Annotated in this window: 40 protein-coding genes and 2 pseudogenes (1 of these 42 running past the window's edge); 16 read left to right on the forward strand and 26 right to left on the reverse strand. The window is 51.4% G+C overall.

Annotated elements, in window-relative coordinates; genetic code table 11:
* The 3 genes from WOA58_RS17910 to WOA58_RS17920 form a co-directional block, all read left to right on the forward strand.
* Positions 1–1,319 (forward strand): alpha-L-rhamnosidase-related protein (locus WOA58_RS17910; RefSeq protein WP_340605662.1); only part of this gene is annotated, 1,319 nt, incomplete at its 5' end.
* 121 nt (positions 1,320–1,440) lie between these two features.
* Positions 1,441–4,803 carry a family 78 glycoside hydrolase catalytic domain gene (locus WOA58_RS17915; protein WP_340605663.1) on the forward strand — a complete coding sequence of 1,121 codons (3,363 nt, stop codon included), beginning with the start codon at positions 1,441–1,443 and terminating at the stop codon, positions 4,801–4,803.
* Between the two features lie 720 nt (positions 4,804–5,523).
* The gene (locus WOA58_RS17920) at positions 5,524–8,448 is read left to right on the forward strand and encodes a family 78 glycoside hydrolase catalytic domain (protein ID WP_340605664.1); all 2,925 of its coding nucleotides are present in this window, start codon (positions 5,524–5,526) and stop codon (positions 8,446–8,448) included.
* A 680-nt stretch (positions 8,449–9,128) separates the two neighbouring features.
* Here WOA58_RS17920 and WOA58_RS17925 read toward each other — a convergent pair.
* From WOA58_RS17925 to WOA58_RS17965, 8 genes and pseudogenes are all read right to left on the reverse strand, one after another.
* Positions 9,129–9,968 carry an NAD-dependent epimerase/dehydratase family protein gene (locus WOA58_RS17925; RefSeq protein ID WP_340605665.1) on the reverse strand — a complete coding sequence of 280 codons (840 nt, stop codon included), beginning with the start codon at positions 9,966–9,968 and terminating at the stop codon, positions 9,129–9,131.
* 83 nt (positions 9,969–10,051) lie between these two features.
* A pseudogene (locus tag WOA58_RS19145) lies at positions 10,052–10,838 on the reverse strand (mandelate racemase/muconate lactonizing enzyme family protein); the annotation flags it as partial.
* 2,335 nt (positions 10,839–13,173) lie between these two features.
* A pseudogene (locus WOA58_RS17940) lies at positions 13,174–14,724 on the reverse strand (class I SAM-dependent DNA methyltransferase); the annotation flags it as partial.
* A 5-nt stretch (positions 14,725–14,729) separates the two neighbouring features.
* Positions 14,730–14,921, reverse strand: coding sequence for a hypothetical protein (locus WOA58_RS17945; RefSeq protein ID WP_340605669.1), 192 nt, complete (start codon positions 14,919–14,921; stop codon positions 14,730–14,732).
* A 226-nt stretch (positions 14,922–15,147) separates the two neighbouring features.
* Positions 15,148–16,956, reverse strand: coding sequence for a DUF262 domain-containing protein (locus WOA58_RS17950; protein WP_340605670.1), 1,809 nt, complete (start codon positions 16,954–16,956; stop codon positions 15,148–15,150).
* A 459-nt stretch (positions 16,957–17,415) separates the two neighbouring features.
* Entirely contained in the window at positions 17,416–17,949 is a 534-nt protein-coding gene (locus tag WOA58_RS17955; protein WP_340605671.1) for a hypothetical protein, read from the reverse strand.
* A 562-nt stretch (positions 17,950–18,511) separates the two neighbouring features.
* Complete coding sequence (locus WOA58_RS17960) at positions 18,512–19,198, reverse strand: Cap15 family cyclic dinucleotide receptor domain-containing protein (protein WP_340605672.1); 687 nt, start codon at positions 19,196–19,198, stop codon at positions 18,512–18,514.
* Positions 19,176–20,087, reverse strand: coding sequence for a nucleotidyltransferase domain-containing protein (locus tag WOA58_RS17965; protein ID WP_340605673.1), 912 nt, complete (start codon positions 20,085–20,087; stop codon positions 19,176–19,178). The genes WOA58_RS17960 and WOA58_RS17965 overlap by 23 nt, the downstream gene beginning before the upstream one ends.
* Positions 20,088–20,531: 444 nt before the next feature.
* On the opposite strand from WOA58_RS17965, the gene WOA58_RS17970 reads away from it, so the two are divergent.
* On the forward strand, positions 20,532–21,353 hold the full coding sequence (locus WOA58_RS17970; protein ID WP_340605674.1) for an HFX_2341 family transcriptional regulator domain-containing protein: 822 nt from the start codon (positions 20,532–20,534) through the stop codon (positions 21,351–21,353).
* A 418-nt stretch (positions 21,354–21,771) separates the two neighbouring features.
* Here WOA58_RS17970 and WOA58_RS17975 read toward each other — a convergent pair whose 3' ends face one another.
* The 6 genes from WOA58_RS17975 to WOA58_RS18000 all read right to left on the reverse strand — a co-directional run bounded on the left by WOA58_RS17975 (position 21,772) and on the right by WOA58_RS18000 (position 28,487).
* The gene (locus WOA58_RS17975; RefSeq protein ID WP_340605675.1) at positions 21,772–24,693 is read right to left on the reverse strand and encodes a hypothetical protein; all 2,922 of its coding nucleotides are present in this window, start codon (positions 24,691–24,693) and stop codon (positions 21,772–21,774) included.
* 288 nt (positions 24,694–24,981) lie between these two features.
* Positions 24,982–25,389, reverse strand: coding sequence for a hypothetical protein (locus WOA58_RS17980; protein ID WP_340605676.1), 408 nt, complete (start codon positions 25,387–25,389; stop codon positions 24,982–24,984).
* Positions 25,390–26,177: 788 nt separating this feature from the next.
* A complete protein-coding gene (locus WOA58_RS17985) occupies positions 26,178–26,549 on the reverse strand; it encodes a hypothetical protein (protein ID WP_340605677.1) in 372 nt (123 codons plus the stop codon).
* A gap of 89 nt (positions 26,550–26,638) precedes the next feature.
* A complete protein-coding gene (locus WOA58_RS17990) occupies positions 26,639–26,917 on the reverse strand; it encodes a DUF7521 family protein (protein ID WP_340605678.1) in 279 nt (92 codons plus the stop codon).
* On the reverse strand, positions 26,914–27,297 hold the full coding sequence (locus tag WOA58_RS17995; RefSeq protein WP_390220986.1) for a helix-turn-helix domain-containing protein: 384 nt from the start codon (positions 27,295–27,297) through the stop codon (positions 26,914–26,916). The genes WOA58_RS17990 and WOA58_RS17995 overlap by 4 nt, the downstream gene beginning before the upstream one ends.
* 209 nt (positions 27,298–27,506) lie before the next feature.
* On the reverse strand, positions 27,507–28,487 hold the full coding sequence (locus tag WOA58_RS18000; RefSeq protein ID WP_340605797.1) for a transcription initiation factor IIB: 981 nt from the start codon (positions 28,485–28,487) through the stop codon (positions 27,507–27,509).
* Between the two features lie 471 nt (positions 28,488–28,958).
* On the opposite strand from WOA58_RS18000, the gene WOA58_RS18005 reads away from it, so the two are divergent.
* The 3 genes from WOA58_RS18005 (at position 28,959) to WOA58_RS18015 (ending at position 32,908) form a co-directional block, all read left to right on the forward strand.
* On the forward strand, positions 28,959–29,513 hold the full coding sequence (locus WOA58_RS18005) for a TATA-box-binding protein (RefSeq protein ID WP_340605680.1): 555 nt from the start codon (positions 28,959–28,961) through the stop codon (positions 29,511–29,513).
* Positions 29,514–30,089: 576 nt separating this feature from the next.
* On the forward strand, positions 30,090–31,415 hold the full coding sequence (locus WOA58_RS18010; protein ID WP_340605681.1) for a hypothetical protein: 1,326 nt from the start codon (positions 30,090–30,092) through the stop codon (positions 31,413–31,415).
* Between the two features lie 1,130 nt (positions 31,416–32,545).
* Positions 32,546–32,908 carry a PadR family transcriptional regulator gene (locus WOA58_RS18015; RefSeq protein WP_340605465.1) on the forward strand — a complete coding sequence of 121 codons (363 nt, stop codon included), beginning with the start codon at positions 32,546–32,548 and terminating at the stop codon, positions 32,906–32,908.
* A 334-nt stretch (positions 32,909–33,242) separates the two neighbouring features.
* On the opposite strand, the gene WOA58_RS18020 is transcribed toward WOA58_RS18015, so the two are convergent.
* Entirely contained in the window at positions 33,243–33,662 is a 420-nt protein-coding gene (locus tag WOA58_RS18020) for a TRAM domain-containing protein (protein WP_340605682.1), read from the reverse strand.
* A 361-nt stretch (positions 33,663–34,023) separates the two neighbouring features.
* On the opposite strand from WOA58_RS18020, the gene WOA58_RS18025 reads away from it, so the two are divergent.
* On the forward strand, positions 34,024–37,110 hold the full coding sequence (locus WOA58_RS18025; protein WP_340605683.1) for a family 78 glycoside hydrolase catalytic domain: 3,087 nt from the start codon (positions 34,024–34,026) through the stop codon (positions 37,108–37,110).
* An 83-nt stretch (positions 37,111–37,193) separates the two neighbouring features.
* Here the strand turns inward: WOA58_RS18025 and ilvC are convergent, their stop codons facing one another.
* The 8 genes from ilvC to WOA58_RS18065 form a co-directional block, all read right to left on the reverse strand.
* On the reverse strand, positions 37,194–38,210 hold the full coding sequence (gene ilvC / locus WOA58_RS18030) for a ketol-acid reductoisomerase (RefSeq protein ID WP_340605684.1): 1,017 nt from the start codon (positions 38,208–38,210) through the stop codon (positions 37,194–37,196).
* Between the two features lie 53 nt (positions 38,211–38,263).
* On the reverse strand, positions 38,264–39,589 hold the full coding sequence (locus WOA58_RS18035) for a GntP family permease (RefSeq protein ID WP_340605685.1): 1,326 nt from the start codon (positions 39,587–39,589) through the stop codon (positions 38,264–38,266).
* Positions 39,590–39,690: 101 nt separating this feature from the next.
* A complete protein-coding gene (locus tag WOA58_RS18040) occupies positions 39,691–40,707 on the reverse strand; it encodes an ABC transporter permease (protein WP_340605686.1) in 1,017 nt (338 codons plus the stop codon).
* A 107-nt stretch (positions 40,708–40,814) separates the two neighbouring features.
* Positions 40,815–41,939, reverse strand: coding sequence for a sugar ABC transporter substrate-binding protein (locus tag WOA58_RS18045; protein ID WP_340605687.1), 1,125 nt, complete (start codon positions 41,937–41,939; stop codon positions 40,815–40,817).
* A 101-nt stretch (positions 41,940–42,040) separates the two neighbouring features.
* Complete coding sequence (locus tag WOA58_RS18050; protein ID WP_340605688.1) at positions 42,041–42,835, reverse strand: ATP-binding cassette domain-containing protein; 795 nt, start codon at positions 42,833–42,835, stop codon at positions 42,041–42,043.
* Positions 42,836–42,926: 91 nt separating this feature from the next.
* Entirely contained in the window at positions 42,927–43,802 is an 876-nt protein-coding gene (locus tag WOA58_RS18055) for an amidohydrolase family protein (protein WP_340605689.1), read from the reverse strand.
* A 50-nt stretch (positions 43,803–43,852) separates the two neighbouring features.
* On the reverse strand, positions 43,853–47,122 hold the full coding sequence (locus tag WOA58_RS18060) for an alpha-L-rhamnosidase (protein WP_340605690.1): 3,270 nt from the start codon (positions 47,120–47,122) through the stop codon (positions 43,853–43,855).
* Positions 47,123–47,659: 537 nt separating this feature from the next.
* Positions 47,660–48,556 (reverse strand): dihydrodipicolinate synthase family protein, encoded by an 897-nt coding sequence (locus WOA58_RS18065; RefSeq protein WP_340605691.1) that lies wholly within the window; start codon positions 48,554–48,556, stop codon positions 47,660–47,662.
* 145 nt (positions 48,557–48,701) lie between these two features.
* Here WOA58_RS18065 and WOA58_RS18070 point away from each other — a divergent pair, with 145 nt between their 5' ends.
* From WOA58_RS18070 to WOA58_RS18085, 4 genes are all read left to right on the forward strand, one after another.
* Positions 48,702–49,904: an enolase C-terminal domain-like protein gene (locus WOA58_RS18070; RefSeq protein WP_340605692.1), complete on the forward strand. Its 1,203-nt coding sequence runs from the start codon at positions 48,702–48,704 to the stop codon at positions 49,902–49,904.
* A 2-nt stretch (positions 49,905–49,906) separates the two neighbouring features.
* The gene (locus tag WOA58_RS18075; RefSeq protein ID WP_340605693.1) at positions 49,907–50,932 is read left to right on the forward strand and encodes an LLM class flavin-dependent oxidoreductase; all 1,026 of its coding nucleotides are present in this window, start codon (positions 49,907–49,909) and stop codon (positions 50,930–50,932) included.
* 127 nt (positions 50,933–51,059) lie between these two features.
* Positions 51,060–52,661: a sodium:solute symporter family transporter gene (locus WOA58_RS18080; RefSeq protein WP_340605694.1), complete on the forward strand. Its 1,602-nt coding sequence runs from the start codon at positions 51,060–51,062 to the stop codon at positions 52,659–52,661.
* Between the two features lies 1 nt (position 52,662).
* The gene (locus WOA58_RS18085) at positions 52,663–52,938 is read left to right on the forward strand and encodes a hypothetical protein (protein ID WP_340605695.1); all 276 of its coding nucleotides are present in this window, start codon (positions 52,663–52,665) and stop codon (positions 52,936–52,938) included.
* A gap of 80 nt (positions 52,939–53,018) precedes the next feature.
* On the opposite strand, the gene WOA58_RS18090 is transcribed toward WOA58_RS18085, so the two are convergent.
* Positions 53,019–53,780, reverse strand: coding sequence for an IclR family transcriptional regulator (locus WOA58_RS18090; RefSeq protein ID WP_340605696.1), 762 nt, complete (start codon positions 53,778–53,780; stop codon positions 53,019–53,021).
* A 480-nt stretch (positions 53,781–54,260) separates the two neighbouring features.
* Here WOA58_RS18090 and WOA58_RS18095 point away from each other — a divergent pair, with 480 nt between their 5' ends.
* From WOA58_RS18095 to WOA58_RS18105, 3 genes are all read left to right on the forward strand, one after another.
* Entirely contained in the window at positions 54,261–54,479 is a 219-nt protein-coding gene (locus WOA58_RS18095) for a hypothetical protein (protein WP_390220987.1), read from the forward strand.
* Between the two features lie 135 nt (positions 54,480–54,614).
* Positions 54,615–55,010, forward strand: coding sequence for a hypothetical protein (locus WOA58_RS18100; RefSeq protein ID WP_340605697.1), 396 nt, complete (start codon positions 54,615–54,617; stop codon positions 55,008–55,010).
* A 447-nt stretch (positions 55,011–55,457) separates the two neighbouring features.
* Positions 55,458–55,760 carry a helix-turn-helix transcriptional regulator gene (locus tag WOA58_RS18105; protein WP_340605698.1) on the forward strand — a complete coding sequence of 101 codons (303 nt, stop codon included), beginning with the start codon at positions 55,458–55,460 and terminating at the stop codon, positions 55,758–55,760.
* Positions 55,761–56,160: 400 nt separating this feature from the next.
* Here WOA58_RS18105 and WOA58_RS18110 read toward each other — a convergent pair whose 3' ends face one another.
* A complete protein-coding gene (locus WOA58_RS18110; protein ID WP_340605699.1) occupies positions 56,161–56,853 on the reverse strand; it encodes a DUF7521 family protein in 693 nt (230 codons plus the stop codon).
* Positions 56,850–57,206: an ArsR/SmtB family transcription factor gene (locus tag WOA58_RS18115; RefSeq protein WP_340605700.1), complete on the reverse strand. Its 357-nt coding sequence runs from the start codon at positions 57,204–57,206 to the stop codon at positions 56,850–56,852. Before WOA58_RS18115 ends, WOA58_RS18110 begins: the two co-directional genes overlap by 4 nt.
* A gap of 106 nt (positions 57,207–57,312) precedes the next feature.
* Between WOA58_RS18115 and WOA58_RS18120 the strand changes: the two genes are divergently transcribed.
* A protein-coding gene (locus tag WOA58_RS18120) for an ABC transporter ATP-binding protein (protein ID WP_340605701.1) crosses the window boundary here: on the forward strand, positions 57,313–57,671 show its start. Its footprint extends 382 nt past the window's final position; 359 of the gene's 741 nt are visible here — the first part of the coding sequence; it begins with the start codon at positions 57,313–57,315; its stop codon lies beyond the right edge, outside the window.

Genomic DNA, 57,671 nt, shown 5'->3' on the forward strand with positions numbered 1-57,671 from the left:
CGGACTGTCCCCAGCGCGACGAGCGCTTCGGCTGGACCGGCGACGTCCACCAGAACGCTCGTGCCGACTTCTACAACTTCGATGCACTTCGGTACCACGAGAAGTGGATGCGCGACCACGACGACGATCAGCGCGAGGACGGCACCCAGAGCGACGCGATCCCTCATGCCGTCAGCGGGCCGAATCCGGACCCGAACTGGGCGAAAACGCGGGTGATCGTTCCGTGGCATATGTATCTTCATACGGGTGACGAACGGTTTCTCGCGGACCGATACGAGGGAATGCGGGACTACGTCGACTTCTGGCACGAGAGCACCGACGCACACATCGTCCCCGAGGAGATGGCCCACTACGGCGACTGGCTCTCCGTCGAGGACCAGCGCTCCGATCCGTCGTTGTTCGGGACCTTCGCTCACTACGAGACGACCGACCGCTTCGCACGGATCGCAGCGGTGTTAGGCTACGACGACGATGCGACCGCGTATCGCGAGCGCGCCGACGCGATCGCCGAGGCGTTCCACGACGAGTTCTTCGATCCCGAGATGGACAGCTACGGAACCGGTACGCAGACGACGTACGCCCTTCCGCTCTCCGAGGGGATCGTCCCGGACGAGCACGAGTCGGCCGTCGTTGAGACGTTCGTCGAGAAAATCCGGAGCGAAGACGACGAGAAACTCCAGACCGGCTTCATCGGTACTCGGCCGTTGATCTACACGCTAGTCGACTACGGCTACGCAGAACTAGCCTACTCCATCGTGAGCCAGCCCGAATATCCGGGCTGGGTGTACATGGTCGAGCAGGGGGCGACGACGATGTGGGAACACTGGGACAGCGACGACCAAGTCGGCTCCGGAATGAATTCGCTAAACCATCGCCCCTGGACGCTGATTTCGGAGTGGTTCTACCGCATCCTGGCAGGGATCGATGTCGGCGAACCCGGCTTCGAGCACGTCGAGATCACACCCACGGTCGTCGACGACCTCGAGTGGGCCGAGGCCGAGACGAAGACGGTCCGCGGCGTGGTCGCCTCGCGATGGGAACGGGTCGAGACGCCCGGCAACGGTCGTGAGAATGACGGGCTGACGCTCGAAGCGACAATCCCCGGTAATTCGTCGGCGACGGTCGAGATCCCGACCCTCGGCGGTAATGCCGTTCGCGTCCGCGAGGATGGAAAAACGATCTGGAACAACGGGAACCAGACGCGACCAGCCCATCCCGGTATCGAGTCGATCTCCCGCGATGGCGAGAAGGTTGTCCTCGAAGTCGGTGCGGGCGAGTACGACTTCGAACTTGAGCAACTCGGTACCGTCGACCGATAACCGGGCGACCGGTTCGGCTCGATCCACCCTTCTGCTCCCGATGCCTTTCGAACAAACTGCTAAACAATAATTTTATATAAGTAGTTATCATACCGTGAACTACATCACGAAGTGTTAGTCAATGACAGACACAGACAATTCCCAACGGAGTGAACAGCGATCACGAGCGGTTACCGATCGGAGTGCCCAGAAGCGAGCGCCCGGGCTCGACCGACGAGAGTACCTGAAGTACACTGGCACGATCGCCAGCGTGCCGATCGTCGCGAAGAGCGTTCGGGGAAGCGAAGGAGACGCTGTCGCCAGCGGACCGGACGAGGGCGCGGTGCCAGCCCCTATCGGCCTGCGCATGGAGTACGAACACGAACCGACGAACCTCCTCCCAGCGGCGGATCGACCGCCAAGACTGTCGTGGCGCTTACCGAGGCATCGGGATGTCGAGCAGACAGCCTACCGGATCCGCGTGGCAACCGGCGCCGATGCGCTGCCTGACGACGGAACGGTCTGGGACAGCGGGCGAGTCAACTCGAGTCGGTCGACAGCGATCGAATACGGCGGTGAGCAACTCGAGTCCGATACGACCTACTACTGGACCGTTCGGGTTTGGGACAATAATCAGGGAAGTGACTGGAGCGACCCAACCCGCTTTACAACGGCGATTCCTGACGACGAGCACTGGGAGGGCGAGTGGATCGGCGCCGAGACACCGGAGCAGGACGTGCTAGAAAATGCCGACCAGAACTACCCTGCAGCGCTCCACGATGTCGACACGCTCGGGCAGTCGTTCAAGGTTGATTTCGAATTCGTGCGCGTCGGCGGGCAATTTCCCACGTGGAGTGCTCCCGACTCAGCGGTCACGGTGTCATTGTACGAGGGCGATCCTGAGGGTGAGTTACTCGCCCGCGATCGGATCTCGCCGGACGCTGCGGAGAACTTCTTGTGGTACTTTCTCGAACTCGACGAGCCCCTGCCAGCGGGGACGTACTTCTTCGAGCAATCCGAACCTGAGGAGACGGTTGGCTGGCGAAGCCATACCGACAGTACTTTCAAGGACGGTCAGGCGTTCGAAGACGGCGCACCAGTTGACGGCGACCGCACACTGCGCGTCGAAGGTGAAAACGTGTCCGACCCCTCGCCACTGTTGCGGACCGAGTTCGGCCTCGAGAAGGAGGTCAAGTCGGCCCGAGCACACGTCGTCACGCTAGGATACGGCGAGCTGTACGCTAACGGCCAACGGATCGGTGACGAGCAGCTGAATCCCGCGTGGACGGAGTACGAGGAGAGGACGCTCTACACAACGTACGATCTCGAAGATGCTCTCGAAGCAGGCGAGAACGCGCTCGGGCTCTGGCTCGGTCGCGGCTGGTACGGACTTAATGCCGACGATACGGCCCACTACGTCCAGTGGGATGCGATCGGCCCGCCGGCGGCGCTGGTACAGCTGAACGTCACGTACGCGGATGGGACGACGGCCACCGTTACGACGGACACGTCGTGGACGACGACGCCGAGTCCGATCGTCGAGAATCATATCTACGACGGGGAGACGTATGACGCGCGCGAGGAACGATCCGGGTGGACCGAGCCCGGTTTCGTTGAGAAGTGGGATACCGTCAATCTGCTCGAACCGCCGAGCGATGACTTCGAACTTCGTCCGCAGCGTCTCCCGCCGACACGGGTAACCGAGACGTTCGGTCCCGAGGCGATCGTCGAGCGTGGAGACGCCTATCTCGTCGACTTCGGACAGAACCTGACGGGGTGGATCGAGCTAACCCTCCGTGAGACAGACGCCGGTGACGAGATAACGCTCCAGCATGCCGAAGTCTTGCTCGACGAAGACGACGAGCTTACCCGGGATCTCGAGACGGGGACGCTCAATACGAAGGACCTTCGGGAAGCCGACGTGACGGACGTCTATACTGCGCGTGGCGACGGCGTCGAGACCTACGAGCCCCGATTCACGTATCACGGCTTCCGGTACGCGTCTGTCGAGGGCTACCCCGGCGAGCTAACGGCAGAGGACGTGACTGCAAAGGTGGTCCACACGGATTTCGGCGAGACCGGTTCGTTCGCGTGCTCGAACGAGGATCTGAACCAGGTCCAGCACAACGCCGTCTGGGGACTGCGCGGTAATGCGCATGGAATCCCGACGGACTGTCCCCAGCGCGACGAGCGCTTCGGCTGGACCGGCGACGTCCACCAGAACGCTCGTGCCGACTTCTACAACTTCGATCCCGTTCGATTCCACGAGAAGTGGATACAAGACCACGACGACAACCAGCGCTCGGAGGGTCACGTGACCAACACGATCCCGTTCGCCCGGCATCGAGAGGACGCCGAGGACGATCCGTTCTGGGAAGTTGCCGATCCCAACTGGGGGAAAACGTACGTGATCGTCCCCTGGCACGGGTATCTCCATACTGGCGATAAGCGACTTCTCGAAGAGCACTATGGAGGGATGCGCAACTACATCGACTTCTGGCATGATCAAGCCGAAGAACACGTAATCTCGGAGGAGATGACGAAGTTCGGCGACTGGCTCTCGTTCGAAGATCAGGAGTCGGATCCATCGTTGTTCAGTACCTTCGCTCACTACGAGACGACGGATCGCTTCGCCCGGATTGCGGACGCGCTCGGGTACGACGAGGACGCGCAAACCTACCGCGAGCGCGCCGACGCGATCGCCGAGGCGTTCAACAACGAGTTCTTCGACCGGGAGACGAGCAGTTACGGGACGGGAACGCAGGCGACCTTTGTCCTCCCGCTGTCGGAGGATATCGTCCCCGACCAGTATGAGGAAGACGTAGTCGAAACACTTGTCGAGAAAATCCGCAAGGAGGACGACGGGAAACTCCAGACCGGCTTTATCGCGACACGTCCGCTCATCTACACGCTCGTCGAACACGGATACGGGGAACTCGCATACAACGTGATCAGTCAGCCGGAACAACCCGGCTGGGTGTACATGGTCCGCCAAGACGCAACGACGATGTGGGAACACTGGGACAGCGACGACCAGGTTGGTTCGGGAATGAATTCAATGAACCACCGCCCGTGGACGCTGGTCTCTGAGTGGTTCTATCGTGTTCTGGCCGGCATCGACGTCAGCGAACCCGGCTTCGCGCACATCGAAATCTCTCCGACGATCGTCGATGATCTCGAGTGGGTCGAAGCCGAGACCGAGACCGTTCGCGGGACGGTCGCCTCACGCTGGGAACGAGTCGAAACACCCGGTGATCGCGGGGAAGCTGACGGTCTCCGCCTTGCGGTGACAATTCCAGGCAACTCGACCGCAACGGTTGAAATCCCGACCCTATCTGGCGAGCGCGTGCGTATCCGCGAAGATGGGAAGACGATCTGGAATAACGGCAACCGAACCCGACCGAATCACCCCGGCATCGGGGACATTTCCCGCGAGAGCAACCGCGTCGCGGTCGAGACCACCAGCGGCGAGTATGCGTTCGAACTCGAACACCTCGGTAACTGAACTCGAGCCCTGCCGCCAACACCGCCGCACAAAGCGGACCCCGCTTGTTCTCCGATCTCCGTACGTTTCCACCGAACGAAAATCGTTGCCGCTCCCTTCGTACAGTTATTCTTCGTATTCTACGACAGATATCTCGAATACGGGACTGAGCGCCAGTCCAAGGGCTCAGACCGTCTCGTATTGCTCATCTTCGTCCGGTGTAACCGGAAGTTCAGTGAAACGACCCGATGGACGGTAGTCTCAAACAAAGATTGTCTAAAATTACAACCATACATTTGTAACAGAAGACGACAGAGAAGACGTGATCCATCCGGTGCTCCCGGACGGACTACCATGGCCAGATTACTGTCTCGCATCGATGAGCGTCAAATCAAGAAGCACATAGCCGAAACGATTCGGTGTGACCGGATGTCGCCACCCTTAGGGTCGGGACTCCCGAAGCAGCAAACCGAGGATAGCACTGGTGGTCATGGTACTACGGAATGTCGATCCGTCACGATAACTACCGAACCCACGTTCGCGTTCGTCTCCACAGATTAACTTGTGGCCTATCCGCTTTTTTACTGGCCATGGGTCGCTATTCTTCGGTGAGAATATGGGAAATACTTATCTACTTTCGTGTTGATTGCTCACATGCACCTAGAACGAAGCAATAGGAAACACGACGGTTGACTCGACCACAGATAGCGCGATCGACCGAACGGCGCATCAGAGATAAATATGAGCGAAAAACAAACGACCAAATCGACAGACGAACCGTCTTCCTCTCAACTTTCGGCCAAACGCACTTTCATTGACCGACGAGATTACCTCAAATTCACCGGTGCAGTCGCGGGCATGCCGATTGTGGCGGGGCAACTCGGCGGTGCCACCGGTGACGTCCCTCAATCGACGGATTGGGATGATCCGATACCGGTGGACCTTCGCGTCGAGTATACGCACGATCCGTTCGGAATCGACAACCCCGACCCTTTCCTGAGCTGGCGCATTCATTCTCAAGAGCGAGGAACGACACAGACCGCCTACCGCATCCTCGTTGCCTCGAGTCCGGACGAACTGACCAACGGCACCGGCGACGTCTGGGACTCGGGCCTCGTTGAATCGAAGTCGATGAACGCCCGCTACGGCGGGCCGTCGCTCGACTCACGCGAGCGGTACTACTGGAGCGTCCAGATCGTCGATCAAACTGGCGACGCATCCGACTGGAGTGAACCGGCATGGTGGGAGATGGGCCTCCTCGACGAGGACGACTGGGAGGCCGAGTGGATTCGTAAACCCCGCGATGATGACGATCTCTTCGAGTTCAACTTCTTCAGGACTGAGTTCGAGCTTGAGGAGACATCCATTGACCGCGTTCGGGCCTACGTTTCTGCGTACCACCAGTACGAACTGCGGCTCAACGGCGAGGCGGTCGACATGGGCCCCTCGTTCAACTACCCCGACCGCCAGTACTACAAGGTGGTCGACGTCACCGATCAGTTGGTGGCCGGTGAGAACGCCATCGGTGTGCTCCACAACTGGAGCGGCGGCGGACAGGGACGACCACACGGCGAACCGGGCCTGATCGTCCAACTCGAGATTGAGTACGAGGACGGAACGACTGAACGCGTAACGACGGACGACACATGGCGGGTACGCGCCGGTCCGTGGCAGACGACCGGCGACGACCTCATTCGAGCGGGGAGTTCGCAGGATCCCGTCGAAGTTATCGACGGCCGCGATCTGCCGCGCGGCTACGCGGAGTCCGGTTTCGATGACGACAACTGGGACGACCCCGAGATTCTCGGCACCCATCCGACGGAGCCGTGGGAGCGGTTGATCAGTCAGGAGCGGGAGGTAACCGGCGAACTCATCGAAGAACCCGAGACGTTGACGCGCCTTGATAACGGCGACTACGTGGCCGACTTCGGCAAGGTGTACTCCGCAATCCCTCGGATCAGGTTCGAGGACGGAGAGGAGGGCCGCCACGTCGAGATGGTCGCCGGCTACCGCCTCACTGACGATGGGCAGGTGGACACGGAGCGCGGCGTCCAGAGTACGGACATGCGCTACGAGTACACCCAGCGCGACGGCGAACAGGTGTTCCGGCCGTTCCTCTATCTGGGCTACCGGTACTTCCAGATCGAGGACCCGGGCGAAGAGCTCGAGAAAGACCAGGTACAAGCGTTCGCCCGGTGGAACGACGTCCCGGACACGCACGCGGCGACATTCGAGTCATCGAACGAGATGTTGAATGACGTCTGGGAGCTGTCCCGCCGTTCGCTGCAGTACGCCTCCCAGGAACAGTTCGTCGATACGCCAACTCGCGAGAAGGGACAGTTCCTCGGTGACGCCTACAACATTTCCTGGGCGACGATGCAGACGTTCGAGGAGCGAAAGCTTTCCCGACAGGCCCTCCGCGAGTTTTTTGACTCGCAAGAGCGGTTCTGGTCGGACGGTCGGCTCAATGCCGTCTACCCGACGGGCGACGGGGCACGCGACATTCCGGACTACTCTCAGAAGTTCGTCGACTGGGTGTGGCGCTACTACCACATCACAGGCGACGAGGAACTGCTCAAAGAGTCGTATCCCGTGATCAGGAACGTCGCGGAGTACGTGGATGACCACGTCAACGAGAACGGACTGGTCGTCGACCTCTCCGGTGGCGAAGGATTCCCCTACGAGTACGGAATCGTCGACTGGCCGGACGAGATGCGGTACGACTACGACCGCGAGACGGGCGCGATGACGACCGTCAACGTCTACGGCGTGGCCGTCTTCCGACGAGTCGCACAGGTCGCCGAGATTCTCGGACGGTCGGACGACGTCGACGAGATGCGGGCCAAAGAGGGAGCGCTGACCGAAGCGATCAACGAGCACCTTGTCCGGGACGGCGGCCTGTACGTCGACGGCCTCCACTACGACGGCTCACAGAGCGACCGGGTCTCCCAGCATGCCAACGCGTTCGCCCTGGCGTGGGACATCGTCCCCGCCGAGAACGTCGAGACGGTCGCCGATCACGTCGTCGACCGGGGGGTCGAGATGGGGCCGGCGACGATCCAGTGGCTGCTGTACGCCCTCCTAGCGGACGACCGGTACGACGCGCTGGTCGACGTGCTGACCGATCCGAGCCACGACGGTTGGGCGAGGATTCTCGACGAAGGCGGCACCTTCCTCTGGGAGAGCTGGCACGGACTCGAAGCCGACGAGTGGAACCGGAGCCTCTCGCATGCGTGGGCCGCCGTTAGCAACGTCATGATGCAGGAGGGGCTGCTCGGTGTCACGATCGAGGCGCCCGGCGCGACGGCGCTCTCGATCACACCGCCGCCGGCGGGACTCGATTCGGCGTCGGGTATCGTCCCGACGGAACACGGCGACGTCTGTGTCTCATGGGAACGGACCGAAACTCCCGGCGAGGGTCGATCCGACAACGGAATAGAGCTGTCGACGTCAATTCCCGCGAATACACCCGCGACGGTGCGGATTCCGACCCATGGAAGCGATTCGGTTCGCGTCTGTGAGAACGGGAAGACAATCTGGAACAAAGGGAATAGAACGCGGCCGGAGCGTCCGGGCATCGAGAATATCAACCGAACTGACGAGCATATCGTTGTTGAGGTGACGTCGGGCGAATACGTGTTTGAACTCGAGCAGCTTGGAAACTAAACACCGCGTCGGATCCTATAGGAGAATAACATCGCATTCGTCTAATTTTTTGTTAATTTGGCAGCACACCGTACTGGCATTGGAACCCTTAGAATCATTGCACTGGATCTATGAGCTGTACCATAGACATTAGACCGCGCTCGAGTAGCGCCTTCAACTGTTCATGACACGGCAGTTCTTAAAGCAATAACCCTCAGATCGTAGTATTCGTGTTTATAGCCGAAACTACCGGCCATACCGCAGCACTCAATATCGGATGTTGTCAAATCGTAACTGGCACACTTGGGTACCTCAGTTCTATGTATGTCGAGAATAGACTCACGAATTGCCACTGTAATGCGGTACTTGCAGGCTCCATCGCGGTAGATCTCAGAGGGACATTCACAGGCGACTGAAATCGTTCGCGAGAAAGCCGCTGAAATAGCTGCCGCACAGGCGGATCGGTTTGGCGTGATCAAATTCCATGACTGTGTTGCCTACTGTCTCGTCGAAAGTGCCGCTTTTGAAGCTAATGTCGAAGTAATGTTCTCTAAAGTAGTATCTCAACTGATCAGAAACTCAGCCGTTCTATGAGATTTTGAGTGAAACTCGACTCTGTTGTCATCATTTTCGATAAGATTGGCCACCAACATGATACGAATGACGAGTCAGTCTAGTTCTCAGGAATATTACCAAAGAAGTTACGACGGCGGTCCATCCCATTCCTCGCCGTCGTCCTGTGGGTCATAATTAATTTGAGAGCGAGCGTGTTCAAGATCGAACCATCGGCGACGATTATTGCTTACGCCAAAGAATACGCCGTACTCTACGCTGCTATCAATGAGACAGCAGTCGACTTGGTGAGCGAAGTCCCGACGAGACTGCCAAGTGCATTTCATCCGTGCGACTTCTTGTTCGTATTCAGAACTACCCTGTTCGAAGTTATCATTGTCAACGGCTGACTCAGCATCGCCATATGGATGGTCATACTTAGGCATATTGACTGTCCCAGTCCGGAGCGAATAGAATCGTTGAGGATATTCATATGTCTCAACGTAATAACGTCCCAGATCCTCGCCAAAACTTTTTGATACGCCATAATAGGAATCTGGACGGACAGGGTCTCGGTGGTCGACAACAAGACTGTAGTCACGGCCGTAGAGATCAGGTGCATGTTCGGACTCATACTTGCCAACGACGTGGTTCGATGACAGGAAGACTACTGATTTAATCTCCTCTTTCCGAGCAACCTCCAGCGCGTTATACATCCCAATGATGTTTGGTTCAAAAATATCGCCCCAGTCGCCAGTAGGGCTGGGGTAGGCAGCCATATGGACCATAGCGTCTTGCTTCTCGGAGGCTGCTTGTAGTTTTACAGCATCAGTGATATTGCCCACAATAGTGTCGTAACCGCCGTAAGGGTGGTTATCGGGTCTATCTGACCGATTGTAGTAGGTGAAGTTATATCCATCTCGATCGTGTAGATGATCAATTAGCGCCGTTCCACAACGGCCGTATGCACCTGTAACTAGTACATTCATGCTTGATTCGAATGGACACCAACTATTAAAATACTGGCTTCAGAGAACCTGAGCACGATGAAACATCTGTCAACCATTCAAATTTATCTACTGTTGCTGTATTGCTTGACAGCATCTTCGTCTACGCTGATTCCGAGCCCAGGTTTCTGCGGAACAGTCAACTGGCCGCCGTTCGGATCAAACGGTGCCTCTAGCAGATCGTCGCGCAGCGGATTTGGACTCCGATCGAACTTGATCATATTGGATCAGGGATGTAACGCGTATGAGGATAATCGCTAACACTGGCAGCGAACTGGACAGCAGCAGCAGCAAGTCCGACTGCGTTATTCCAGATGTGGGGGCGAACAGCGATATTCTCCGTTGAAGCGAGATCAGCGATGCGCCGCGCTTCTGAGAGTCCACCGCAGCGTGCGAGATTCGGCTGGACAATGTCGACGAGTCGGTTATCAATTAAGCGTTTGAACGAAAAACGGCCATAGTGTGCTTCACCGGCTGCTATTGGTATATCCACTTTCTGTTTGAGTTCATGGTAGCCGAGTGGTTCTCTGGTGGAACCGGCTCTTCGATCCAGGTTATTTTGTACTCCTCAATAGCCTTTGCTGTTCGGAGTACTTGGTCAGGTCGGTAATTTCCATTCATATCTACCATTAAACGCGCATCATCGCCGAGTATCTCTCGTGCTGTCCGAACGCGCTTAACGTCTGTGTCTGGGCTAGATCCTATTTTAATCTTCACAGCCGCAAACCCCTCATCAACGGCCTCGTGGATCGGTTCCACGATAGGACGATTGCGTTGGGTATAGTACAATGTAGATGCGTAGAGGGTGAGTTCCTCGCACTTGGTGCCACCGAGCAGATGATGGATAGGACGATTGACGACCTACTGCCGGGCACGCGAGTATGGGTAACTGTTATCGGAATCGGGTTGCTACTCGGCGGATTCTTACTATGGGCTCGGCGGGCTAGTGAATGGTCCTAATGGTTTTCACAATGTTCGCACCCAAGTGGTGTAGAACTATTTTCTCTGCGATAATCACCTTCATGACAGTTTTACTACTAATTATGGACTCATCCGGGAAATTTTGAGAGTAATCACACGCGAACAGATCCGGCCGTAAGCCGGTAACCGGGCTTCATACTGTCTAATCCACCGGTCCTTGGAGTAGGGGTTCCAAGCGGGCTGACAACGTCAACGATCTTCTCAGTCAGTATCCGACGTCGTAGCTGGGCCATTGTAGATCTCGCCGAGCGACTAAGCTCCGAGTCCATAGTCTGAGTAACGACAGCTCAGTGTGTCTGAACAAGCTGATCTCTTAGCCAGCAATTTGCTTTGAATAGGTACTGAGATACCCTTCGTCTGAGGAGCTGACACGTACAATGGTTCCGTGGTGGGCTCAAACTCATGAGCGATTGTGTTTCGATAGCAGTGGGGGACCACATTACTCAGAGCAGACTGGGATCCCACACTACAGCTCGCATGGGGTCCACTCTTTTCAGCTCGTTGTCGCCGATCAATACAGAGAGTACGCTAGACTACACACTACTGGAGTTCATTAATAGAGACTGCTCAGACAGTAGATTGTCTCTCACCCTTCAGTGTCAGAGGCCTTGTTCTCACCTCCCCGGATACTCACAGCATGTCCAACGGCCAGAGTAGGACCTGTCTCAGTAATACTACGAGAAGTCACCTACCCTCTTAGCAGAAACGGTTGAAAACCACCAGCGGCATCTGAGCGCCGCCACCGTCGTTCTCACACAGCTCGCATGGGGAGTCAGGAGGCTATCGCTTACTGGGAGTCCCACCCCATAGATCGATTCCACTGATAGAACTCTCCTTTGGGAGTCGACCAGCTGTACTGTGACAGTGTCGGTGCTTTTGCTGATGATCTTGTCCAGTCTCGTGCTGGTAGCTGAGACAATGGGTCTCTCAATACTGATTTCTTCTGAGCAGCTTCGCTGACTACAGAGTCATCGATCCGACTGTGAGTATAGATAGTGTCTCTAACGCTGTTGGTTATTGGTAATCCTTTGTCCCTACTTCGCTGATGAGGTACCCCGCTTCGAAGACAGATGGATACCCAGACTCTGCTGCAACCGACTGAGAGATCGTGCCTTGAGGCGCCCCCACTGTTCTTCTATCTTCGCTCGTGGGGACCCCACACTTGCTTCGCTCTTCTTGGACCCCTACCGGTGCTCGCTCACCTAGTCCGCAATGTGAAGCTCGTGCTATCTTCCTGGTCGCTTATTCTCAAGGATACTTCTGTACCAGTGGGAGTATTGACTATCTGGAGTAGTGAACGAGATTTACTACTACTCTATTAGAACACAGCGCTTCCGATGAACAATTACTTATTCCAACACTATTTGAGACACTCCTTTCTCGAGGTGAAGATCCCTTTGTCTTGCACTGATCGACTCCCCATTGCTGCTGTATCGCTCCCCGCTTCACCAGTGCTGGATTGGCCCTGTCTCACCGCCTTCTCAGAGCCACATAGTTATTCTCTGATTGATTAGGTGTCTTCTCTCGTTGTCTAGTTCAGCGCTATGAGGTCTGCTCTTGTGTTGATGCTCTCGCTCTCGGGACTCTCCCTTGTTTGAGCTTGGTCTGACTCCCAGCATTGCTGTCTCGAGGTGGACTCCCAGGGATCTCTCTTCACTGATTCATCTATGTTTTCTAAGGGTCTGTTGGCCCGCTTGTGCACCAGCCCCTGGGGTATCCTTCGTTTCGACCTACTGGGTACCTTTCCCTACTCTTAGCTAACGCGCCGCTTTACTGCCCGAGAAACGCCGAGAAATATTCGAAGAAATATCCTTACGAGACTCTTCTCCAAGAACTCTTCTTCGAGAACATTCTTGAAGAAGATATATCTGTCTGGTTCTAGTATAATTCGATATGAGCACTGCCGCTGACTCGCTTGACTGGAAATCAATCGAGATCCTTCGCGCGCTTGCCGACGCCGAGACAGCACTCACCACAACGGAGGTCCGGGAGGCAACCGACCTTAGCGAGAATCGGATTATCCTTTATCGGATTACTGAATATTTGGAGCCACAGGGACTCGTCTCAACCTATCAACCGGAGGCCACTGGGACGGTCGTTCCTGCTAAGGAGATCTCGCTCACAGAGTCCGGTCACGAGCTCACGACTGATCTCGAGACAACAGACGAGACTGGGCTGACGCTCTCCGATCTCCCAGAAAAAGTACACCACGCGCACTCTGTCCAACGAGATCCTTACGAATGTCGCCGACTAATGGTCCAAGGGTATTGTCAACGATATACTCGACGACGTATTCCGGTGTGTAGTAGGATCCAGTAGCTTTCCGCTCACCAGAGCCTGTTGTAAGATAGACCTCTCCTGTTTCCACGATGATCTCATCGCCTTCATCGGGAATTACGTACTCGCCATCATTGAGCGCTAACGGTTCATCGGCTACATTGAGTTGATACTCGAGTAGACCTTCGTAGATACTCCCAAGATGGCGCACGTCGAGCGATGAGTAATCGACGAATATCTTTCCACCCTCGCTCTGACTACGAGTGAGCAATTCGATCACGCGGGCGAGATACGCATTACCGACCTCGTGGTTAGCGAGAAAGCGCGCTTCTTGGCTGTCGTTCGTATCCGGATCTGTACGGAATAGCCCACCGTTGTAGGCTGGAATATAGAGGTCTTCCTCTGGAATACCCCGGGACCGACTACCCTGATCGATAAGCTTGAACAGCTCCTCCAAGCGGGACCAGAGGTTATCCTGCCAATTTCGATACTTTGGATCCGCGCTATCGAGTTCCTCGGCGATTTCCTGTTTGAGCGAGTTCAGGCTGTATGACTGCTCGTAGATCTCGTTGTCCGTATTGAGCAGGTCACGTCCTTCACTCTCGGCATACAGGACGAAGATAAGCCGATACAGATAGATGAGCGAACTATCGTGTATCTGATCGAGATCGTCTTCGTCGAGGTCATTCTCCGGATACTGGAGGAAGCCTTCGGAGAGGACCTTGATCGCCTCGTAGATGTTGTCCTGAAGGTCCTCCCCTAATTCCTGTGCGAATACGTTGCTCTCCCCGTAGACGTCGTCAAGGAAACTATCACCGCTTGCGTCCTCGAGAAACGCTTCGTGGCGGAAAAACAGGTAGAAATACTTGAAGTCCTCGAGATCGCCCTTTTCAAGGACGGTCGGAAGATCGATCTCATAATAGGAGTCCAATCGATGACTCGTAGGGCCGTAGTATAGTCGCCATTTCTGTCCATCGGTGAGTACAGCCCACTGCGCGTCATCGACTTCCTGTAGGTAGACGTGAATCTGGTAGCTCGGGTTCTCGAAGTCACGTTCGTGCTCACCACTTCCACGGGTATCGAGCGGCCGCCCCCATCGTTTTGCGTCTGCAACGGCGACGGCGTTCTTGTAGAAGTCGCCACCCTCTTCACGACGTTCGAACGCGCCGCGGGCCGCTTCCTCCGATTCGAAGAAGCCGTAATCGGGTCGGCGCTGGGTTCGGCTGGTACTCTCTTCGACCTCGAATGGAATACCCAGCTTCCGGAACATCGGCCGGATGAACTTCTCTTCAAGCTGGGATTCGTTGCGTTTGGGTGCTGTACTCTTCTCGCGTTCCCAGAGCTCGTTGATCTCCTCGTACGCCTCGAGGAGCTCGTCTTCGCTGATCTCGTCCCATTCTTCGGTTTCGGGGAGGTGCTCATCAAGATAGTAGTTAGAAAAGAGGTCACGATTCGTTCGGTAGCTGAGTGCTGTCTGCATGGTAGTTAAACTGGAGTGACGATGAGAAACTGGTCGGAGTCTTTGCTGTTGATGAGTGCGTGTGCGATCTCTTTGGTCTCAGCGACATCGATCTCGATTGTGTCGCCAATTTCGATTCCGAGCTCGCTGAGTTCGGATCCGGAGAGATTAACGCGACCGGAGTGCCCGGTATTCTGGCTGACTTGCTTGCGGGCCATCAGTACTACTGGATATCCTTTCAACCGATGTATATAGTCTTTTCTTAGACTATATTCAGAATATTAGATATTTGCCACTAACTGTGTATAGTCCCCTACTTCTAGAGGAGTGTCTCCCTTATGCAACATCTACGTCCAAGAGATGATTTGTTGAACAAGGTGGATAGCCAAGAGATCATACTCAGCACACCCAATTGAATCTACCAATATCACCGTACAACTCTGACTAAGCAAACTCGCTGAATGTCTCTTTGATGTGCTCGCGAATAAGTTGTTCCCGCTTGTCAAGGAAGTCAAAGTAGTTCTCAATTATATGGAGATCCGGATCGCTTGGAATGAGGTGCCGGTCGTAGTATTCCTCGTTTCGACTAGAGAGCCACTCTCCGAAGGATTTGTCCTGCTTACCCGCATTCTCTCCTTCCGTAATTAGCTGCAGATTCGAGATAGAATGACGGCTGTTCTCGTACTGTTTAGCCACAGAACGCTCAAAGCCATACTCTTCAACGAGCACATCAGCTTCAAGCTCCTTTTGCGGGAAAATATGGTCTCGATGGTAGTCCACCCCTTTCCGCACGGCACTCGGGAAATAGATCAACGAAAGCAATAGGAACGACTTCTGGGACCGATAGGTCGTGTCCTCAAGCAACGAATCCACAACTTCTTCGCTGAACCCAACGACTTTCCCTCGACCACGCATCCGGCGATGAATCTCCTCAAGCGGGAAGCTGCCATCCGATTCTTGAATAGCTATTCTGGCATCTGCCAGTACTTCGTCTGGGCGGGAATTGAACGTCCCATTGAGTAGCGCGGATGTTAGCCAGTAGTGGATACGGCGTCGTATCTCCATTCCGTGTTGCGAATCCCAGCTGAGGTCCGGGTTCTGATAATAGAGATAGTACGCAATCGGGATGAGTGCGTTATAGCTGGTCAGACTCCGTCTGCTAAGACCGAACTCCACAACAAGATCAAGAGCACTCTCAATTGCATCCTTGTATCTCCCCGATAGCCACGTATCCTTCATCACACCAAGATTGTGGTTAGTGAAGTTCGCGATCCGATACTGCGGATCAAGATCAGAGAGAACGAGAAGCGACTTTAGAACGAAGTCAATCCCAAATCGGAAGTTCTTGTCCTCGTGGCGTTCGTTCAGTGAATCCACGAAATCCGTGATCTGCTCGCGAGCATCTATCCCGTCTTCACCTTCCGTCCACCGTGCTGTCGCCATCGAAAGCAAGATTTCAGACTTGCTTAGCGGCGTTCCGCCATCGTTCGTCCGAATGAAGATATCAAGAACCCGCTCGTGATTTTTCGTCGTCTCTTCGTGGTACTGGAGACTTGCACTATCGGTAATAGAGTTGTGCAGCGTGCGGAGGTTCTCACTCGCAACCCACCATTTGTCTTTCCCGAAGTCTTTGAGGTCGAGTTCGTTGATGAGCTCCCGGACGTCTTCCTCAGGATCCAGCTCGAGGATATCACCAACAGGGAACCAGTATGTATTGTCAGTTGGCTCCGGTTGTTGGCGCTTGAAATCGAACTCGTACTTCAACCCCATCTCGTCATCCAGTTCCTCATCAGGATCCAAAAACAGGTTAAAATAGAGCTGTTTGTTACTCCACGCGCTGGCATTCCGCCGTTGAGCGTATTTTTTCTTCTCAGCATATGTGCCTTTCAGTCCAATATAGAATGCAGTGAGGCGTTGCTGACCGTCGAGAACTAGCTTCTGAGTCTCTGGAAGTTTTTCTGTCGTAGGAACCTTCGGGTTGTGGTAATCAACATGCTTGAAGTTCGGGTCGTCCGGGTAGACGCTATCGTTGATGTAATTTCTAATGAATTTGTACTTTATCTGATCGTCAGCTGTTTCGTCTTTAACCCGCCAAAGGAGGAACGATCCTATCGGATAGTCTCTGAGTACCGAATCAAACAGCTTGATAATCTGCTCTGTATCCCAGACGAATTCACGCTGGATCGCCGGAAGAAAGATAGATTCGTTGAGATCATCAACAGCCTCACGAATACTCATCGACTTGTGAGCCATGGCTAATACAGGCGAAGTCCAACCAATGAATCTTTGCTAAGTCTTCCTACTGAGGTACGGCTCAAGAGAGATTGATTACCGCTGATAACGCGTCACTTACTCCAATTCCAAAGAAGATACCAATATAATTCTACTCGTACCCGATATGGATGATCCCAGTATCGGGGGTCAGTCTGATAATCTTTACCTACAAGGCGCCGAGGTTCTGATTCGTTGAGATACTAGTAGTGCGCGTTGCCTCTGAGGAACGCATTGCTTGTCTCGCACTCATAGCAGCAACAGTCCTTAAGGAGCCGTGCAATTAGCAACCAGTCTATAGACAGTCATTCGTCGAGAGTCACTGGAGGCATAGCGGGAGTAGTCCCATCATCCAATATGAACTCTCGTCAGGAACTCCTAGTGACTACTCGCATCTTTCGTACATCTCGTTTTAATCCGTCTTCTCTTTTCTGCTAGTGGTTATAGAGCCCGTCTTCCAGTTAGGACTTCTTGCGCGTAATAGACAGCTCCATATGAGAGGTCTTCGTCCGTAGATTCGATCTTTTTCCTCAGGTTCCGTGCATTCTCATTGGTCTTCTCAGCCTGTTCTCGCAATTCTATTTCTTTCTCTCTTTTATGTTGTTCAGGTTCCGTAAAATGCAGATGAGCAACTATATCTCTCCCGTCGGTAACTATCTCTCTTGCTCGCTGTCGTTCTTCTCGCCGGTAGTTAGGATACTCTCCTTCTATGTGTTCCTCAAGTTCGTCAACACATTGGAAAATATCATCTAATATTGGCGATGATTCTTCTTCCTCCTCATACATGTTGAGTTCTTCAAGAGCTTCATCAAGTTCTTCATATCTCTCATGCAAACGTCGACACCATTTTCTGTCGGTTTGATATTCATCTTTCATCACTGGTTTTATCACTCCGATGATGTAGCCGAATACTGTACCAATGATACCAATTCCTAGCTCAAGTAATCCTATCCCGAAAATGCCTATTTGCAACATATAGAACACTGCTCTACTCCTATATTCTCACTAACACAGGAAAACTGATTCGCCTCAGATCAATCTCTTTGTGCAGCGGATCGCCCTCGAAGGACAGGCGATGTCACAAGGAATGGGCTCGATTACCGCACACCGATCGAGACCATCGTCTGCACACTGACTTACAGCGTACGACCGCGATCGGGGGGTACCCCTTTTGGCGACTGGTGGCCCAAGAACATCTGAATCAAGCCCCGGATAAAATCCCCATGCTCGATCTCGGAGAACAATGACCGATTCGAGTCATAGCGAAGGAGCTCAGTCCTGATCCCCTCCTGTTCCGGTGGGTCCCACGGATGCGGTCGATCAGCTGGAAGCTTCTCTCGGTAGTCCTCTTCCAAAAACGTCGCGACAGTTCGGGATGCAATCTGACGAAGGTAGCTGAAATCAGTCTAGTAAGCTGCACTCGACATACATCCCATAATGTGTTTGATCAGCAAATCACCAATCTCGCGAAACTCGTCGATGCCGTCTCCTGAGAAAACCACCAGCCGCAAGTTCCAAGCCAAGTAGTGTATTAACACTATTTCTGGGGCTCGTCGCTCACGCGAGTGAATTCCGCCGCCCCATATGTCGTCTTTTGGCCACCGTCCTGCTCCGAGGCACGGGCTGGCCCGGTGTAGTAATAGCCCACGAGTCGGTCGTCCGACTCCCGATACGTGAACCGTGTCGTCCCGTCGTATGGTCCTTCATCATCCGCCTGCTCGTCAACGTCTGCACCCTCGTTCTCGAACAGGTAGGAGAGCTTTGGATGGAGTATCCCCTCGGTCTGGAAGTGGGCTCCTGTGCTGACCGATGGGGAGCGCTCTGTTTCGAAGTGGATGATGATTTTGCTCCACGTCTGCTTGATGTTCAGAGTAGCAATCATCGGCTGGTAGCCGCCATCGGCAAGGTAGTCGTCCGGGATTTCGCTCTCGTAGCTGGTCCTGATTTCGCCCTCCCAGTGACCGGTGAGATCGGGAACGGCGACAATGAAGTCTGGCATCCAGGGCTTCTTCCAGAGATGTTGGTCGAACACGCGACGGAACAGACCAAATACGACCCCAAAGGCCAAGCCAGGAACTACCAGCGGTGGAATCTCGAACGGTATTTGCTGGTAGAGCCACGGGAAGACGTAAGCGTTCAGGGCGACCACGACGACGAACGCGACAACGCCCAGGATCGCCAGAAAAGTCGAGCGGAACTCGTTATCGCTGGAATAGACGTGCATTCATACTATTGGTGCTGGCGTTCTCCCAGTACGTTTCCAAGGCATCGACAAACAGTTTAGCGTGCCAGGTGTCCCATTTCGTGCGACCACTCCCGAAAAGGTCGGTCACGCCATTCTGACACTTCCACCCGGAGAAGTCTGTATCTTTCAGATAATTAACGATCTTGACGTATCGTTCCTGCAGGTCGTCTACGTACCGGCCCGGCGGGACGTTGTACAGGAGACACTCGATAAAGTAGGACGCCACGATGTCGTCTGTGATGTACCCATCTGCGACGATCTCCTTGCGGGCGTTTTTGAACATCCGCACGGTCTCTTTATACAAATCGTCGGTGTCGTCCTGTTTGTCCGACCCGTGGTCCCGATGGAGTGTCGGATAATTTATGACCGAAGAAATCGAGTCAGTTGGCCAGAAGATGATTCCGTCGTAACCTTGGGGATAGTTGTAGTAATGTTTGTGTTGGACACACACCAGCACGTCAGCGTCAAGTGGGAGGCCAGGTGCCGAAACCTCGATAGCGTTCCCGGACGGGTCAAACGTCCCCTCGGGGTACGTATCCTGCAGAACGCTTGATACATCGTCCCGAAATTCGTTGTAGTCATAATCGTACTCTTTGACGTCCACGTCCTCCTGGTCTTCCGGATCAAGGTCGTGGAGGTTGAAGTACTGGAACTCGTCGAGCCGAACGATGATATCGACGTCGCTCGAATCGCGGATGATCGTGTTGTTCGCGTACGACCCTTGGAGGAAGTCGTGGAACTCGACGTTGTCGAGCGTGTCGCTGTCATTGAGTGCGTTCCGAATCTTCGTGTGGGTGTCCTGTGCTGACTGGAGAGCGGCTCGTTTCGGGTCAGTCCAGCTTTCGAGCGTGTCCTCATTGATCGCCATAGTAGCCTCCGAGGGAAACTGGCATCATTTCGAGGATGGGCACGAAGGTCACAACTCCCGAATTCGCCTTGTTAAGACCTCTCTGTAAGTGCCGATTGATAGCTGAACTCGCTCCAGTCCTCTCTTGCTCTAGCAAGCGGCTGTCAACTTCCCGATAAAGTTCGTTGATCCCGCGACTTGTTTCGCTAACTTGTTCACGCGTCTTTCGAATAGGAATCGCCTTTGTGGGAGTGCGAACCGATTTCTCTCCAATTCGGAGGGTGCGATGAGGGAGAAGGATATCGTCCGCAAATGAGTCGGTCGTGATCTCGAGGGCAGTCATCTGTTAGCACCTGCTAATTGGGGTCGTTGCATTATAGTCATTATGCTGTCAATGACGTAGCTATCGATAGTGACGTAACAAACAGCACAATCGTAAATAGATAGCAGTGAGGGGAAGTAAGCATGGATGTTGAGCAACGGTTGCACCTCATGCCGCTTGGCTACGAGTATGATCGTATCGTGGAGGCGGCTGATCAGCAACAAGCCGATTTTGTGATTCTCTTAGATTATCAGCAGACGGATGCCGCGAAAGAGGACGACGATATCGTTGCGCCGGAATATCACGATGATATCCGGGAGGATCTGAAGGAGAGGGGAATCGGAGTCGCAACTGTCCCATGCGATCTATTCGATCTTTATGAGTCACTTGGCACAATCGCGGAAATTGCAACAGCATTTGAGGATCATAACGTGCACGTGAACCTCGCATCTGGAAGCAAAGTTACTGCTATCGGTGGGATGATCGCCTGTATGGCAACCGGGGCACGTCCGTACTATGTTTCAGCAAAAGACTATGCTGGTGGTACTAAGGAGCCGGTAGCAGGAAACGTTGGAGAGGTCTATGAGTTATCGAAATATCCGATCCAACCCCCTGAACCTCAGCAAATTTCATGTCTTGAATACATTGTTGACGAAGGACCTGTTGCCAAAAAACGGCTGATTGAACACGGAGAGAACATAGAGCTCCCATTCGTAGCGTATTATGACGCATCAGGCGTGAAAGATGAGGTCCGTGGGAAGTATCGCCGACTCCAGTCTCAGATCATAAAGCCTCTATTGGAACAAGAATACATTACTATTCAAGAGCGAGGTCGCCATCAGTTCGTCAAAGCCACAGAAAGCGGCAAGAATACCGTTGAAGCGTTTCATTACCTAATAAACGGAGAGATTGAGGAAATAGGACTTGACCTCTCTGACTTCCCATTTCTATCGGAAGACGACTGAACTGGATATCTATCAGTCGTAACCTAGGTCTGATTTTACGTGCGGCTAGAACCTTGACAGTTTGGTTTGTGAAGCGGAGACGAGATTCGAACTATTCACCAGTAAACCGGCGCTCTCGCGCTTCAGTATCGGACGAAGGTCGAAAGTCAATACCGCTATTCAGGCTTCAAGTGCCCGCGCAGCGTCCGCAGAAACGATGACGTTCCAATCCGAGCACGTCACCTGCTCGTCGCTCACGTCCGCGATCAGCGCTGCGAGCGCGTCAAGGTAGTCCGTCGACCGATCGTCTCGGAAGTGAATCGTGGCCTTGTGATCGTAGCGTTGGCCCCGATTTTTGAGATAAACATCGACGAACTCCCGTCGGATCGATTCGGGAGCACCGTCAAGATAAAATGGAAGCGTGATCGCGGCATCGGTGTTATACTTTTGATATGACGTCGTCAAGTCCCTTCAGTACTTCACAGTGTACGATCTCGCTGCTAGTTAACTCAGGTTCTTCTGCCGATGGCTCGAGGTCAGGAGGTAGATAATAGATCTCCTGTTCTTGGAGTTCGCCGGTATACTGTATTTTTGTACGATCCGGCTGTGCTTTTCTTAGCAACCGGAGATAGTATCCATCGTCTAACCAGCGATCTATAATGACAGCCGTTGGAGTCACAGTGAACAATAGTTTCAGCAGTTCAATCAGCTTTTCACGGATCTGTTCATATTCAGTTTCCGAGTCCGCAACTCGCAACGTGTTTCCATGAGCGATATCATTCCGGATCTTATTTATAGAGATACCATGGATTATCTCCTCCTTATCTAGCTCGATAATTCTATCAGCACAGTCCAACTGTTGGCCGGGTTCCAACCTGAAGAACCCTAAGAGGTCTCCTAGTGCGGGATCTTTCCAACTTGGTTTATCGATTCCTTGTCGTTCATAGAGTTCCGTTTTCCAAGCGTCCCCCCACTGCTTCTTACCATGGTACTCTACAACGGCAGAAAGCTGTCTATCTAGACAATACACCGCTAGATCCCAGACTAAGCTATCGTAGCGAACAGTGTTTCCTTCATCTTCCTCAACTCTCACTAACCCATCGTAGACATTCAGTGGCAGCTCCCTCTTCCACCGATCCGCGATTGACGCCTTTTGCAGCGGCAGGAGATCCTCTAGCTCGCCGCTATCAATCTCATCTATGCTCGCTGGGATCAACGAGTCTTTCAGAGATTGTTTTACCAGTCTGTCTAGTAGTTCTTCCTTAACCTCCCATCCGCGGAGCCGCTGCGCAGCAAGGATTTGGGTTACAGCTGCTGTATAATCACTCGGAATGTCTAAGATGTGCTCGTCCTGGGCAACATCACCTCCTAACTCGTGGTACACTTCAGACGGATCAGATAGCTGCCCCTCGTGATAATCTGTCGATGTATCGGCTAGGATGCGAAGAATCCGTTGATCTCTATCCAAGGACGCGAGCGTTTCGATCTCCTCGATCTTCTGGGCTGCCTGCCGATAATCGCCTGCGAGGAGTGCCCCTCTCGCCCGACAGGTAAGAGCTGCTCGCGTATGATAGCCGCTTCCCTTGGACTGCGGGAACTGGTCGGCATACTGTTCATGAATATCGGCCGCTTCGTCAAACTCCCCCTGGAATTCGGCCTCAACGGCTTCCAGTTCAGTAATACGCCCACGTACCCCATTTTGGAGGTCATCACGGTCAACGCTGTCAAAATACCCGTTTGCCTCGCCGAACTTCTGCTTTGTCTCTGCTACCACGTCGCCCAGTTCTTGTGACTTTAACAGGTGATGTGCCTCCAGTTCTGCCTGCCAACCTCGTAACAAGTTCAACGCGTATTCTTGCTGGTCCGGGTTGATATTCTTTAAGTCCGTCAGGAGGTCAATACGTTTTTTGAGGATATCGACTCCCTCTTCGAACTTCTCCTGTTGCTTGTAGATAGTGACATCGGCCTCTGTTTTATGCCGGACAGGAGGGATCAGATAATTGTATCGGGATCCGATCCATGCAGAATCCTGTCGTTGAGCAATATCGATCGCTCGCCGATATTGACTCGCAGCCCGTGACGGATTGTGAAATTTGAATAGATGGCCTTCCGTCAGGTTTGCATAATAGTTGGCCCGTTCTTCGATCTCGGTCAGCCCACCTAGTATTTGAGCGACGGCGTGCGCGCTCGAAAAGAGCAGTGGCTGCAGATCCATGTACTGACTTCTTGCTTCGTAGTCTCTGCCCCGCCAATACAGGTAATTCACTAAGATGAATTTAAATTCGTGATCGGATTGCTCGGCTGCTTCAACGAGGAGTGGCCGGAAGCCATCTGCTTTATCACCATATTGGTCCCGATCGAGTAACCCCTCTTTCGTAGTCTTGTAATCCAATCCCTCTGGAACGTCTACCCATGTCTCGATAAGTACTCGTGCCGTTGCTAGATCTCTCTGCTCCACCAGTGAGGCCAAATGGACAGCGAAGTAGGGTTCCGGAATATCCGAGCAGCATTCAAGAAATTCTGTCTCATAAATCACAGGTTCGAGGTACTTGCGCCTATTCTCTTGATACAGCGCCTCTGGGTTTTCCGTATAACGATATTCAAGAAAATGCATCACCACCTCTGGTTTCTTGATCTCCGCTAAGTTAGGGAACTGATTGTAAGTGGATACTCTTTCCCACAGCTCAAATGCAGTGCAGAGCTGCTGATGTTTGCCCTTGCTGTTGGCAGTAATCATGTTTCGAAAAGAGTCAAGCCGGCTCCCCTCCAAGGCGTGTTTCAACCGTCCCGAATATCCCATAAGCCGGTTTCGCACGGTAAGATAATCTTTAAAATTGAGACAGATGGCTGCATCACGGAGAATACGATAGAAGACCGCTACTGGCGTTTTATCGTACAGTGCCTCTGCTTGTTCAATTATTGGTTCTAATTCCTTTCCTTGGACGATATCCTGACAGAGATGCAGCGCTTCAACAGAAGGGATAGTCAACTGTAGTTGCTCCTCGAAACGCTCTCCGACCACATTTACTGTTATATTCTGTGAATCCCTCTCCTGCAAAGGGAATAATTCGAGAGATAGTGCAGTATTCCTATTAGCCAACGATACACGGGCTGGATTGAGGATCAAGTTCTTGCCTGTTTGAATTAGAACTTCCGCCCGTATGCATTCAGCGCCTGTAATAGTGAGATTCAAATCTAACAGCAGTTTATTAGTATCAAACGGACTTTCGGTCTCGGCGAATCGATAGACTGCATCATATTCGAGGTCCTCTCTGGGAGACCGTCTCCATGATTGGTACTGCATGAGTGATGTGACAATGACCCATACATCCTCTTGAAATCTACGGAGCCCTGTGTCCATCGTAGGATCATTGGTATTCGGTTAGTACTGAATGGCCCTACGAGAAAGTGTGGCAGCTGCCAGACCGAGACGACGATCACCAAGAGAAAGCCGACTGCGCCGACGACTCGACAGGGATTCGCCCCCCGTGACCGAAGATATACTCGATGGGCGATCGTTCGCGGTGTCAACCTGGGGGGTGAACGTGTTGCAACCGGTATCCTCCGGTGTCTCTTCGCTCCATTGGAGAATGGGTAGTCGGACGCCAAGGTCCAATGGCTGACGGAATGTTAAACGACCCGCGGGGGGTTAACTTGCGGCGTCCTCCCATTCATCTGACACTGCAAGCCGATTCTCGAACAAGGACTCAACGGACGTCCCATTTCGCTCTGCCAGCGCTCTCATCTGGTCCGTTCGTCTCGCCAAGTCGGAGAGGATCGAGACAATCGGCGGGATATAACTACTCGGCAGTGTCTCGGCTGGTTCGGCTACAGCTACCGTCTCTGGCTCTGGCTCCGGATTCGCCTCTACCTCCGCCTCTTCGCGGTGTTGCCAGTAGTAAAAGACATGTTCGATATCCCAGAGATGGATATCCTCGCCGGTATACTCAGTAAGGATGTCGCGCATCCGTTCGTTCAGCGCGCGAAACTGAAGGTACATCTCTGCAAGATCCTCTGCTGGCTCCCAGATCGCTAAGTCCGACAGTGCCCGCCGCATCGAAGTATAGTAGACTGGGTGCGTATCCGGACTCTGTAGCTGCCAGAAGTACGAGAGAAAGTATGGAATTGAACCGAGTCGCGGCGCACTTCGAATTGCAGCTCTCTTTGGTAACGACCGAGCCCTCGACCTTCTGACTACCCGCGACTCCTCACTGAACTCCGTAACCGAAACCCGGGCGAGTTCGATCTCCGGACTGTCGAGAAGGCGTACTACCAACAGTATCGAGCTACACATAGTGTTGGCCGTTGGTACGGAACGGATCCTCTATTGAGAACAAACGGGTCTCCTCATTCTAGAAGCGACTCGCCTTGTGCAACGTCGGTGCTAAAACTACGCCGTTGCACAAGGTACAACTGAAAAGGAACAATGGAGTTAAATCGCGCCACCCTGTACCACGATTGTCGACGGACCACCTGCCGTCGACAGAGATTGCTGTCGGCCCTTGGCCCCAGGGGCCGATTTCCACGCGTACTCCCACTCGATTACTGCCCACGTTCGACTACCACCCCAGACCCTCCGAGAGTGTATCCCAGAAGACGGACCCACCCAGGCGTATGCCCGCCGGAACCCCCGACGAATAGCTGTTCGAAGACTGGCAACTGATCGCCCGCGCACTCACCGCCACAATACACGAGGACTGCCGGTGCTACGAGTGTGATACAATCGATGCCTTGCTCTGCGATATTGCTCACCACTGGGACCTCGACGATCAGAAACTAACCCAGCTACTGCACTGACGACGAACCGCCGGGAAGCGGTCGGAGGCACCTCCCCAATCAGATCCACTATACCCAGCGATAGACTGATACGCCACATCGAACCACCCCATAGTAGTGGAAGATATCCCTCAACCAGCACCGGACCCCTACGCCCCAGGCGAGACGGTCCAAATCTACCTCGATCCAGCTGACCCGGATGCCCACTCCCACGGCACGGTTTGTGAAGTCGTCGACGTATTGGCCGACGATCTCGACAGCCACACCGATCGTCCAACGGATGCCTACTCCTACAGACTCGAAGAACTCGAGACCGGCGAGACACTCCCTCTCGCATTTCGTCACCAAGACCTCGTGCCCGCCGAAAACACCCAGTAAACCCGCCCTTGACCCACGGAGAACCATCCAGAAGCAGAGTCCACCTTGTGCAACCCACTCCATCAACTGGCTAATTCGTTGCACAAGGCAGGCAACTCGACTACTATGACCGATCAGCGCTACTCCTCGCCGTTACCCCCGATTCGTTATCGTTAGTTCTCAATATAGAGAGAATACATAATAATCCCAAATCCGATCGCGACGAGAACGCTGTTGATGAGCACACCCATCTCTAGCGAAACGGAGAAGAGTTGATCAGCAACACCCGCGAGGAGGGCCCCTAGCGTTATACTGGTAAAGCCGATACCGAGCGCTCGTAATGAGGATGATCCTGTTCGACGGTACGCTTTATATGCGATATAAGTGATTCCAGCCCCCAACAACAAGATCACCGTTTTGACGATAACAATAGCAGTTCCGATCCAGATCATAGTTCATCACTCATCTGTGACCAGATATCTGCGAGTCGTTCGTCTGCGTTTCGTGGTGGCCGCTGGACTGATACCGACAGTCCATTCTCGGTAGTAGGATCCATCGAAATAGTCACATCACTGAAATTCCGCACATAGTATGTCGTTCGGCCTCCACTTGGATTGATCTGATCGCTCTCGCGGACAAGCGAGGCGTTACTGAGTACGTCTAATTTTCGGTACAACGTTGACTGAGGGATGTCACACGTATCGCTGAGTTCGTTTGCGGTCATAGGGTGTTCCGTCTCACGGAGAATAGCCTGGCAGTTAGTGTCATTCAGCGCATCAAGGACCATCTGTAGGGATGGCGAATCCTCCGATGATGCTGAATCACCCACTATTGTCTCCTTTGAGTAGTCGGTATTATATTCGGCCCGATTCTACGTCAGACAGGATACGCAGCATCAAACAGATACCCCGCTTCGATCTCCCGTATTCCGTCCACTAGACCGTATCCTGCTTCTTGGACAGGAGATGTACGTCTGTTTACGAAGAACCGTCTGCAGTCGGTTAATTAGTAGTGGGAATTGTTCGAGTGTCATAGGAAAATTCATGCAGTGTTATCCTCAGCACCGTATATCTCAAGGAGCTCTTGGTAACGGGCACGGATTGTCATTCTACTTATATCCGTTATCTCACTTACTGTTTGTTGGGTAGCTTTTTCATCGGTCAAGCGGCTCGCTGCATAAAGTGCGCCTGCTGCCAAACCAGCAGGTTTTCTGCCACTATGGGCGTTTTGATCCTTTGCAACAGTAAGGAGCTCTCGGGCTTTGCGGAGCACGTCATCGCTTACCTCAAGCGCCGATCCGAACTGAGATACATACTGGATCGGATCTGTCGGTTTGATTTCTAATCCAAGTTCACGGGAGAGATACCAATATGCGCGCTGAATAGGGAGTTGTTCAACTCGGCTGACAGTCGCACACTCTTCTAGCGTACGTGGTACCTGATGCTGTCTGGCCGCTGCATACAGTGATGCTGTTGACATCGCTTCGATGGACCGGCCGGGAAGCAGATCGTTTTCGACGGCCCGACGATAGATGATTGCTGCCGTTTCCCGAACTGGCTGTGGTAGTCCAAGCGCAGATGCCATTCTCCTAATCTCTCCGAAGGCCTGTTTGAGATTCCGTTCGCGGGCGTTCTTTGTTCGAAATCGTTCGTCCCATTGACGAAGCCGTTCTAATTTCGCTCGTTTTTCCTCTCCTACTATCTGTCCGGATGCATCTTTGTTTTGCCATCCAATTGTCGTACTAAGACCGTTGTCATGCATTAGAGGTGTTGTCGGCGTGCCAACCCGGCTCTTTGCATCTTGTTCCGTGGCATTGAACGCACGCCACTCGGGACCGTGATCAATAGTATCTGCATTAAGGATAAGACCACATTCCTCACACGCTTTCTCTCCATGCTCATCATCAGACACGATTCGACCTCCACACTCCGGGCATGATGCGATTGACTGAGACGCTGGCGCTTGTGTTTGCTCATCAGTCCGGTCGTCTTCGGTAGTGAGTTTCGTATGAGTCAGTTTCATTTTGACTTTTTGTATCTTCGGTCGGTCCAGGCGATTGCTGACTGCTACGAGTGTTCGGATCAAGAGCGCAGGGCGGATTCCCACACGATGGGAATGCGGTGTTTCCAGCTCTATTTAGATGCAGTGTAGAATGTCCTCTACGTTCTTTGCCCAAACAAAAATCAAGAAGAGATACTCAAGGAGGGCTTCTTATTATCTTTCAAAGCTACCAATCCACACCAATAGGAACGTCTAAATAAGTCATCTTCAGAAAGTTCAGTTATGGTTGAGGACTTGCAGGGAAAGCAAGTCCCGGCAAAAGCCGACCAAGTTGGGTGACTCTTCGATCGTCTTAGGTAGGACGACCGTCACAGTCGTTCTCGCAGTTCATGATCTGACGACTCTCATGAGTATAGAGTGAAAATCCATATATTATTATCAGCTATCAGATTCCTAAAAGGACTTTGTATCTCGGTGTTGTAGCTACTCACGATGGCTCCTTCAACGTCAGTGGAGGTCCAGAATATCGTCGCTTCAACAAAGATCGCTCAAGAGGTTGATCTCGATGCTCTCTGCCAAGATCTCGACAATGCACAACACAGCACAGGAGCAGTTACCTGTCTAACCTACCGATTACAAGAGCCAAAAATAGCAATCAACATTCATCAATCTGGAAAACTCATCATCACGGGTGCAAAATCAGTTCAAGACGTTTATACAGGGTTCTATTGCCTGTTTGATGAACTGCGAGAGCTACATATTGATCTATTGGATCCACCGCACATATCTATTGACAATGTAGTAACTAGTGCTGATCTTGGTCAGTCAGTCGACCTTGCTACGGTTGCTATTAAATTAGGAGTCGAGCAGATAGAGTATGAACCAGAGCAATTTCCAGCACTTATCTATTGGCTCGAAGAGCCAAATGCAGTTGTAATGCTATTTGCAAGTGGGAAGATGGTTATTACTGGCTGTACAACAAAAAATACGGCAATAAATGCATCGGAAATGGCATCATCTCAAATTCTTAACGATAATCCTTTGTGAAGATGCGTATTTTCTGCCAGCATGATTATGGCCAATTTCTTGCCCATATCTATAGTTGGAATAGAGAACAGATGCATGGCTTCGACGAAGGTTTTCAAGCGATCCTCTTGTGAGTATCGGCAGAGTCGGTCCGCATCTAACACGAAGACAACGACCGACGAACGCCATCAAAGCAGTCCAGCCCCATACCGTCGGTCCTATTAGTCCCCTCACTGCACGGAACAAGCTTACCACTGATTATCAACGAAGTCCGCGAGAGCCACTACGTACAACATCAAATACAAAGAATACAATCAAAATGGCCGACGCCACAAACGAGATGATCGACCGGGGGTTCGCATTGTCGAATACAACACCGTGGCGGTGCTCAAGTTTCGAGGCTACCCGTCGTCATATGTTCAATCTCCAATGATAGGAATTCGCTGCTGTGATATTCACTTGCGAGAGGTCGACGTTACGTCCGAGAGCACTCCTAAATAGAGTAGCACAAAACTACATCCCGGGAGCAGTCTGCAGGTGGCTCGTCGTCGATCCTCATTCCAGAAATTGATAACAGCGGGAGGTCAAGCGACGCGGATGAGGCCGCGAATCACTGTAGACGAAATCTCCGTTCACGACCGGACCGAGGTCCAATATAGCGTGTCGTATTCACGGCGTCTCCAGCGGTTTCTGCGGGACATCGATCCGTATATACGGTACTCGGAGGACGTCTCCGACGTTCCCGAAAGCATTCTCGCGGTTCCCCTTTTGGCAACGTTATCTCCCGTCGCCTGGATCAGAGGCGCCGATATTTATATCGATGAGATAGACGAGAGTTTCCGTCGGGCGCTTCCTAGACTCTACGATGGGTACGCGCAATTGTATCCAAATGCACCATTCGAAGCGAAAAGTTCCCTCCATTACAAGGACCTCGTCGATAACGGCTCACCTAACCCCGATTCGGAAGAGAGTCGTTCAGGAGTCCTCTTTACAGGTGGTGTCGACTCGACAACGACGTATCTTCGCCATCGCGACCAGCAGCCACACCTCATCACGGTCCGAAAGGAAACGGAAACTCGAGAGAACGCATGGAAGCAACAGCGGCGGATGATCGACGCTTTCGCGGCCGAAAATGAGCTCACAGCTCATGCGATCGAGACGAACATCAAATCGATAGTCAAGAAGTTCATGGTGAACCTCTATCATCGCCACCAGCTCAACGAGTCCTGGGATCGGGCGATGTTCTTCGGAATCGGATATCCCGGCTTTACCGCTCCTCTCGCCTACAAACATGGCCTTACAAACATCTACCAGTCAGCGGATTATCTCCCTCACAAGCGATATCCAAAATCGACACAGCCACTGTTGGTTGACAATCTCCGATGGGGGGAAACGAGAGTTAAATCGGATGCAGGCGAACTAACGCGTCAAAACAAAATCGAACTCCTCGGTACTCACTTCGCGGACAAAGAGACGAATTGGGAGGTCAGTAGCTGTGACTACGGCGGCGATGCGTCGTTATCATGCAATCACTGTGAGACCTGCTTTCATACGATCACAGGCTTCATCGTCGCGAACTATGATCCAGCGGCGTTCGGATTCGAGGTCGATACAGGAACGTTCGAAGAGATCAAATCCCACCTGAATGATCGAGAGTTCGATTCGGACAGCGGGAAACTGCGCTTCTGGCTCGAGCTCCAAGAGCGGGCCGACCCCTCACAGATCAATCTCCCCTACGAGGGAGTAACAGATTTCGTCGCCTGGCTCGCCGATGCAACGATCGCCGAAGAGTGGAGCCGACCGTTACCAGTGCCCAAACCGGAGTATGAGAGCAGTATGAAACGACGGCTCTGCATAGCACTCCCGTATCCTCTCGATGCATGGCTTATTCGGTGGTATTTCGACAAATCGGACAGACGATAACGGATACTGGGCATCAGTTGAACGGTAAAGTGAGGTCTCATACCGGTAACGAGGCGAGAGGCAATTCAAGAGCTCGAACCCTTGAATCGGGCCCGTGCTCGATGATCTCAACTCCCTCTGAGAGCACCAGCAACCCATTCAAGCAGTGATATTTGCCTTGTGCAACAGCAAGCGATCTATAGCAGCGGGTGTTGCACAAGGCAAGAAGAACACCATGCGTCTAAGACTACCTCCTGATTAGTTAGGTCAGAAAAATCGCGTCAATTAATCACACGATCTCTTCTAAAGTAGAACTCGTAGCCAGCTCGAAACGGAAGAGAACTCGAGCGAGGAATTTGCTACTCTATCTGAATATGGACTCTGCTCGGAGGACGTGATGGCAGTTCGAAGACTCACAATGACGGCAGTAAGACTCTGTAGTATCGATCTCCACAACGGCGCGGGTAAAGCGCCCTTTGACGACGACTGTCTCGACATCGTCTCGAGTCGTAATCTCAGCTGTAGCGAGTCGGCTACCGCTCTCGTCGAAATATGTCATACTCATAAGTGGTCAGCCCACAGTCGAATACTCGATTCACGAGTGCCGACAGGAGGTCTACAAGTGGTTATCGAGACGTACACGCTTACTCTGTCGGCTTCCAGCAAGATATACAGAACAAGTAGCATGACTTTCACAGACACCACTAAGCGGATAATTCACGCTCAACGAGTTATTCTCGTAGGTTGTCTGGGGTTTTGAAGACATAGGTGTGTACACTTGATACCAAGAGACACTACTATGTCAATCCGGATAGGCAACTACTAGAGTGAGAATGGCACCTCCACCCAAGGAGAAATACACCCTATCGTTGCAACGAGCCGAACAGTGGACGCTCCATCACGTATTGCTTCATCGGCTTGAGCAAGGTTTCTCCGATTCGACGAGCGCGCCTCCACTGACTGATGTATTTGAATCGATGTAGCGCTCGTGAATCAACCGTATAAACGAAACTGTAACTGCAGTAGAATCAACGTGTTTCACCCAGAACCGCTCTCTCATCAGTTATGAGCGTGTTTCGTCGGTAATCTCCGTATCCGAAACGAGGTCAATTCCCAAACAGTTATTGAGAGTAACTGTCTCAACCGAGAGGATGTCAGAGGCACAATCGACACCCGACAGAGAGGGGCGTACCGCGCACGATTTGACCGCATTCCAGCAAACGATCCTCACCGTCCTTGCTGAGGAAGCTCGGTACGGGCTTGCAGTTAAAGGTGAACTCGAGGAGTACTATGGCAACGAGGTCAACCACGGCCGGCTCTACCCGAACCTCGATGACCTTGTTGAACGCGACCTGATCGCGAAAAGCGAACTCGATAAGCGCACCAACGAGTACGAGCTCACTAACGAAGGCTATGAGCTACTGCTGGGCGAACTCAACTGGGAGGTTTCAAAGATTGTGACTGGCGAGGAGCGCGCAGACGATATCGGCCAGTTACTCGACGACGCTGCGTAGACAGCTGACTGCTGTATAACCAACTCTCATGAAGGCAGTCGCGGAGTTCAGTCGAACGAATAGNGATAGTGATGGTTGGATGCGGTCTCGCACCGTCTGCACTGCTGGCTATGGCCTCGCAACTCCCTTTCACTACACTGGCAGTCGATAATCACTTCAACTGTCGTGATTTCGCCACTACCCGTGTTGCTCCTACCATCTCTAAAAGAGACGGTGCGAGCAGCGATCTCATTTAAGTGCTTCTCGCGATAAGTAATGAAGTAAGCGGGATTCTGCGGATACTTTCTAATCCGGTAGTGGCACCACTCTGACCACCACGACGGTAGAACGCTTCCTACTCGTGGTCCTCGTAGCGTTCAACGACGTCAGCGAAGGCGACGGTGTCTGTGACACTTGTAATTTCGATCTCGACGCGTTCGTGAGGATCGGTATCGGGAACGATGACCACGTAGCCTCGCTCGACTCGTGCGATCCCGTCGCCCTGCTCGCCGATCGTCTCGATCTCAACAGTTCGATGGTCACCCTCAGCAACAGGCGGACTGGACTTGGCTGTCGCTTGGGCTGATTCTTCATTACCATCAGTATCCGAGTCAGGATGGGTCCGAGCCTGCGGAACCAGAGCGATGCGATACGACCGGTCCGGCTCGAGGTCTCCAAGTTCGACCTCGCGTTCGGGAATCTCGATCGTATAAGACCCATTACGGTGATTGATCTCACTACTAAACAGACACAGAAGGGTATCTGAGAGTTCCATATACAATGCTCAATTAATAAGACCGTCTTCAATAGGTATGAGAGTACTGGTAGCAGTTGCTATACCTGTGTTTTAACTAACAACGGATGCCAAATGAAGGAGTGTGAGCGGTGTGGGAAAGCGTTTTTAACGTATCAATTGTAGAATATGTGAGGAACCCTCGTTCATCACACCTCTTCAACTATTTCAGTATCAAACAGGGTGGCGGATTAGCGATTAGACAACATGATAATGATTTGACCAAATGTTTATATCTGATAGAAGAAAATAGATATAACGATCCTGGTATCTGTTACCGGGTGGCGCGACGGTTATGCTCGATCGGTACGAAGAGTGTAATCATTCGGCAGAAAAATAACATATGAGAGACATCAATGTCGATCCCATGACGGGACACTCGCACAGCAAGAAAGAACAACACGACGGACTAATTGACCGACGAGATTACCTGCGATATACAGGTGCGCTTGCGGGCTCCTCGATAGCTGCCGGAGCTGGTATAGAGACGGCTGCGGCTAACAGAGATGAGGAAACTGATGAGGGATCGATAACCCCGACAAACCTACGGGTCGAGTACGCTCGAGAGCCGAATAACGTGCTTCCAACAGTCGATAACTCCGATAGCACGCTTGAGGTGCCGCGGTTCTCTTGGGAAGTAGCCGGCCCGCGAGGTACCGTCCAGTCGGCGTACCGAATCTTGGTGGCAGAGAGCAGAGACACAGTTGAGAACGGCGATAGCGACGTTTGGGACAGCGGTGTTATAGATTCATCACAATCAATTCACGTTCCTTACGATGGCGAAGCGCTCGAGGCGGACACAACGTATTACTGGACCGTCCGGCTTTGGGACGGCGATGAGGCGAGCGATTGGTGTGATTCGACACAATTCGTGACGGCCCTGCCAGCAGGCGACGAATACTGGGAGGGCGAGTGGATCGGTCCCGATTATGGCGAGTGGGGACCGAACGATCGCATCGACTACGATTTCCTAGAAGAAGATGAGTACGACCATCGCCCCGAACCGCTGCTTCGCACTGGGTTTGACCTCAATGAGGATGTTGAGGAGGCCCGATTGCACGTTAGCGGTATCGGCTGTCATAAGCTCTACTGCAATGGCGAGCGTATCGGCAATCGCGTGCTCGAGCCCGCTCAAACTCAGTACGATGAGACTGTGCTCTACTCGACGTACGATGTCACGACATATCTGAATGGTGGCATGAACGCGATCGGAATCGCACTTGGCCGGCTCCGGTTCGGTGAAATGGTCGCAGATAATGACTGGGGTTGGGCGCTGACAGCTCCGTGGTGGAGTGACCCACAAGCGATCGTTCAGCTGAACATCAAATTCGCCGACGGAACGAGTACGTCACTTGTCAGTGGCGACGATTGGCTGTTAACCGACGGCCCAACTCGGTTCGACTCGCTGTTCTCGGGCGAAGTGTACGATGCTCGAGAAGAGAAACCAAGATGGACGGAGCCGGAGTACGACGATAGTGACTGGAACGTTCCAACGATTGTCGACGATCCAGGTGGTGACCGAATCCCCCAACACATCCAACCAATGCGAGTACGGGACACCCTTGACCCCGTTGAAATTACTGAGCCGGAAGATGGCGTTTACGTCGTCGATTTCGGACAGGTCATGACCGGTTGGGCTGAATTGACTGTCGAAGGCGATGAGGGAATCGGAGTCACGATGACTTACGGCGAAAAGCTCCACGACGACGGAACGGTGGATAATGATAATTCGCTCATTCACGCCCCCATGCAGCGGAATCACTACATCCTCAGAGGGGAGGGGACTGAACGATGGGAGCCGAGCTATAGCTACAACGGTTTTCGGTATGTACAACTCGAGGGGTATCCCGGCGAGCCGAGCTCTGGGTCCCTTGCGGCGAAATATGTCTATACTGCATTCGACGAAAGCGTTGAAAGCAGCTTCGAGTCCTCGAACGACCTGTTAAATCAGATTCACGAAAACACGTTATGGGCCTATCGAAACAATATGCAGGGTCTGCCGACGGATACCCCGAAACTGGAAAAAAACGGGTGGACGGGTGACGCCCAGCTGACCGCGGAAACGGGGATCTATAACTACGATATGGCCCGGTTCTGGACGAAGTGGATTCGGGACTTTGCTGACGCCCAACGCGAGGACGGCGAGACCTCGACGATTGTCCCGACACCGGGGTATAGCTTCCTCGATGAACCCGATCTAAGCCCCGACTGGGCACTGGGTCCCACGCCGGGTTGGGACGCTGCGTTCATCCTCATCCCCTGGTGGGTCTACCAGTACTACGGTGATAAGCGGATTCTCGAAACGCACTACGAGAGCTGGAAACAGTATATCGACTGGATCCAATTGTGGTCCGAAGGAGATATCGTTGACGACCTCCCTGAACGAATCTCGGATCAGGAGGACGTTATTCGGACCTTCGATGACAGCCACGTACTCCCGGTTGGACTCGGCGACTGGGGTGGTGCACCACTGACTGATACAGATGACGGATACGGCGGCGGGGGAGACGAGGTACCGATTACCTCGACGGCCTACTACTATCGCTTCACGCAGGTGCTCGCCGAAACCGCCTCGCTCATTGGCGAAGACGAGGAGGCCGCCGAATGGGAGGAACTTGCTAAGGAGATCCGTGAGGATTTCAACGACGAATTCCTCGACACAAACCTAGGTTACTACCGGACCGGTCAGCACGAGGCATACCTTCAGACGTCGAACCTTCTCCCGCTTGCCTTCGAGATGGTTCCTGATGAATACGAGAATATTGTCGTAGAGAGCCTTGTCGAAGATGTCATGGAAACTCACGACGGCCACCTCAATACTGCAACGCTCGGGACGAAGTATCTGCTCCCGGTTCTCACCGAGTATGGCTACCATGACGTCGCCTACACTGTCGCCACGCAGACCGACTATCCGAGCTGGGGACTATGGATTGAAAACGATCGGACATCGCTGCTTGAGTTCTGGGAACTGGACTCGCGGTCGTGGAACCACCACTTTCTGGGCGTCACCGACGAGTGGTTCTACAAGCATCTCGCAGGTATTCAAGTCGACGAGCCTGGCTTCAAGCACGTCCGGATCGCCCCCAAGCCAGTCGACGATCTTGAGTGGACCAGTGCAACGACCGAAACTATTAGAGGAGTCGTTGAGTCGAGCTGGGAACTTACCGAGACATCGGGCGCTGGCCGTGACAGGCAAGGAATTGAACTCGAAGTGACGATTCCCGGAAACGCGACAGCTACGGTTGAAATACCGACGTTCGGTGGTGAACAGGTCCGCGTCCGTGAGAGCGGAACGAACATCTGGAACAACGGCAATCGGACGAACCGAGATCATCCAGGGATCAAGGCAATTGATCGAACCGACGAGGCCGTTATTGCCGAGGTGACGTCAGGCAAGTACGTGTTCGCACTCGAGCAGATCGGAAACTGAACGTCGCGTCCTCTTTCTTCTTTAACTTGTCTCCTCAGGGTCCAGTGAACGCCAACTGCAATAATCCTCTCTCGAGGAATGATTCATTCATCACCTAGTCCAAGCTTTTCAATAGTCTCCTGTTCCTTCTGGATCATTTCAGTATCACCGAATTCTTTGTATAATCGGTTGAGCATTGGGTAACCTGCCTGTTGCTCATTAGTCCACTCACGAGCGAATGACCCCGTTTCGATCTCGCGTAGTCGCTCTCGCATGTAGGACTTCATCTCTTCGCGATTATATGCCTCTGCTCGAGACATCTGCCCATATTGGCTAGTTTGAGAATGAAGCGGAAGCTGACCGATGAAGCCATCAGTTCCCATTACTTCAAAGATATGTGCCATCTCTTGGGATAGATACTGCTCTAGCAGGATAACCTCACCAGGAATTCCTGCCTCACGTTCGATTTCGTATTTTGCTGCAATTGCATTGAAGAAAAGCGGTATCAGTGCTTGTTCGGTTAGAAGATCAATTTTCGTTTCCATCTCAAAAGTACCTTCAATCACACCGGATCGGGTCGAGCCGATAGCTTTTGATAGTGCAAGTGCTGTTTCCTGTGCGTTTCCAGAGTAGTCCTGATTAACAGCGATCATGCTTGGGGCACCGTCACCCTCTTCATAGAGTTCGCGGACTAGGTCTCCGATCATCCGCGGTGCGACCATGATAGTATCAAGGTCAGCAGTAGGCTCGATAAAATCGTAAGTGATGTTGTATCCTGATGCAAAATTAACTGTGTTACCGGCTTCGAGTCCAGGTTCGATTTCTTCTTGATAGATTCCTGGGGCAACTTCATCAGGAATCAGCAGAAAGATGATATCAGCACGTTCAGCGGCTTCTGCTATGTCGTAGTCCTCAAAGCCATCCTCTCTAGCTTGTTTCCTTGAGTCGTCGCTTCGGTTTCCGACAATGATGTCTTCAACACCGGAGTCCTGCATGTTCAGCGCCTGCGCACGGCCTTGATTCCCGTACCCAATGATGGCTATTGTCTTTTCATTGAGGATAGACATATCAGCATCATCCTCATAGAATATCGTTGCCTCTTCTGTGGTACTATCTTGCATGGCATGGTATTCATCTCAATGCTATCTCTTAAATATTCCTTTAGCTATAAAATTTATAATATGAGTGCTATGACAATCGAGAAGAAGAATGCGAATATTGAGACAATTGCACCACCAAGAGTGTACGTTTTCAAGCCACCAGTCACCTCCAGACCAGCCAATTCAGTCACAACCCAGAAACCACTATCATTAATATGACCAATACTCATACCACCTGCGAGTGCCGAAAGAGCTAGGGCTACAGGTGCAACAGTCGTTTCAACACCAGCTATGATAGTCATCGCCGTGATCCCTGCAACTGTCCCTGAACCTTGTGCGACGCGCATGACCAGACCAAGCACATAGGCGATTACAACGATCATTATTCCATCACCACTTGCACCAACAAGACTGAGCATTGCGTCAGCAGCCTCTGTCTCCTGAATAACAAATCCAAATGCGCCCCCAGCGCCCGTTATTGCCAAGACGATCCCTGCAGGGCGCAAGGCTTCCGAGAATTCATCTGAAAGATTCTCATGCCCCATCGTAATCACATATATGATGATAGCGACAATCAGTCCTGCAAGAAGTGCAATGATTTGACTACTGAGAAATTCGAAAAAGACGTTTAGCTCGCCTAAGAGAGCCTCAGAAGTAGTCCCGATCATAATAAAGATGATAGGCACAGCGATTGGAAGAAGAGAAACAAGAAACGAAGGGGGATTCTCCACTGTTTCTTCCTCTTCATCTACAAACGGTATTTCACTAATATCATCACCAGTCCAAATATGATCAATAACAGCAACAAAAACACCAATTGATAATGTAATCGATAGTATTCCACCAATCAAACCAACAATCATCATTGTTCCAAGTTCGAAATCAAGTAAAGCGGGTGCAGCAAGTGGATTGGGGGTCGGGGGGATAAACGTGTGTGCACCGGCCGCCCCAATCGCGAGTGGTCCGATCACTAGCGGGTATGAGAGTTCAGTTTCTCGCCAGAGAGCAATGACCATTGGAATCATCACGAGAAATGCAACGTCGAAAAAGACAGGAATTGCGATAATAGCACCTGAAATGCCGATTGCGTATGGAATATATTTTGTTGGAACCGCATCTGTCATTCCCAATGCAATTGTTCTAGCACCACCACATCGAGCGAGTAGCATCCCGATCATAATCCCAAAAATGATTGGCAAGCCAATTGACGCCATTAAGTCACCGAATCCCTCACCGATTGCATCAACTGTCTCTGTTAAACCAAGCCCCGATGCGATACCCATATAGAGTGAACCACTTACTAATGACACCGCTGGATCAATGTCAAGCACTATGATCAATCCAAGAACAATGCCAATTGCGATTACGAGGTTTATAGCTAGTATGGTTGTTCCTACCATATACCCTTCTCGTAAACAAGAGTAATAATAATTTGTATTTATCACTAATCTTTTTATATCTTGGTGAGGTATATATTGCTGCCTCACACTGACTCAGGAGCCTAACTCGGAGTGAGGAGATCGTCTCGAATATTTTGCCGGTATCTGTTGATGATGATCGCGGCGATTACGAGAACGCCAAAGAAGATATTCACTTGATTACCGCCTAGTCCAGTTTGTATAAGACCAGCATCAAACACGCCGATAAGCAGTGCACCACCAATCATATTAACAATTGACCCCCGGCCACCTGTTAAACTGGCACCTCCAATAACAGCACCGGCAAATGCCATGAAGACGGCACCATCGGCCATTCCTGGGGTTGCCGAGCCAAGAAATCCTGTAAATAGGAGTCCCGAGAAAGCACTCAAGACACCAGAGATCACAAATACCCAAAATACAGTATTAGTGACGCTAATTCCGACTCGGTTTGATGCTTCTGAATCGCCACCGACTGAGTAGACGTTACTACCAAATTGGGTCTGCCTCATGAGAATATGAATCAGGACAGCAGCAATGACCAGGACGAAGATCGCGATCGGGATTCCAGCGATTGTATCACCACCAATAGCGAGATAAGTTGCTGGGAATCCTTCACTAATCGGATTGAGGCTAAGTTCGAGTGTTGCATACTGGAGGATGAAGAAGGTGCCAAGAGTGACAAGAAATGGATTGAGATCCAGAAAGGCAATAAAGAAACCGTTGAACGCACCGATCAATGCTCCAATGAAGAGGATCGTAATAACGCCTAACCACCAAGGCATCCACGGTGCCCAGGAAGTGAGGAGGAGTGCATTTAACATTCCTGCAAACCCTGCCGCCTGACCAACAGAAAGATCGAAATTGCCGCTCAAGAGGCAGATCCCTTCAGCCATAACCAGAAAGCTGAGCATAACACTTGAGAATACGATGAACTGGAGATTAGAATAGTTGAAGAACTGTGGTCCATTGATGATTCCAAAAGCAAGAACTGTCGCAACTAATAGTACCCATATAAAATTGTCAACTAAAAATAGTTTTGTTTGGGTTGATTTTTCACCTGACAGCGCTTCCTTTGCGTTGGCTAAGTCTAACTCCATACAGAGCTCTGACTTACTGGTTCACAATAATAAGTGATAAACGTTCTGCAACAGACAACAGTTCTTCTACGCCAAAAGAACGGTATGATTTCGTCCAGTTGACTAAGTCAATCGTCTTGGCCGAAGATAACACCCCAGTTTGAGGATTCATCGTAATTATCGGGTGTCAGGAGTCGACCGCTCGTCTGGAACCATGGATGATCGTGTTGCTCCTGGACAGTTGCCGGTGCCCAATCCTGTCCTTCCCAGATATCTACACCCATATGTTCCTCGCCTGTTATCTCTAAGTCATCAGTATCAATTTCGTCACCAACATCAGGCAACGCATCTTCTCCTTCTGTCCGGGCTACTTCTAGATAATGCATTGCAATCGGTAGATAATACTGCGTAGGCTGGGTGAAGGCCCGCTGCAACCATTCGCTATCGAATAGGTCGACTACAGTTGGGCTACCATCCATACATGCCATGAACACTTCTCCAGGTTCCATGCCATACGTATCAAGTGCACCTGCAGCTCCGGCTGCCATCTCTCCATTTGCTGCAAAGATCGCATCGACCTCACCATCAACCGACTGTAAAACGGAATAGAGACCCTCTTGAGCCGGTTCTCGGTTGAAATCAGCACTTATCTCAAGGATTTCGATTTCATCATGTTCATCGACGGCATTTCTGAATCCTTGTTCCCTTTCGGTTCCAATGGCCATCCCAAGGTCTCCCTGCAAGTTCACAACAGTTCCTTCAGCTTCTCCATCCGATTCGAGATAGGTGACGATCTCTTCCCCAAGTTCCTCACAAGCAGGCTCGTTTCCGATATAGACACTCATAGTGAGGTCAGGTGTATCGATATCAGAGTTAGCTGCGATGACTGGAATATCCTGACTAACGGCCTGCTCAACTTGATTTGCAGGAGCGGTTTCAGAGACCGGACCAACTAAGATACCGTCAGCGTCCTGTTGGGCGAAGTTTTGAATATGAGAGATCTGTTCTTCTTCTTCGCCCCGTGAATTGTTATTCTCAAAGTCAAACCCATGGTCTTCGGCATAGTATTCTCCACCTTGTACGTACGCCTCCTCCCACGATCCGTACATCCCCCAAATCGTGTGAGGATAAAAAGGACCACCATTGTCTTCATCGTCTCCGCCGAGACAACCTGCGATACTGGCGATTCCTGCTACCCCCGCTGTTTTGAGGATATTTCTCCTATTCATAGGAGTGTTGCTACCATCTGCCATGTTATTCTATCTCTTGTTTTGATTGCTGGGTAAAAAGTCTTTCCTATTTTATCACACACTTTCGCGAAGTGAACTCTCAAAAACGAATCAAGGCTATATGTCTACGGCGTTGCCGTGGTTTCAGTATCTCGTTCTGGTACCCCAGCCTGCATCTCTTCCAGTTCATCGGTGTTCGTCTCCTCCTTCAGGAGATCTCCGACTTTGTCTCCTCGGGAAAACACTACGAACCGATCACAGATACGATAGGCATGAGGAAGATTGTGAGTGATAAATATCACTGACGTTCCGGACTCCTTGAGCTGCTCGACGAAATCGAGAACCTTCCGTACACCCGATATGGCTAACGCCGTCGTCGGTTCGTCCAAAATAACGAGATCAGCATCAAAGTACATCGCTCTTGCAATCGCGACTCCTTGTTTTTCACCACCAGAACAGAATCGCACTTCTTGATCTGGTGACGAAATGTCTAGCCCGAGTTCACGGGTTATCTTTTCGGCCTCTGTTCGCATAGTCTCCTTATCTAAGACTTTAATCGGCCCGACACCGGTCGTCAACTCTCTCCCGAGGAAGAGATTCTGTGCCACACTCCGATCTTCAACTACAGCTTGATCTTGAAATACGGTTTCGATATTCAGTTTTCGGGCTTCATTGACGGATGAGATGTCGACGCGCTCTCCCTTCCAGAAGACATCACCAGATGTCTGTGAGTGGACACCAGTGATAATCTCAACTAATGTTGATTTTCCAGCACCATTATCTCCAACGAGACCAACGATCTCACCAGGATAGACACTGAAATCAACGTTCTTGAGTGCATGAACGGACCCATACCATTTATTTATATTCTCCATGCGTAGAAGAGGCTCTGTCTGCTCGCGGTCTATTGTTGGTGCCATTCTGTTCTACGACTTCGTCAATAATCGATAATAAAGGTTATGCTAGTGATTCTTCCAGACGAGTATCATTTTCCATGGATTGTTTCGAAAGTCACCGAAGCAACCCGAGATGGTGGTAAGCTGCTTCGTCGGTTATCCAGGAAATGTCGCTTTCAGATAGGGAATCTACCTTTCGAAGCCAGTTACGAGCTTCAGCGTAGCTAGCGACGTCACTGACATTCGGATAATCTGAGCCCCAAATAACACGTTCCCGTCCGAAAACATCAATCAACCATCGAACGTGGCTATGCATATCTTGGTACGGGAATCCTTCATTCGACATATGAGGTACCTCGGAAATCTTGACCGCTACAGAATCGAATTCGGCGAGATCAGTAAGCCGGCTAAAGGTTCCAGTATCTAGGGGTGTATCTGGGTCAGCATGGCAGAAATGGTCGAACAGATAGGTCAACTCGGGATATGTCTCAACTAGTTCTATGGCTTGATCGAGTTGCTTGTGATCACAGAGGATCTGAACTATCGCATTATTCTCGACAGCGGCTTCCCAAAACTCCGTCTCCTTAATCGCATCTCGAAGCCATGTTACACTCGGGTCAAATGTTTCCCACATCTGCTCGTATGGACAGGCCACGCCAAGTCGAAATCCGAGGACTCCATCGACAGCCATGCACGTTTGAAGTTGCTCAGAAGCATCCTCAGCAAACGGATCGAGCATAACGATCCCATACAATCGGTCATGGTCTTTTACTATTTGGAGGGTATACTCGTTGTCGGTCCATTCGCAAATGGGATACCCGACAACGACAGCTTCATCGATACCGTTACGATCCATATCCGCCAGCAGTCTATCAGCCGTATACACCGTATGGACGTCAAAAGCATCGACAAGGTCGAGGATCGGGCCATTGACCCAGGGATGCTCAACTGTTGCAGGTCCCCATGCATGCGTGTGTGAGTCTAGTACCATATGATTGGATTGAGAGATACTGTACTAAAGCTTATCCATAGGTCTTCTGACTACTCGACTGAGAACACAAAGCGCCCTGAACCGACCTCAGCTACGAGATCATCCCCGTCTGATTCCACCGCTTCGATACCAGCAATGGTGTCCTCAGATAGTTGTACATCCGATTCAGCGACCGTAGCATTAGCCGCGTTCGGAAGCCGAACCGTCGCATGCGAATTCCATGGAACAGTCACAGTTAGTTCGTAGTGACCGCTGTTGTCCTGCTCCCAAGCAACAGCGAGTTCGCCGTTCCAAGTTTCTACACTAGCAGACGCCCACTCTAGATCATCAACGAGGGATGGCGCAATCGTTACGTGGTCAGTGATCGGCCGATCATCTAGTTGGATTCCGCCGAGTATTTCATAGAAGAATTCCGAAACGTGCGTATAGGGCGAATGGTTCAATGAGTTCATTCCGGAACCAACACTCTCATCGGAATTCCAACGCTCCCACATTGTCGTCGCACCGTTGTGGACCATGTACACCCATCCAGGCTGTTCAGGCTGGCTAACGACCTTGTAGGCTAGGTCAGCATAACCGTGATCAGCAAGCGTATGAATCAGTGGACGCGTCCCAAGGAAACCTGTTTGAAGCTTCTCGCCATCAGCTCGGACCTTCTCTGCAAGATTCCCGGCAACTATGTCAACAGACTCCTCTGGCACCATTCCAAAGAACAGCGGAACCGCATAAGAAGACTGAGTGCCTGGACCATACATCCCCTTTGCAGAATCGAAATAGCGGTCGTTGAATGCATCGTTCACGTACTCTGCACGCTCTCGGTATGCCTTCGCGTCGGTAGTGTTGCCGAGAACATCTGCTATCTTCGCAAAAGTATCTATAACCTGGTATAGGAACGCTGTATTATACAAATCATGAGGCAGGCCGCGTCGTCCATCAGCGTTTTCGAAAGTCAGCCAGTCTCCAAACTTCCCGTAGCTATCGGGAAGAATCCCATCTTCCGTGTTGTTGTACCAGTAATCGACGTACTTACGCATACCTTCGTACTGCTCACGGAGGATTCCTTTGTCACCATCATGCAAATAGAGGTACCACGGTATCATAACACGGGTAATTGACCAGGTAGGGTCAGCGGGATCCTCAAATGCTTTATTCGGGATGACGTCGGGAACGTATCCCATCTCCGAGGCAACATCATCGTGATCACGGGCCCATTTTTCATCGAAGCGAACGGCATCGTAGTTGAAGAGGAGCGCCCGCGTAGAGATATGGGCATCACCGGTCCAGCCGAATCGTTCATCACGCTGAGGGCAATCTTCAGGGATCGAATGGGTGTTGCTTCGAAGTCCCCAAACGGAGTTATGCTGGAGTTGGTTGAGATCCCCGTTTGCACACTCAAAAGTCCCGCGTCGGTCCATCGCAGTATGTACAACCTTTGCGGTCACTTTCTCTGTATCAAACTCGCCGGGATATGCGGTGACCTGTGCATAACGAAAACCATGGTAGGTAAATCGCGGTTCGTACGTCTCTGTTTCCTCACCGCGAGCGAAATACGTATCCGTTGCATCAGCCGTTCGAAGGTCCGTTATCGAAAGGTCTCCGTCTTCAGTAAGCGCCTCAGCGTGGCGTACTGTAACCTTTTCACCGGGATCAGGGTCGTCGATATCTATTTCAAGCCAGCCAGTAAGGTTTTGCCCGAAATCAAGAATTGGGCCATCGGGATGGTCGTGGACTTTTTCAACATCAAAGGTATCGACGACTCTCATCGGCTCGATTCGCTCAGGTCGTAGTGTGCCACCGGGTGCGTCAACGACGGTTGTACTATCCCAAGACGAGTTATCTGCAGAAGCAGCGCTCCAATTGTCTATCTTCTGTCGGGCGTCGAAGGTCTCACCGTCGTAGATATCATTTTCCAATAGGGGGCTGTCTGTGGATTCCCAGTTGCTATTGGTTACAACACGCTGTATCGTCCCATCATTGAATTCAATTGTAAGTACAGCTCGTGCCCGCGGTGATCCATCGCTCACCCAGTAAGAGCTGCTCTTAGCAAACCAGCCGCGACCGAGCCAGAGGCCCACAGTGTTGGGACCATCCTGAAGTTGGTCAGTTAGATCATGAGTTGTATAGAAGACACGCTGTTCATAATCCGTCCAAGCGGGATCAAGCTGTCGATCACCGACTCGGTCCCCATTGACATACAATTCACCATACCCAACAGCAGCAACGTGTATCCGTGCGGACTGAATTGGCTTATCGAGGTCGAATTGAGTTCGCAGTAGGGGAGAACTCGACCCAAGTTGGGACTCAGTACATCCGTTTACTAACTGATTGTGGCTCCACGTGTTAGTCTCACAGGAAGAAGATGCCTCAACGGAACAATCAGCTGCGAGGTCTGTTCCATTCACATCGCTTACAGTGAGGGAAGCAAGTGCGAAACACTGCCATGCACTGACTTGTTCTACACGTCGATCCGCGCTACGAATGTGTGATTCATCTTGCGTGGAAGGTCTAACTTCAAAGAGATCTGTCGCCGTAACCCGAATATAGCGACCACTTGCACTGATATCATCATGGGTGTGAACTGGAACTGGTGCACTAGTTGGCACACCATCGTGGTCATCTTTTTTCTCACTCTCGGACTCAACGCGAGCAACAATCGTGCTATTACTGAACTCAGGATCGTTAGCTATCTCCACTCGATAGGCATCAGGAAAGCCAAACCCTTTGAGAGGATTTTCTGACCAAGAAATTGTAACGGCAGTATCGTCTGGCGTCCGAACAATGTCGACTGGCTCTGCACCATGGAGACTGACACTGGATATATCATAGGAGTCTCCGAGATCTATTTGTACCCATTCTTCAGAGTTTGCGTCTGGATCACACCATTGACTTCGCCATCCGTTCGTGTCACCTTCTTCCGGTTGATAAGAAATCCAGTCACCGCTCCATCGCTCTGGCCTAAGTGCTGTAGTGAAATTTGCTGGTTCAGCCCATTCCGTCTCTCCGTAATTGGTCCAAATCTTTACCGACCAGTAATAGGTGGTATCTGTAGCAAGATTTGTACCATTATATTCGATATTGGTTGCCTGATTTGACTCAACACGGCCTGAGTCCCAAACCTCCCCCTGCCCTCGAGAGACGTCGTTATAACTGCGACCGATAATGAGACGGTAGGAGGTCTGAATGGCACCACGCTGGCTGGTCGTGATTCGCCAAGAGAACCGTGGTGAGGAGTCGGGATCGATGTTCCCAGGTGTATTTTCGTATTCCGTGCGGAGATCTATTGGTTGACTAGAAATCTCCTCCTTGGGGGGTGTAGTCATGGATGTGAGATGGAGAGGCCACACGTTGTAAACCTTTGGACCAACAGTATTGGTTGCATAAATACTATTATAAATTTATATTATAAGTATCAGTAGTATTACTTATGGTAGATTGAGTGATTTTGCGATAGCGGTTAACACAGGTAGAACACTAAATGAATTATATCCTCTGTCCGGTAATGACGGAAGGTTATTTTACAAGTGTATGCATGTCACTAGAGACGGAGAGAAGGAGAGCAGCTCTCTGGTGATGGTTCCCAATATAATAATCACGGTCAGAACTCAGCTGGTTCCGGTATCACCGGATACAAAAACGGAAGAGAAAGGCAATCTTAAGTGGATCTCAGTAATAGTTTTAGAGCCATTAGCAGTAATAGAATGTCAATACAGGGTATTAGAGAAGATGTTGGTAGACAAGAGACTATTTTTGCAGAAATATTGTTGCTCTTCAGTCACTATAGTGATGAGATGGTCATTGCGTCCAGTCACTCTCTGCGATAACAATTCGCAAAGCAGTCCATGGTTGCGGCGATCCAGTTAATCCATTAACATACCTTGGGCGTGATCAACAGCGTCGTGAATTTCTGATTTCTCTTCACTACTGAGAGGAACTAAAGGAGTCTTGACATCGTCTGTTGGGATTACATCTTGATGAACTAACGCCGTTTTCATCGCAGGTGCGATACCATATTCGAGACAGAGTTCAAGAAGAGGTGCTACCGCTTCTTGTTGTAAGTACATGCCTCGTTCAGTATGGGCACACTCGACTATTTCCGAAAACACCTCAGGAATTACGTTTGCTAATGCATGTATGCCCCCATTTGAACCAGTTCGAAGTGACGGTACTAACAGTGAATCGAATCCCTGAAACAGCAAGAATTCATCTGGGGTGAGTTTGTCTACTCTGAGAAAGTATAAAAAGTCACCACTTGTGTCTTTCATCCCTTGAATCGAATCATGTTCTGCAAGTGTCTTGACGGTCTGGGCACTGATGCCGGTTCCAACGTGCATAGGGATATTGTACAAAAACAGAGGGAGCGATGTCTGATCAGCAATTATTTCGAAGAACTGCAGTGTCCCCTCCGCTTGATTTGCCGAATGAAAGTAGGGAGCGACAACTGCTGCTGCATCAGCACCAGCTCTATTTGCGTCTTCAACTCGGGACAGTGTCTCCTCGGTGCTTGTACCGGCTGCCGCCGCAATCACAGGTGCATCACCAGCATGTTGTGAGACAGTTTGGATTACCTGCTGACGCTGATCAGGCGTAAGACTCGCGAATTCACCTGTAGAGCCGCAAGGATACATTCCATCGACACCTCCATCAAGAATGAACTCTGTTGTCCTTGCAAGCGCCTCCTGATCGATTTCGCCATCGTTGAGTGGACTTACTACAGGGCACAGTACACTTTCGCTAGCCGCGTCAAGTAGTGGCATTGATCCTTATTGGAGAGAGCTAGTATTAAGAACTATCCATACATAGGATAATCTATAGTAATTATCCGTCTGAGATGTGCCGAACCTTTATTGCCTCGTTTTCGCTTTATAGAGGTGAGGACTGAAACACCGTCCGTTAACATCTATGGAGATTACAGGCGTTACAACAACTAAGGTCAGCAATGAATCGTGGGGCGAATTCGTTGAATTCCCCTTGCTCACAATCATGAATAAGTACGACGAATACCGCAACGTAGACGGGAGCAATCCAGAGGCTCGTCGGAAATGGATGGGGCCCGTGGGCGATGTCGTCGTTGAGATCGAAACAGACACAGATATTACAGGAGTTGGTATCGCTAACTGGGCGACTGGTGCAATTGCTACGGTTATTGATGAAACACTTTCGAAGCTTGTTATCGGTGAGGATCCACTTCAGCGCGAGAAACTCTGGGAGCTCATGTACCGGGCGACGCTTCCCTTCGGGCGCAAGGGGATAGCCATTGATGCGATTAGCGCAGTCGATACCGCGCTATGGGACATCGCCGGAAAAGAAGCTAACAAACCCGTCTACGAACTTCTGGGTGGACCAGTCAAAGATGAAATCCCATGTTATGCGAGTAATCTCCACCCAGTTGACTTCGACACACTCGAGCAAGAGGCGCTCGAATACGTCGAAAAAGGGTTCGACACAATGAAAATGCGATTCCGGCATGGACCGGAAGCTGGCCGCGCTGGGATGAAAGAAAACGAGAAAATTGTTGCAACAGTCCGCGATGCAGTTGGTGATGATATTGATATCGCTGCTGACGCCTACATGGGTTGGACAGTACGTTATGCGAAGAAGATGACGAAGCGTCTAGAACGGTATGAAATGGCGTGGATCGAGGAGCCAGTAATGGCCGACAATATCGAAGGATATGCAGAAGTGCGCGAAGCTGCTCCGATGCCGATCTCCGGCGGTGAGCATGAGTTCACTCGGTGGGGCCACAAGGATCTATTGGAGAAGGAAGCAGTCGATATTCTTCAACCCGACGTCGGTCGGGTCGGTGGCATTAGTGAAATGAAGAAAATCGCAGACATGGCAGAAACCTACGATATCCCAGTTATTCCGCACGCAGGAACGAATCCAACGCTGCATCTCATTGCCGCCTCAACGAATGCACCGATGGCAGAATACTTCCCCATTCCTGAGTGGTACAAAGAACAACAAGATGGCGACTCAACGTACGCTGACGCTATCTTCGAGAATCCTCCGTCACCAGACGACGGCATGATTCCACTACCGGATTCACCAGGTGTCGGCGCTGAACTAAATCGGGAGGCACTCGAGCATTTCGCTCTTGAGTAATAATGAGTGAAGACATCTCACTCGAGTATAACATCCCCGTATTTGCAGGCGCCCCCGAAAACGGAAATGAACCTGTCCACCGAGATACACCTCAATACGAATCGTTAGATTGGGACACAACAAAAGAAGGCATTCTTAGAGCCGAAGAACTAGGTTTCGATGCTGTCTGGGCACCAGATCACTTAATGCTCGGCCGAAACCACGCTGAATACGAGTGTTGGACACTTCTTAGCGCAATTGCGGGGTTCACTGATAATGTAAACATTGGCTCTCTTGTTCTGAGCAATGACTATCGGAACCCAGCTCTCGTGGCTAAAATGGCTGCGACGCTAGACGTCATCTCAGATGGAAGGCTCGAGCTTGGACTCGGTGCTGGTTGGCACGAACCTGAGTACGACGCATACGGATGGGAGTATCGTGATGGGTTTGAGCGGTTGATGCGACTCGATGAATCGATTCGGCTTATGAAAACGATGTGGACCGAAAATGAATCCTCATTTGAGGGTGACCGATACAAGATAGATGGGGCATACTGTGAACCAGGCCCTGTCCAAGACCCACATCCACCAATTCTTGTTGGCGGAACTGGAGAAGAAGTGACGCTCAAACTTGTTGCCAAACATGCGGACGTATGGAATACGGATGTCTTCAACGGTGATACGGAGACGCTAAAACAGAAGATCAGTGTGATTGAGGAGCACTGTGAAACTGTCGGGCGTGATCCTGATGAAATTGAGTACTCCTGGGATGGCCACGTAATCTGCACTCGTGACCAAAAAGAGCTCGATGAGTTGCTTGATCTTATGCTTCCGATACAATTTGAAGACGAATATGTAGATCAGTCTGATATCGAATCTGAGGCAGACGCCCGTGATTACTTTATTATAGGGACACCGGAGGAATGTATCGAAGCTATCGAACGGCGTATTGATATCGGTGTCACAAAGTTCCAATTCTGGTTTGTTGATTTTCCATCCACGAGTGGAATTGAATTGTTTGCTGAGGAGGTTATGCCGACTTTTCAGTAATCTATTTCTCTTCTCATCGGTTTTTATAGAGGTCTTATATCTGTCAGATCGGCATAAGGAGTAGATCTATTACATCTAATATTATCATAAACTATAAAACGATCGCCTGATTCTGTGGGTCTGTGCCATGCAAGCAGTAGGCTCGCCAACGTTAGTTGCAACAGAGTGGTTAGCATTAGCAGTGTTTGTCTCATCACTCATTGTATTTGGTGTATACATGCGGCAAAACACAGTTGACTCAGCGAGTACATTCTTAGCTGACCGTTCCCTTCCACCATGGATACAAGCATTCTCTACGGTCGCAACAAACCTGAACGCCAACGACTTCATTGGTTTGGCCGGCTTTGCTTATGCATTCGGTATTATCGCACTTATGACTCCGATCTCAACTGCGATCGGGATCGTGGTTGTGACTATTGCAGTTATTCCCTTTATCCGCGAAATTGAGGCGTTCTCGTTAGGAGAATGGCTTAATACACGGTTTGCGAGCCCAGTTGGAGAAGCGTATGACTTTATTTGGACATTTGTCTGGATGTTTATCAATATGGGGTTGTATATCTATGCAGGGTCGTTAGTACTGAACACACTACTAGGGTGGGATCTCTGGTTCTCAGTTGGTGTTGTAGTGTTCATTGGAACTGCTTACACATTGCTAGGCGGATTCGGTGCAGTAGCTGGATCCGACACGATCCAATTCGTACTCATGTTTGTGCCGCTTGCTCTCCTCCTTCCGATGTCGCTGGATTTGGTTGGAGGGATTTCTGGATTGGTTGAGGGGGTTCAAGCAAACCAAGCTACAATGACCCCCTCTGAACATCCACTCTTAGCAGACTTCCCATTCGGAGGGACGGTCGCTGTCGTCCTTCTCTATCTTGGATTCATTACTCAATCAATCTCGTACTGGGGTGCAGAATCGCAAATTCTGCAGCGGCCACTCTCTGCAGAGAGTTCTGAATCTGCGCAAGTCGGATTCCTGTATACCGGTATCTGGTATGCAATTCTCGTTCCACTCTTTATATTGATTCCTGGAGTTATCGCAGCCGCACTGTATCCAGATCTCGGAGTATCTGACGAAGCAATGCCAATGCTAATCCGCGATACAATGCCACCTGGTCTCTATGGAGTGATAATTGTCGGATTGATAGCGGGCGTCCTGTCAAGCGTTGACTCTCAGCTCAATAACTTCCAAACGCTACTAACGGAACGTGTATACCGGCGATTCGTTGCTCCGGATCGAGAACCTCAGCATTACGTGACTGTCAGCCGTATAGCAGGTATTATTTTTGTGGTACTGTCCGTTGGTATGGCGTATTATTTCTCGCTACAGGATTCCATGTATTTGGTTGCTCAGTCGCTTCTGGTGACCATTATGCCGACATTTGCTGCCGTTGCTATCGTCGGAGGTCTCTGGGATAGAGCCACAACAACTGGTGCGATAGTTGCAATCATCTTCGGATTCATATTTAGTATCTATCTTGGATTTACTTTGGGACACGAGGCAACCTATGTGAGGTCCCTCTACTCGCTACTTTCGATTATGTTAGTGGCTGTCGTTGTGAGTATTATTACAACCCCGCGAGAAGAGGAGATTCCCACTGAATTTGGCTCTACAATTAGCGATAAGAGCAAACCCACTATTTCACGAAAAGTCAAGCGTGCTGCCTTAGCAACGACAGCACTAGCACTGCTGACGTTTGTTGGGGGAGTCATCATTTTTGGAGGGATCTAACATGGACAGTAAATCAACGACATCAACAGAAGAGACGACAACGAGAGAACAGGCCGCAACTGAATCAGCTGACGAGTATAACCTACCAGTTGAACTCTTTGCCGGTATCGTTATCCTCATAATGGGTTGCCTTGTTTTGGTTACACCCCTAATTTACGACATGCCTACTGATTTAGTGTGGAATCCACTTATTATTAATCTATTTAGTGGAAGTATTTATTTAGTAGTTGGAGTCATATTCATATATAGGTCGGATTATATCCAGAATATGATTTAGACAGATATCCACTCATGTTTGTCGCAGGTTTTGAAACTTTACACAAATAGAGACTCTTTGTGACATATATGATTGAGATGTTATGTGTATGTAAGATTTACTTCTATGACGTTAGAACTCTCCAGGACTAGGTTCGGAACCGTTGTTTCAAGATATTCGCCTTGGAATCGATTTTTTGGCCCGGAGACACTTACAGCTGCAACAGCTTCGCCCTCCTCATCTATAATCGGTGCAGCAATGCAACGCATCCCTTGTACTCGCTCCTCATCATCAATCGCATACCCACGCTCTTTGATCTGAGCTAGCTCCGCAAATAACTGATCTCGATCTGTAATCGTGTTCTCGGTGATCGCTGGGAGACCATGGCGCTCAACAATATTTTCGACTTCCTCTGTTGGACGATGAGCTAAGATAGTTTTGCCGAGGGCTGTAGTTTGGAGGTATACACGCATACCAACACGTGTGTCAAGACGTACTGCGTTCTCGCCTTTCGCTTTATACATAAAGATACCACGGCCATGTTCCTCAATCATAAAATTCGAGTGATTACCGGTTTCTTCAGCAAGGTTATCGACTTCTGGGCGAGCTAAATGATAGACCTTCATGCGCGATCGGGCCTGTTCACCTAACTCAAGAAATCTAGCACCGATTCGATAGACACCGTTGTCATTAATGAGGTATTCTTCCGATTCAAGTGTTTGCAAATGATCATGTACTGTACTAGTGGGCTTCTCAAGATAATTGGCGATCTCCGATACACCAGCACCATCCCATTGGCGCAGCAGATCAATGATTTCGAATGTGATCTTGGTCGCTTTCACAGGTGTGTCATCTCTTTCCATGGAACAAGCAGAGCAGTATCCATCAAAGAGTTTCCGGTAATGCCGGAAAATACGTTCGTCGAGGCAGCTTCTTCAAGCACCCTTGCCGACAAGAAGCAACATCAATTACCCCTGGATTCGTAAAGGCAGTAAGTACCGCGACTGATGTTAAGTTAGCAAATATAGTTGGGATCCTACATTTCTATAGAGAATTAAACTTAGTCGCAGTTGACGATCTATTAAAATCATCTAATGTAGTGTCTGATGTAGATTACTCTCCGAGAAAAGCTCTTAGCTTCAAGCTAGATTTAAATTTAATGAAGGATAAAAATACGTTGCTTTCTATTGATCTGGATCTTGCGCATTAGTTGGTTATAGTCCATTTGAGCAATTGAATCAGCTTGTTGAACGGGTTGAGAATGCTCTGGAACCAGTAATACGGGAACCACCCGCACTAGAGATTAATAATATATTATATATTAATAATTAAAATATGTATCCATTCTAACACAATTAGCGCTTGTTGCAGGTCTTGAACAGGCGGAATACGAGCCGGAGCAGTTTCCAGGATTGATCTACCGAGGAAATGAGTCTGAATCGGTATTCCTTGTCTTCGCTAGTGGGAAAGTAGTTATTACAGGAGTTACTACAAATGAAGCAGTATATCAGTCATTTCAGAATTTTACTGAGAAATTAGCAGATTGGAGGCTTCGGGACTAACCTAGCACAACCATTTTGTCGCACTTGGCCATCTGACAATGTAATGGCCACTCGTCTCAACCCCTCGTCGACGAGGCCGTGGGGGCGCTTCGCGACCACGGTGTCGGCAAGGCCTTTTTCGGGCGCCGGGTAACAATGGGGACCAACGGAACGGTCTCGCTGTCTCGGCCCGTCTCTAACAAGCCCGCGGCGGCGCTGTTCCGGCCCGACGATCTCGATGAGTACCCCTCGATCATCAAGCGGGGTCCGTCGCCACTCTCTCAGGCGGAACTCGGCGAGCTGCTCCGGACGTCAGCAACCGAGTACCGCTCGCTTGCTCGTCCGCCCGAGGCGCTCAACCGCGAGCTGATCATGCTACTTGCGAACGAACCCGAGTGCCTCTATCAGGATCACACCCAGTCATACGGGAAGCTCTATCTGAAGAGCCGACTGGCCGATATGGAGGGGACGGTCCTGGCGCAAGTGCTCAAAGAAAAGTCAGTGAACGAAAAGACGAACGGCACTAAGAAAGTAGTCAATGACAGCGACTGAAATAACCAAAGAAGCAATGACTGAGATGACCGGTATAATACCGGTTCATGGCTATTCAACGAGCGACGCTGCACTGAATTCAGTGATACGAATGATTGTCGATCGTATCGAATGGGTCTACTCTCTTTCCCCAGAGGATGCTCGGCGTCCTGATCGACCGATCTATTTCGAGGACTCGTGGGAGGTCCCGATCCGAATCCGGGTTGCTCATCCGGAGCTTCGATATGGACCGCTCTGGGAGACCCTTGAGGCGATCCTGTCGGCCTCGTCGCTCACCGTGGTCTCTTGGGGCAGTGATCATACGCCTGGAATATAGGGCTGTTCTAGAGACAAGACAGTATAGTTCTCTCTGTGAGTTATCCTCGGTCGTGTCTCATAGCTGTATTCAGTCGCTTCTCGTGTGAGTACATCCAGTACCTTGACAATATATCCTACCTGAGAGGAGACGTGCACGATCTGACTGGGTTCCAGCGCGATCTTCTGTGGGCAATTGGGGGACTCAACGAACCGCATGGGCTTGCACTCAAGGACGTTCTCGAGGAGTACTACGGGACCGAGATCCATCATGGGCGTCTGTATCCAAACCTCGATACACTCGTCGAGAAGGGAGTAGTGAAAAAGGGCGAGCTCGACCAGCGAACGAACAAGTATACGCTTACCGATCGGGGTCGTCGCGAGCTTCGAGCACGCCGTGACTGGGAGGATCAGTATGTTGCTGGGCTGGAGGGTGTTGAGTCTGAGGCCAACTGATGGAGCTGCGTGTTATACTAGTCAGTCGTGGTTAGTTTCGAGAACCCTACGAAAAACTGGACGTGACAACGAGGAAAGTAGCGACTGGGTGTTGTACTGCGGCTGATTTGAGGCGTTGGGTAAGGGTTCAAGCGTCGTATGTGACCAGATCTGTCTGACAGTGCTTTCGTCATCGTGGATGAAACGGATGTCGAACGTTGGCGTTTTCGGGTATCATCTTGATGAGTCGACACAATCGAGTAGTACGATTCTTGCAGACCGCTCTGGAAACGAGCGGCTGTCTCCAGTATGATCAGCATGGTTCTGATCGGGTCGAGAATCCTCCCATACCTCGTCAACGGGTCCGTGCGCCGGCAAACAGTGGAGGTGGGTGGTGCATCCTGGTTGAGGTCGTGAAGAATCATCGTTGTTCATCGATCTGCAGGGACAGGAGTATCGCGAGGACACCTACGAGTTCGGTGAACAACACGAGACTGAGCCCACGGGCATCCGAAATCGCCAGAGTGGACCTAAACAGTGTGAGTAGTTCGAGCACGAGAAACGGGACGAAAGTCAGTAACGCGATCCCGATTGCGAGCCACCGCATCGAACGATTTCCGTATCGGGAATACCCTCTGAGGGCCTGAATTGTGATGAACGCGCCGAGAACGGCGGTAGGACCGTTCGCTCCGGTTGTCCCAGCGGATAGAGTCATCCCAAAGACTTCGACGAGAACGAACGGCACGAGGGCAAGGAGACCTGCTCCGATGAACGTCCCTCCGAGCACGTATCGAGTGCGCCGTTCCGGACGTCCATACACCGCATAGAGAACCAACACCAATCCTGCGAACTGGACCGCGCTGGCGACCGCATCCGTCAGCAGTGACGACCCTCCTGTAGTCGGGACAAGTATTCTCGTGCCAGTATAGCCGGCTGACGTGAGTGCGATCCCTGCCGCGAGAAACAGCGCCGAGGGGTTCTCGGACCGTTTGTAGCCGTGATACGCTACCATCGCAACCCACGTACCGACGATGATAGTCCCGATCGCCAGTACGAATCCGACCAGCCCTTCGATAAGTGAGCCGCCCTCGACGGTAAAGCCTGACCAGGTCATCTGAGATCCTCGTAGAGTTTGGTCAATCGATCGACTGCATCACTATCGGTTCGATCGACGGATATCGTGTAGTTCCCGTCTTGGAGTTCTATCGTTACGCGCTCCAGACGAGCCGAAAAGCGTCGATAGTGGTGGCCATCCGTACTCAGGGTTTGTTGTTCACGGAGCATGTCGAACTCTTGTAGCCGATTGATTCGGCGGTAGATCGTCGGCGACGATGCATCACATCGCTCGGCAAGCTCATCCGCTGACAGCGGCTCCCGGCTCGTCTCGGCGAGGATCGCCCGAGCGTACTCGTCTTCGAGCAACTCACCGACGGTTTCGACGGTCAGTCGGTCGGGAGGCTCCCCCATCTAACAGCCACACTTCGTCTCTCTACTGGAAAATACCCCTGCACGGAGTTTCTCACTCAGAAGCTGTGACTTCCGAACTATGACGTTCATTCCCGTCGATACGTTCATGGCAGCGATCAGGCTGGACGGGCTCACTAAACGCTACGGCGATCACGTCGCTATCGATGACCTCGACCTCACCGTACCAGAGGGAGACGCGTTCGGCTTTCTCGGCCCGAACGGCGCTGGAAAATCGACCACGATCGATATCCTCCTCGATTACGTTCGTCCTTCCGAGGGAACGGCAACTGTTCTTGGCTGTGACGCCCAGCGCGACGCTCGTGAGATTCACGAACGGATCGGCGTACTGCCCGAAGGATACGATCTCTACGATCGGCTGACCGGGTACGAACACCTTCGTCTTCCAGCCGACCTCAAAGGGATCAACGTCGATGCGGACCGGGTCCTCGATCGGATCGGTCTCTC

The organism is Halalkalicoccus tibetensis, assembly GCF_037996645.1.
Classification (GTDB): domain Archaea; phylum Halobacteriota; class Halobacteria; order Halobacteriales; family Halalkalicoccaceae; genus Halalkalicoccus; species Halalkalicoccus tibetensis.

Excerpts from the sequence above, each read along its gene's own strand:
- WOA58_RS17915 (WP_340605663.1), top strand. The coding sequence starts at position 1,441 with ATGACAGACACAGACAATTCCCAACGGAGTGAACAGCGATCACGAGCG.
- WOA58_RS17920 (WP_340605664.1), top strand. The coding sequence starts at position 5,524 with ATGAGCGAAAAACAAACGACCAAATCGACAGACGAACCGTCTTCCTCT.
- WOA58_RS17925 (WP_340605665.1), bottom strand. The coding sequence starts at position 9,968 with ATGAATGTACTAGTTACAGGTGCATACGGCCGTTGTGGAACGGCGCTA.
- WOA58_RS17945 (WP_340605669.1), bottom strand. The coding sequence starts at position 14,921 with ATGGCCCGCAAGCAAGTCAGCCAGAATACCGGGCACTCCGGTCGCGTT.
- WOA58_RS17950 (WP_340605670.1), bottom strand. The coding sequence starts at position 16,956 with ATGGCTCACAAGTCGATGAGTATTCGTGAGGCTGTTGATGATCTCAAC.
- WOA58_RS17955 (WP_340605671.1), bottom strand. The coding sequence starts at position 17,949 with ATGTTGCAAATAGGCATTTTCGGGATAGGATTACTTGAGCTAGGAATT.
- WOA58_RS17960 (WP_340605672.1), bottom strand. The coding sequence starts at position 19,198 with ATGCACGTCTATTCCAGCGATAACGAGTTCCGCTCGACTTTTCTGGCG.
- WOA58_RS17965 (WP_340605673.1), bottom strand. The coding sequence starts at position 20,087 with ATGGCGATCAATGAGGACACGCTCGAAAGCTGGACTGACCCGAAACGA.
- WOA58_RS17970 (WP_340605674.1), top strand. The coding sequence starts at position 20,532 with ATGGATGTTGAGCAACGGTTGCACCTCATGCCGCTTGGCTACGAGTAT.
- WOA58_RS17975 (WP_340605675.1), bottom strand. The coding sequence starts at position 24,693 with ATGGACACAGGGCTCCGTAGATTTCAAGAGGATGTATGGGTCATTGTC.
- WOA58_RS17980 (WP_340605676.1), bottom strand. The coding sequence starts at position 25,389 with ATGCGGCGGGCACTGTCGGACTTAGCGATCTGGGAGCCAGCAGAGGAT.
- WOA58_RS17985 (WP_340605677.1), bottom strand. The coding sequence starts at position 26,549 with ATGGAGTGGGTTGCACAAGGTGGACTCTGCTTCTGGATGGTTCTCCGT.
- WOA58_RS17990 (WP_340605678.1), bottom strand. The coding sequence starts at position 26,917 with ATGATCTGGATCGGAACTGCTATTGTTATCGTCAAAACGGTGATCTTG.
- WOA58_RS18000 (WP_340605797.1), bottom strand. The coding sequence starts at position 28,487 with ATGAAACTGACTCATACGAAACTCACTACCGAAGACGACCGGACTGAT.
- WOA58_RS18005 (WP_340605680.1), top strand. The coding sequence starts at position 28,959 with ATGGCTCCTTCAACGTCAGTGGAGGTCCAGAATATCGTCGCTTCAACA.
- WOA58_RS18010 (WP_340605681.1), top strand. The coding sequence starts at position 30,090 with ATGAGGCCGCGAATCACTGTAGACGAAATCTCCGTTCACGACCGGACC.
- WOA58_RS18015 (WP_340605465.1), top strand. The coding sequence starts at position 32,546 with ATGTCAGAGGCACAATCGACACCCGACAGAGAGGGGCGTACCGCGCAC.
- WOA58_RS18020 (WP_340605682.1), bottom strand. The coding sequence starts at position 33,662 with ATGGAACTCTCAGATACCCTTCTGTGTCTGTTTAGTAGTGAGATCAAT.
- WOA58_RS18025 (WP_340605683.1), top strand. The coding sequence starts at position 34,024 with ATGAGAGACATCAATGTCGATCCCATGACGGGACACTCGCACAGCAAG.
- ilvC (WP_340605684.1), bottom strand. The coding sequence starts at position 38,210 with ATGCAAGATAGTACCACAGAAGAGGCAACGATATTCTATGAGGATGAT.
- WOA58_RS18035 (WP_340605685.1), bottom strand. The coding sequence starts at position 39,589 with ATGGTAGGAACAACCATACTAGCTATAAACCTCGTAATCGCAATTGGC.
- WOA58_RS18040 (WP_340605686.1), bottom strand. The coding sequence starts at position 40,707 with ATGGAGTTAGACTTAGCCAACGCAAAGGAAGCGCTGTCAGGTGAAAAA.
- WOA58_RS18045 (WP_340605687.1), bottom strand. The coding sequence starts at position 41,939 with ATGGCAGATGGTAGCAACACTCCTATGAATAGGAGAAATATCCTCAAA.
- WOA58_RS18050 (WP_340605688.1), bottom strand. The coding sequence starts at position 42,835 with ATGGCACCAACAATAGACCGCGAGCAGACAGAGCCTCTTCTACGCATG.
- WOA58_RS18055 (WP_340605689.1), bottom strand. The coding sequence starts at position 43,802 with ATGGTACTAGACTCACACACGCATGCATGGGGACCTGCAACAGTTGAG.
- WOA58_RS18060 (WP_340605690.1), bottom strand. The coding sequence starts at position 47,122 with ATGACTACACCCCCCAAGGAGGAGATTTCTAGTCAACCAATAGATCTC.
- WOA58_RS18065 (WP_340605691.1), bottom strand. The coding sequence starts at position 48,556 with ATGCCACTACTTGACGCGGCTAGCGAAAGTGTACTGTGCCCTGTAGTA.
- WOA58_RS18070 (WP_340605692.1), top strand. The coding sequence starts at position 48,702 with ATGGAGATTACAGGCGTTACAACAACTAAGGTCAGCAATGAATCGTGG.
- WOA58_RS18075 (WP_340605693.1), top strand. The coding sequence starts at position 49,907 with ATGAGTGAAGACATCTCACTCGAGTATAACATCCCCGTATTTGCAGGC.
- WOA58_RS18080 (WP_340605694.1), top strand. The coding sequence starts at position 51,060 with ATGCAAGCAGTAGGCTCGCCAACGTTAGTTGCAACAGAGTGGTTAGCA.
- WOA58_RS18085 (WP_340605695.1), top strand. The coding sequence starts at position 52,663 with ATGGACAGTAAATCAACGACATCAACAGAAGAGACGACAACGAGAGAA.
- WOA58_RS18090 (WP_340605696.1), bottom strand. The coding sequence starts at position 53,780 with ATGGAAAGAGATGACACACCTGTGAAAGCGACCAAGATCACATTCGAA.
- WOA58_RS18100 (WP_340605697.1), top strand. The coding sequence starts at position 54,615 with ATGGGGACCAACGGAACGGTCTCGCTGTCTCGGCCCGTCTCTAACAAG.
- WOA58_RS18110 (WP_340605699.1), bottom strand. The coding sequence starts at position 56,853 with ATGACCTGGTCAGGCTTTACCGTCGAGGGCGGCTCACTTATCGAAGGG.
- WOA58_RS18115 (WP_340605700.1), bottom strand. The coding sequence starts at position 57,206 with ATGGGGGAGCCTCCCGACCGACTGACCGTCGAAACCGTCGGTGAGTTG.